Source organism: Streptomyces sp. RLB3-17, from assembly GCF_007113425.2.
Lineage (GTDB): Bacteria > Actinomycetota > Actinomycetes > Streptomycetales > Streptomycetaceae > Streptomyces > Streptomyces mirabilis_D.
Genome location: NZ_CP041610.2, coordinates 11,713,531 through 11,769,540, shown reverse-complemented (window position 1 = coordinate 11,769,540; position 56,010 = coordinate 11,713,531). Strand labels below are relative to the sequence as shown.

General features: G+C 69.3%; 54 protein-coding genes and 10 pseudogenes (1 of these 64 only partly in view). 22 read left to right on the top strand and 42 right to left on the bottom strand.

The genetic code is table 11. The features are described from left to right. The first annotated feature begins 266 nt into the window (after positions 1-266). Together FNV62_RS53250 and FNV62_RS53245 are read left to right on the top strand one after the other, a co-directional pair. Positions 267-680 (top strand): CBS domain-containing protein, encoded by a 414-nt coding sequence (locus FNV62_RS53250; RefSeq protein WP_225900754.1) that lies wholly within the window; start codon positions 267-269, stop codon positions 678-680. Positions 681-767: 87 nt separating this feature from the next. Then, positions 768-1,676, top strand: coding sequence for an NAD-dependent protein deacetylase (locus FNV62_RS53245; protein WP_143604983.1), 909 nt, complete (start codon positions 768-770; stop codon positions 1,674-1,676). Positions 1,677-2,010: 334 nt separating this feature from the next. On the opposite strand, the pseudogene FNV62_RS53240 reads toward FNV62_RS53245, so the two are convergent. After that, a pseudogene (locus FNV62_RS53240) lies at positions 2,011-2,984 on the bottom strand (IS5 family transposase). Positions 2,985-3,099: 115 nt separating this feature from the next. Here FNV62_RS53240 and FNV62_RS53235 point away from each other — a divergent pair. Next, positions 3,100-3,420: pseudogene (locus tag FNV62_RS53235) on the top strand (IS701 family transposase); the annotation flags it as partial. On the opposite strand, the gene FNV62_RS53230 reads toward FNV62_RS53235, so the two are convergent. The 3 genes and pseudogenes from FNV62_RS53230 to FNV62_RS57780 all read right to left on the bottom strand — a co-directional run. After that, a complete protein-coding gene (locus FNV62_RS53230) occupies positions 3,416-4,639 on the bottom strand; it encodes a PP2C family protein-serine/threonine phosphatase (RefSeq protein WP_143605873.1) in 1,224 nt (407 codons plus the stop codon). The pseudogene FNV62_RS53235 and the gene FNV62_RS53230 overlap by 5 nt on opposite strands. A 208-nt stretch (positions 4,640-4,847) precedes the next feature. Beyond that, positions 4,848-5,042, bottom strand: coding sequence for a hypothetical protein (locus FNV62_RS53225; RefSeq protein ID WP_143604982.1), 195 nt, complete (start codon positions 5,040-5,042; stop codon positions 4,848-4,850). 278 nt (positions 5,043-5,320) lie between these two features. Further along, positions 5,321-5,494, bottom strand: a pseudogene (locus FNV62_RS57780) (hypothetical protein); the annotation flags it as partial. A 141-nt stretch (positions 5,495-5,635) separates the two neighbouring features. On the opposite strand from FNV62_RS57780, the gene FNV62_RS53215 reads away from it, so the two are divergent. Next, positions 5,636-5,800 carry a hypothetical protein gene (locus FNV62_RS53215; protein ID WP_164331923.1) on the top strand — a complete coding sequence of 55 codons (165 nt, stop codon included), beginning with the start codon at positions 5,636-5,638 and terminating at the stop codon, positions 5,798-5,800. A 408-nt stretch (positions 5,801-6,208) separates the two neighbouring features. On the opposite strand, the gene FNV62_RS53210 is transcribed toward FNV62_RS53215, so the two are convergent. The 3 genes and pseudogenes from FNV62_RS53210 to FNV62_RS57775 all read right to left on the bottom strand — a co-directional run. Next, a complete protein-coding gene (locus FNV62_RS53210; RefSeq protein WP_164331922.1) occupies positions 6,209-6,604 on the bottom strand; it encodes a hypothetical protein in 396 nt (131 codons plus the stop codon). Then, entirely contained in the window at positions 6,499-6,825 is a 327-nt protein-coding gene (locus FNV62_RS56760) for a hypothetical protein (RefSeq protein WP_225900962.1), read from the bottom strand. Before FNV62_RS56760 ends, FNV62_RS53210 begins: the two co-directional genes overlap by 106 nt. 26 nt (positions 6,826-6,851) lie before the next feature. Further along, a pseudogene (locus tag FNV62_RS57775) lies at positions 6,852-7,034 on the bottom strand (LysR family transcriptional regulator); the annotation flags it as partial. A gap of 519 nt (positions 7,035-7,553) precedes the next feature. Here FNV62_RS57775 and FNV62_RS53200 point away from each other — a divergent pair. The 9 genes from FNV62_RS53200 (at position 7,554) to FNV62_RS53165 (ending at position 14,485) form a co-directional block, all read left to right on the top strand. Beyond that, a complete protein-coding gene (locus FNV62_RS53200) occupies positions 7,554-8,795 on the top strand; it encodes a PP2C family protein-serine/threonine phosphatase (RefSeq protein ID WP_143600346.1) in 1,242 nt (413 codons plus the stop codon). A 339-nt stretch (positions 8,796-9,134) separates the two neighbouring features. After that, on the top strand, positions 9,135-9,710 hold the full coding sequence (locus FNV62_RS53195; protein WP_143600345.1) for a DUF5994 family protein: 576 nt from the start codon (positions 9,135-9,137) through the stop codon (positions 9,708-9,710). 5 nt (positions 9,711-9,715) lie between these two features. After that, on the top strand, positions 9,716-9,904 hold the full coding sequence (locus FNV62_RS53190) for a hypothetical protein (RefSeq protein ID WP_143600344.1): 189 nt from the start codon (positions 9,716-9,718) through the stop codon (positions 9,902-9,904). Between the two features lie 94 nt (positions 9,905-9,998). Continuing rightward, positions 9,999-10,265, top strand: a complete 267-nt coding sequence (locus FNV62_RS53185; protein ID WP_205523201.1) for a hypothetical protein — start codon at positions 9,999-10,001, stop codon at positions 10,263-10,265. 46 nt (positions 10,266-10,311) lie between these two features. Next, the gene (locus tag FNV62_RS53180; protein WP_143604980.1) at positions 10,312-10,587 is read left to right on the top strand and encodes a hypothetical protein; all 276 of its coding nucleotides are present in this window, start codon (positions 10,312-10,314) and stop codon (positions 10,585-10,587) included. Positions 10,588-11,405: 818 nt separating this feature from the next. After that, on the top strand, positions 11,406-12,173 hold the full coding sequence (locus FNV62_RS53175) for an SDR family NAD(P)-dependent oxidoreductase (RefSeq protein WP_143604979.1): 768 nt from the start codon (positions 11,406-11,408) through the stop codon (positions 12,171-12,173). 208 nt (positions 12,174-12,381) lie between these two features. After that, a complete protein-coding gene (locus FNV62_RS54955; RefSeq protein ID WP_309171888.1) occupies positions 12,382-12,507 on the top strand; it encodes a hypothetical protein in 126 nt (41 codons plus the stop codon). A gap of 569 nt (positions 12,508-13,076) precedes the next feature. Then, the gene (locus tag FNV62_RS53170) at positions 13,077-13,484 is read left to right on the top strand and encodes a hypothetical protein (protein WP_205522501.1); all 408 of its coding nucleotides are present in this window, start codon (positions 13,077-13,079) and stop codon (positions 13,482-13,484) included. Between the two features lie 11 nt (positions 13,485-13,495). Continuing rightward, the gene (locus FNV62_RS53165; RefSeq protein ID WP_143604978.1) at positions 13,496-14,485 is read left to right on the top strand and encodes a hypothetical protein; all 990 of its coding nucleotides are present in this window, start codon (positions 13,496-13,498) and stop codon (positions 14,483-14,485) included. A 677-nt stretch (positions 14,486-15,162) separates the two neighbouring features. Here FNV62_RS53165 and FNV62_RS53160 read toward each other — a convergent pair. The 8 genes and pseudogenes from FNV62_RS53160 to FNV62_RS56740 form a co-directional block, all read right to left on the bottom strand. Continuing rightward, positions 15,163-15,957 carry a hypothetical protein gene (locus tag FNV62_RS53160; protein ID WP_143604977.1) on the bottom strand — a complete coding sequence of 265 codons (795 nt, stop codon included), beginning with the start codon at positions 15,955-15,957 and terminating at the stop codon, positions 15,163-15,165. A gap of 67 nt (positions 15,958-16,024) precedes the next feature. After that, positions 16,025-16,345: an integrase core domain-containing protein gene (locus FNV62_RS53155; protein WP_143651830.1), complete on the bottom strand. Its 321-nt coding sequence runs from the start codon at positions 16,343-16,345 to the stop codon at positions 16,025-16,027. Beyond that, positions 16,329-17,528, bottom strand: coding sequence for an IS30 family transposase (locus tag FNV62_RS53150; protein ID WP_186003052.1), 1,200 nt, complete (start codon positions 17,526-17,528; stop codon positions 16,329-16,331). The genes FNV62_RS53155 and FNV62_RS53150 overlap by 17 nt, the downstream gene beginning before the upstream one ends. Positions 17,529-17,697: 169 nt before the next feature. Further along, a complete protein-coding gene (locus FNV62_RS53145; RefSeq protein ID WP_164331921.1) occupies positions 17,698-18,429 on the bottom strand; it encodes an IS3 family transposase in 732 nt (243 codons plus the stop codon). A 2-nt stretch (positions 18,430-18,431) separates the two neighbouring features. Beyond that, entirely contained in the window at positions 18,432-18,719 is a 288-nt protein-coding gene (locus FNV62_RS53140) for a transposase (RefSeq protein WP_143604976.1), read from the bottom strand. A gap of 56 nt (positions 18,720-18,775) precedes the next feature. Further along, positions 18,776-18,889, bottom strand: a pseudogene (locus tag FNV62_RS56745) (LysR family transcriptional regulator); the annotation flags it as partial. A gap of 24 nt (positions 18,890-18,913) precedes the next feature. Then, the gene (locus FNV62_RS53130; protein ID WP_225900949.1) at positions 18,914-19,912 is read right to left on the bottom strand and encodes a saccharopine dehydrogenase NADP-binding domain-containing protein; all 999 of its coding nucleotides are present in this window, start codon (positions 19,910-19,912) and stop codon (positions 18,914-18,916) included. Continuing rightward, complete coding sequence (locus tag FNV62_RS56740; protein ID WP_225900752.1) at positions 19,849-19,995, bottom strand: hypothetical protein; 147 nt, start codon at positions 19,993-19,995, stop codon at positions 19,849-19,851. Before FNV62_RS56740 ends, FNV62_RS53130 begins: the two co-directional genes overlap by 64 nt. Before the next feature lie 124 nt (positions 19,996-20,119). Here FNV62_RS56740 and FNV62_RS53125 point away from each other — a divergent pair, with 124 nt between their 5' ends. Both FNV62_RS53125 and FNV62_RS53120 read left to right on the top strand, forming a co-directional pair. Then, complete coding sequence (locus tag FNV62_RS53125; RefSeq protein ID WP_143604975.1) at positions 20,120-21,112, top strand: AraC family transcriptional regulator; 993 nt, start codon at positions 20,120-20,122, stop codon at positions 21,110-21,112. 72 nt (positions 21,113-21,184) lie between these two features. After that, positions 21,185-22,158: pseudogene (locus FNV62_RS53120) on the top strand (IS5 family transposase). A 26-nt stretch (positions 22,159-22,184) separates the two neighbouring features. On the opposite strand, the gene FNV62_RS53115 reads toward FNV62_RS53120, so the two are convergent. Next, positions 22,185-22,712: a DUF6082 family protein gene (locus FNV62_RS53115; RefSeq protein WP_143604974.1), complete on the bottom strand. Its 528-nt coding sequence runs from the start codon at positions 22,710-22,712 to the stop codon at positions 22,185-22,187. A 931-nt stretch (positions 22,713-23,643) separates the two neighbouring features. On the opposite strand from FNV62_RS53115, the gene FNV62_RS53110 reads away from it, so the two are divergent. Further along, entirely contained in the window at positions 23,644-24,168 is a 525-nt protein-coding gene (locus FNV62_RS53110; protein ID WP_143604973.1) for a hypothetical protein, read from the top strand. A gap of 170 nt (positions 24,169-24,338) precedes the next feature. On the opposite strand, the gene FNV62_RS53105 is transcribed toward FNV62_RS53110, so the two are convergent. The 5 genes from FNV62_RS53105 to FNV62_RS53085 form a co-directional block, all read right to left on the bottom strand. Continuing rightward, complete coding sequence (locus tag FNV62_RS53105) at positions 24,339-25,628, bottom strand: hypothetical protein (protein ID WP_143604972.1); 1,290 nt, start codon at positions 25,626-25,628, stop codon at positions 24,339-24,341. Between the two features lie 42 nt (positions 25,629-25,670). Continuing rightward, positions 25,671-26,522, bottom strand: coding sequence for a hypothetical protein (locus tag FNV62_RS53100; protein WP_143604971.1), 852 nt, complete (start codon positions 26,520-26,522; stop codon positions 25,671-25,673). Next, complete coding sequence (locus FNV62_RS53095; RefSeq protein ID WP_143604970.1) at positions 26,519-26,986, bottom strand: hypothetical protein; 468 nt, start codon at positions 26,984-26,986, stop codon at positions 26,519-26,521. The genes FNV62_RS53100 and FNV62_RS53095 overlap by 4 nt, the downstream gene beginning before the upstream one ends. A gap of 53 nt (positions 26,987-27,039) precedes the next feature. After that, the gene (locus FNV62_RS53090; protein WP_143604969.1) at positions 27,040-28,236 is read right to left on the bottom strand and encodes an RCC1 domain-containing protein; all 1,197 of its coding nucleotides are present in this window, start codon (positions 28,234-28,236) and stop codon (positions 27,040-27,042) included. A gap of 132 nt (positions 28,237-28,368) precedes the next feature. Further along, a complete protein-coding gene (locus FNV62_RS53085) occupies positions 28,369-29,565 on the bottom strand; it encodes an RCC1 domain-containing protein (protein ID WP_143604968.1) in 1,197 nt (398 codons plus the stop codon). A gap of 592 nt (positions 29,566-30,157) precedes the next feature. Here FNV62_RS53085 and FNV62_RS53080 point away from each other — a divergent pair. Then, positions 30,158-30,847: an HNH endonuclease family protein gene (locus tag FNV62_RS53080; RefSeq protein WP_143604967.1), complete on the top strand. Its 690-nt coding sequence runs from the start codon at positions 30,158-30,160 to the stop codon at positions 30,845-30,847. On the opposite strand, the gene FNV62_RS53075 is transcribed toward FNV62_RS53080, so the two are convergent. The 4 genes from FNV62_RS53075 to FNV62_RS53060 all read right to left on the bottom strand — a co-directional run bounded on the left by FNV62_RS53075 (position 30,831) and on the right by FNV62_RS53060 (position 33,693). Next, positions 30,831-31,496 carry a DUF6417 family protein gene (locus tag FNV62_RS53075; RefSeq protein WP_219934045.1) on the bottom strand — a complete coding sequence of 222 codons (666 nt, stop codon included), beginning with the start codon at positions 31,494-31,496 and terminating at the stop codon, positions 30,831-30,833. The two genes, FNV62_RS53080 and FNV62_RS53075, sit on opposite strands and share 17 nt — an antisense overlap. A gap of 197 nt (positions 31,497-31,693) precedes the next feature. After that, complete coding sequence (locus tag FNV62_RS53070) at positions 31,694-32,062, bottom strand: hypothetical protein (protein WP_143605870.1); 369 nt, start codon at positions 32,060-32,062, stop codon at positions 31,694-31,696. Between the two features lie 8 nt (positions 32,063-32,070). After that, entirely contained in the window at positions 32,071-32,328 is a 258-nt protein-coding gene (locus FNV62_RS53065; protein WP_143604966.1) for a hypothetical protein, read from the bottom strand. A 336-nt stretch (positions 32,329-32,664) separates the two neighbouring features. After that, the gene (locus tag FNV62_RS53060; RefSeq protein ID WP_225900751.1) at positions 32,665-33,693 is read right to left on the bottom strand and encodes a GlxA family transcriptional regulator; all 1,029 of its coding nucleotides are present in this window, start codon (positions 33,691-33,693) and stop codon (positions 32,665-32,667) included. 198 nt (positions 33,694-33,891) lie between these two features. Between FNV62_RS53060 and FNV62_RS56735 the strand changes: the two are divergent. Then, positions 33,892-34,113, top strand: a pseudogene (locus FNV62_RS56735) (MFS transporter); the annotation flags it as partial. Positions 34,114-35,057: 944 nt separating this feature from the next. Here the strand turns inward: FNV62_RS56735 and FNV62_RS53055 are convergent. The 6 genes and pseudogenes from FNV62_RS53055 to tnpA all read right to left on the bottom strand — a co-directional run. Continuing rightward, positions 35,058-36,200 carry a Fic family protein gene (locus tag FNV62_RS53055; RefSeq protein WP_143604964.1) on the bottom strand — a complete coding sequence of 381 codons (1,143 nt, stop codon included), beginning with the start codon at positions 36,198-36,200 and terminating at the stop codon, positions 35,058-35,060. A gap of 205 nt (positions 36,201-36,405) precedes the next feature. Then, positions 36,406-37,698, bottom strand: a complete 1,293-nt coding sequence (locus tag FNV62_RS53050; RefSeq protein WP_143604963.1) for a TIGR02679 family protein — start codon at positions 37,696-37,698, stop codon at positions 36,406-36,408. Next, positions 37,688-41,860: a TIGR02680 family protein gene (locus FNV62_RS53045; protein ID WP_205522500.1), complete on the bottom strand. Its 4,173-nt coding sequence runs from the start codon at positions 41,858-41,860 to the stop codon at positions 37,688-37,690. Before FNV62_RS53045 ends, FNV62_RS53050 begins: the two co-directional genes overlap by 11 nt. After that, positions 41,857-43,311, bottom strand: coding sequence for a TIGR02678 family protein (locus FNV62_RS53040; protein WP_143604962.1), 1,455 nt, complete (start codon positions 43,309-43,311; stop codon positions 41,857-41,859). The genes FNV62_RS53045 and FNV62_RS53040 overlap by 4 nt, the downstream gene beginning before the upstream one ends. A gap of 85 nt (positions 43,312-43,396) precedes the next feature. After that, the gene (locus FNV62_RS53035; RefSeq protein WP_143604961.1) at positions 43,397-44,923 is read right to left on the bottom strand and encodes a TIGR02677 family protein; all 1,527 of its coding nucleotides are present in this window, start codon (positions 44,921-44,923) and stop codon (positions 43,397-43,399) included. A gap of 575 nt (positions 44,924-45,498) precedes the next feature. Then, positions 45,499-45,759, bottom strand: a pseudogene (gene tnpA, locus FNV62_RS53030) (IS200/IS605 family transposase); the annotation flags it as partial. A gap of 233 nt (positions 45,760-45,992) precedes the next feature. Here tnpA and FNV62_RS58330 point away from each other — a divergent pair. The 3 genes and pseudogenes from FNV62_RS58330 (at position 45,993) to FNV62_RS56720 (ending at position 47,105) form a co-directional block, all read left to right on the top strand. Next, entirely contained in the window at positions 45,993-46,319 is a 327-nt protein-coding gene (locus FNV62_RS58330; RefSeq protein ID WP_164331920.1) for a helicase associated domain-containing protein, read from the top strand. Between the two features lie 35 nt (positions 46,320-46,354). Then, positions 46,355-46,534: pseudogene (locus FNV62_RS58325) on the top strand (helicase associated domain-containing protein); the annotation flags it as partial. A gap of 88 nt (positions 46,535-46,622) precedes the next feature. Further along, entirely contained in the window at positions 46,623-47,105 is a 483-nt protein-coding gene (locus FNV62_RS56720; protein ID WP_225900750.1) for a helicase associated domain-containing protein, read from the top strand. Between the two features lie 205 nt (positions 47,106-47,310). Here FNV62_RS56720 and FNV62_RS53015 read toward each other — a convergent pair whose 3' ends face one another. The 10 genes from FNV62_RS53015 to FNV62_RS52970 all read right to left on the bottom strand — a co-directional run bounded on the left by FNV62_RS53015 (position 47,311) and on the right by FNV62_RS52970 (position 55,015). Continuing rightward, on the bottom strand, positions 47,311-47,649 hold the full coding sequence (locus tag FNV62_RS53015) for a MerR family transcriptional regulator (RefSeq protein ID WP_143604960.1): 339 nt from the start codon (positions 47,647-47,649) through the stop codon (positions 47,311-47,313). Positions 47,650-48,750: 1,101 nt separating this feature from the next. Then, on the bottom strand, positions 48,751-48,891 hold the full coding sequence (locus FNV62_RS53010; protein WP_225900749.1) for a hypothetical protein: 141 nt from the start codon (positions 48,889-48,891) through the stop codon (positions 48,751-48,753). A gap of 15 nt (positions 48,892-48,906) precedes the next feature. Then, on the bottom strand, positions 48,907-49,374 hold the full coding sequence (locus FNV62_RS53005; RefSeq protein ID WP_143604959.1) for a cupin domain-containing protein: 468 nt from the start codon (positions 49,372-49,374) through the stop codon (positions 48,907-48,909). 285 nt (positions 49,375-49,659) lie between these two features. Beyond that, a complete protein-coding gene (locus FNV62_RS53000; protein WP_143604958.1) occupies positions 49,660-50,190 on the bottom strand; it encodes an SRPBCC family protein in 531 nt (176 codons plus the stop codon). Between the two features lie 277 nt (positions 50,191-50,467). Then, entirely contained in the window at positions 50,468-51,418 is a 951-nt protein-coding gene (locus tag FNV62_RS52995) for an alpha/beta hydrolase (RefSeq protein WP_143651827.1), read from the bottom strand. 194 nt (positions 51,419-51,612) lie between these two features. Continuing rightward, positions 51,613-52,554: an NADP-dependent oxidoreductase gene (locus FNV62_RS52990; protein ID WP_143604957.1), complete on the bottom strand. Its 942-nt coding sequence runs from the start codon at positions 52,552-52,554 to the stop codon at positions 51,613-51,615. Positions 52,555-52,667: 113 nt separating this feature from the next. Next, positions 52,668-53,489, bottom strand: a complete 822-nt coding sequence (locus tag FNV62_RS52985) for a helix-turn-helix transcriptional regulator (RefSeq protein WP_143604956.1) — start codon at positions 53,487-53,489, stop codon at positions 52,668-52,670. A gap of 105 nt (positions 53,490-53,594) precedes the next feature. After that, positions 53,595-54,149, bottom strand: coding sequence for a transposase (locus FNV62_RS52980; RefSeq protein WP_143604955.1), 555 nt, complete (start codon positions 54,147-54,149; stop codon positions 53,595-53,597). Beyond that, positions 54,119-54,676 (bottom strand): helix-turn-helix domain-containing protein, encoded by a 558-nt coding sequence (locus FNV62_RS52975; protein ID WP_225900747.1) that lies wholly within the window; start codon positions 54,674-54,676, stop codon positions 54,119-54,121. Before FNV62_RS52975 ends, FNV62_RS52980 begins: the two co-directional genes overlap by 31 nt. 93 nt (positions 54,677-54,769) lie before the next feature. Then, positions 54,770-55,015, bottom strand: a complete 246-nt coding sequence (locus tag FNV62_RS52970; protein ID WP_143604953.1) for a transposase — start codon at positions 55,013-55,015, stop codon at positions 54,770-54,772. 39 nt (positions 55,016-55,054) lie between these two features. On the opposite strand from FNV62_RS52970, the gene FNV62_RS52965 reads away from it, so the two are divergent. Then, positions 55,055-55,681: a tetratricopeptide repeat protein gene (locus tag FNV62_RS52965; protein ID WP_144316294.1), complete on the top strand. Its 627-nt coding sequence runs from the start codon at positions 55,055-55,057 to the stop codon at positions 55,679-55,681. A 13-nt stretch (positions 55,682-55,694) separates the two neighbouring features. Here the strand turns inward: FNV62_RS52965 and FNV62_RS52960 are convergent. After that, positions 55,695-56,010 (bottom strand): annotated as a pseudogene (locus FNV62_RS52960) (integrase core domain-containing protein) (it continues 772 nt past the right edge of the window).

Here is a 56,010-nt window from a genome sequence, read left to right as displayed (position 1 = left end):
CGGACACCCACGGACAACAGTGCAGCGGGAGCGTTTCACGAGCAGTCCGCTGCGTGTCGTCAATGCCTCACGGCCCTCCCTGCGGGACCGCCGGCCCTCCCCGCCAGGCCGAACGTCAGTGGTCGCCGGAGCGGCGCGGTGCTGTCATGGGTAGGAAAGACGGCGTGGACGAGCCAGCAGGGCCGCAGGGGCCAGCGCGCCGCGCGTCGTCCGCCCGGGCGGTCCGACCGCGGCCGCCCCGTCGCAAAGCGGAGGAGGCCGATGCCATGCTGCACCGCCGCACGGTCGGTGATGTGATGACCGAGGAGGTCCTCACCCTCCGCCCCAACACGCCGTTCCAGGAGGTCGCCGCCCTGCTGGACGCGAACGACATCGTCGCGGCGCCGGTTGTCGACGACGACGGCGCCCCCGTCGGCGTCGTGTCCGCCGCCGACGTGCTGCGGCACGAGACCGGCATGCCTGATCCGCAGGGTCAGGACGGGGACGACGAGCGCGCCTGGGGCAAGGCCCGGGCCCGGACCGCGGGCGCGCTCATGAGCAGCCCCGTCTTCACCGCCCGCGCCGACTGGACGATCCCCCGGCCACCCGGACGGACTAGGTGTTCTGCCCCGGGAGCCCGGCCGCTCGCGGTGCCAGGCGGTAAGGACGCGGGCGGCGATGACGCGCGGGCGGGGCGCTAAGGACGCGGGCGGGATGTCCCACTCCGAGCCAACGGCGCCATCGCCGGCGGAAGCGGATGGTTGCAGCCTGTTCCGTACCCTGGCGGCATGCGCATGCGCCCCACTCTGAGTTGGACCCCTACCGAGGACCTGCCGCCGGGCACCACGGATCTGGAGCCGGTCACCGATGCGCTGAGCACCGGCGGTGTGCTGGTGCTCAGCGGGGCGGGCATCTCCACGGAGTCGGGCATACCCGACTACCGGGGCGAGGGCGGGAGCCTTACTCGGCACACTCCGATGACCTACCAGGACTTCACCGCCAGCGCCCGGGCCCGACGCCGGTACTGGGCGCGCAGCCACCTCGGCTGGCGCACCTTCGGCCGCGCCCGCCCCAACGCCGGGCACCGGGCCGTGGCCGCGTTCGGGCGGCACGGTTTGCTCTCGGGTGTGGTCACCCAGAACGTCGACGGCCTGCACCAGGCCGCTGGCAGCGAGGGCGTCGTGGAACTCCACGGAAGCCTGGACCAGGTCGTCTGTCTTTCCTGCGGCGCGTTCAGCCCGCGCCGCGAACTCACCCGGCGGCTGGAGGAGGCCAATGTGGGCTTCGAGCCGGTGGCCGCCGGAATCAACCCGGACGGTGACGCCGACCTCACCGACGACCAGGTCGGGGACTTCCGCGTGGTGCCCTGCACGGTCTGCGGCGGCATCCTCAAACCGGACGTGGTGTTCTTCGGCGAGGCCGTTCCTCCGCGGCGGGTCGAGCACTGCCGCAAGCTGGTCCGTGAGGCGGCCTCGCTGCTGGTCCTGGGGTCCTCACTGACGGTGATGTCCGGGCTCCGGTTCGTCCGCCAGGCGGCCCAGGCCGGGAAGCCGGTGCTGATCGTCAACCGGGACCCGACTCGGGGCGACCCGCACGCCGTCACCCGGGTCGCGCTCCCGCTGGGAACGGCCCTCACCACCATGGCCGACCGGCTGGGCATCCCCGCCGACGACGAGGCGGCGGCCCGGGCGGGGTAGTGACAGCGGGGAGGAGCAAGCGCAGGGAGGAGCCGGGCAAAGGAGGTTGGAGGCAGGCGCCGAGGTAGCCGACGACGAGTCCGCCCAGGCCGCAGGCGAAGCCGAGGAACCAAATCGATGCCGACCGCCGGCAACGGTCCGTCGTCGAAGACCGTTGCGCCGCCCGGGCCGGGACGGGAGATGCCACGTCAGCTCCCGGTCTCCCAAGTCCCTTCGTGCAGTCGTCCTTGCGCTCCTGTCCTCCAGGGTCACAGGGGCAGCGTTATGCCCAGCTCCCGCATAAGCCGGTCGCCGACCGGCTGGGCGGCTTCCTAGGGCCTGTGTGGAGTTGTGATCAATGCTGTGATCCGAGGTGCCGGATCCAGAGGAGGCCGGCGCATAATTCGAGTCCGGCCTGGTAGCTTTCAGGTTTTTTGTCGTAGCGGACAGCGAGGCCGCGCCAGTCCTTGATCTTGTTGATGGTGCGTTCGACGCTGTTGCGGAGCTTGTACAACTGCTTGTCCCAGGCGACAGGCCGTCCGCCGCGTGAGCCGCGGTTCTTGCGGTGGGCGGCCTGATCCTTCTTTTCGGGGATGACTGCTTTGATCCCACGTTTGCGCAGGTGTGAACGGTTCTGGCGGGACGAGTACGCCTTATCGCCCGCGACTGCGTCGGGCCGGGTGCGGGGCCGGCCGACCGGGCCGGGGACGCGGATCATGTTCAGGACGGGGATGAACTGCGGACTGTCTCCCGCCTGCCCTGCGGTGATCTTGAGCGAGAGGGGCAGACATTGCGGCACACAGGACAGGTGCGTCTTCGTGGTCAGTCCGCCGCGGGAACGCCCCAGGCCAGCGGCGGCGAGCCGGGCCCTGCGGCGACGCCTCACGCGTCGTCGTTCTTCCCGCTCCGGGTCCGATTGCCCGTCTTGTTCCTCGCCGGCGCCCCTTTTTCCGCGGCGGCCTTCTCCAACGCCTCCAGGGTCTCGGGCTCCACGATCATCCCCGCGGCATCATGATGGGCCCGGGCTGTGGTCGAGTCCACGCTGACCAGCGACAAGTCCACCAGGCCCCGCTTCGCCGCCTCGACGATCGCACCCTGGAACACCGCGGTGAACACCCCAGCATCCCGCCACTGCCGAAACCGGCCGTAAACGGTGGACCAGTGCCCGAATCGTTCGGGCAACTCCCGCCATTTCGCCCCGTTCCTGAACCGCCACACGACGCCCTCGAAGTGCGCCCGCAGGTTCTCCGGGTACGGCCCGTACTCACCGACCGGCAGGAACGGGGAGATGAACTCCCACTCAGCATCAGAAAGTTGAGGTCGAGACACCCCACCGTTCTACCCCAAGGACCCCGACCCTCCCAGGCCGGAGCCCCATGAGATCACAACTCCACACAGGCCCTAGGCCGGTGGTAGGAGTCAACTGCCTTGCTGGGGGCTGAAGATGACCGCTCGCCGTCCGTGTCCGCCTGCGCCGGGGCCGTTGGAGGAGTACGCGGCCCGGTTCGACGACCTCTTCTTCAGCCTGGCGCAGCGGCGGGGGTTTCGTGAGTATCTGACCGGGCTGCTGGCGCCGCGGGAGCGGAACAAGACGATCACCTGCCTGGCAGGGGCGGAGCCGGTGGCGGGTGCGGGGATGCCGGGGGTGCAGCGGCTGCAGTTTTTCCTGTCCGAGTCGCCCTGGGAGGCTGAGCTGGTCAACGACCGGCGGCTTGAGCTGCTGCGTGAGGAGCCGGCGACGGCTCCGCACGATGGCGGGGTCATCGGACCGCGAGGTGGTCGGCGGCGCCGCCGTGCCACTCGATCATGAAGAGGGTGGCGTCGTCGCTGGTGTGCCCGCCCCGTTCCCTCTTCAGGGTGTGGGAGAGCCGGCGCAGATCCGCCCGCACCCCCTGTGACGGCTCTTCTCCCAGGCGGTTGACGCAGTGGATGAGGCGTTCTTCGCCGAACGGCTCGCCGCCGGTGACGTGTTCCTCGATGATGCCGTCGGTGTAGCACAGCACCCGGTCGCCCGGCTGGAGTAGGTGCTCTCGGATCCGGGGCTCCTCGCCGCCGAAGCCGACGGGCAGCGTCGTCGCGCTCTCCAGCTGCCGCTCGACCCGGCCTTCGCGGATCAGCAGCGGCGCGGGGTGGCCCGCGTTGACCATTTCCAGCTCACCGGTGGCGATGTTGATGTGCATCAGCTGGGCGGTGACGAAGTGGTCGGGACCGAACTGCCGGGAGATGGCGTCGTCCATGAACGCGTACTTCTCGGCCAGGCTGACGAACACGCGCCGGGCATGCCGGTAGGCACCGATGGCGATGGTCGCCATCGCGGCGGCGTCCAGGCCGTGGCCCATCGCATCGATCACGGCCATGTGCAGGATGTTGCCGTTGAGGGCGTAGTCGAAGCTGTCGCCGGCGACCCGGTAGGCGGGCTCCAGTATGCCGGCCACCGCGACCTGCGGCAGGGTCATCGTCAGCGGCGGCAGCAGGCTCCACTGGATCTCCGCGGACACGCTCATCGGCTCCCGGCGCCGGGCCAGGAAGAACAGGTCGGTGTAGGCGTTCTTGGTGACCAGCATGTCGGCGACCAGGCCGGCGAGCCTGCGCAGCAGACGCCGGTCGGCGTCGCCGACGGCGTCCAGGGTCAGAGCCATCACCCCCACCTGGTCGCTGCCGTCCAGCAGCGGCAGATACATCCGCACGCCGCCGTGGGCCTGCGGCACCTCGACGACGTCCGCGCTCAGGAAGGCCCGGCCGGCGGGGGAATCGGCCATCGGCTCGGGCTGGCCGACGTGCAACTTACTGCCCGCAAGCGGCACCAGCACCTCCTGCGCGTAGTCCTGCAGCAGGATGGAGACGTCACGACCACCGATCCCGGCCACCTCCTCCGCGATCAACGGGGCGATCAGCTGCGGCGGCATCAGCCGCGCCCGATCCAGCAGCAGACCGAGCAGCCGCTCACCGAAACCCTCCGACCGGTCCACGCTCTCCTCGCCCATGACCCGCCTCGCCACCCCCTCCCTGCCACCCATACCGGCTCGCCGCCTCCGCACAACCTGAACCTGGGAAGGCCGCCGGAGCGGCTCATTACGCCATGCGCAGCATGTCGGCCCGCGCTGTCTGCGCAGAGTGATCAGGCGGCCCGGGCCAGCGAGGCCGCCGTCCCGGCTGGCGGTGAGGGTCGGCCACGGGCCAGTCGCCTGGTCGCTAAAGATCCAGAAGGAGGGCTGAGAAACGGGCACTCAGCCGGATGCGCATCCGCTCCCCCGGCAGCCGCTCGACGCGGACGGTGCCCGGCGGGACACCGCGGTCGACCAGCGCCTGGTCCACCGCGGTGGCGTACGGCCAATGCGGCAAAGTGTGGCGCAACAGGCCGGGAAGTCCTGGCGGTTGGAGCAGCACGGCTCTCGCCTCCACGGCGGGCTCGGACGGGTCAGGAGACGCGCAGGAGCGTGGTGGCGGGACGGATCGCGCCGGGCCCGAACTTGGCGCGGATGCGGTCGCTGACCTCTTCGGCGACCAGCCGGGCTTCGCGGGCCCGATCGAAACTGATCTGCTCGGCAACCTGGCCGGCGGCGACCAGGTCCTCCCCTTTCAGCGTGATCCCGGTGAGGCGGCCTCGCTGAAGTCAGCCGGTAGGCCGGCGTGCGCAGATCGTCATCGTGTGCGGAGGCCTCCGGAAGCCGGCGGGTCTTCTCCCACGTGGTACCTCCGGCAAAGCGCAGGGTCAGGGTCAGGCCGCGGGCCGCCTGGCCCCGACCACGGAGCTGGAGAGCGAGGGGGACGACCAGGTCGAGCAGGGCCGCGCGGACGGCGCCGCCGTCCAGGGCGTGCCGGGCGAAGGTGCGGCTCACGCTCGCGGAGGCCGGCAGGGCGCACGGAGTGACGGGGCGGGGGTCGATGCCGCGGGCCCGGTCGGCCGCCTGGCGTTCGGCCCGGCCGCCCAGGAGGCGCTGCACGGTGCCGGACGGGATCGCAGCGAGCAGGCCGACGCAGTGGACGCCGTAGTCGCGCAGGGCCTGGGCCTGGCGGGGTTCGGCCAGGCCGCGCTAGACCGCCTGTTGGAGCGTCTGGCGGACGTCCCCACCCCGTCCGGCCTGACACCACGTCAGCTGCTGCCGATCGTCGAAGTCCGGCGGAGCGATACACCACAGCCCTGAGACCGGCCCCGTTCTCGACAGACCCACTGAGCTCTTTCAGCGTGGCCGCTGATTCCCAATCAGGTTGTCAAGTGGCCGTGGTGACATGCGGTGAGACGGGCCGAGGCGGCGGCCGGCGAGGTGAGTGGCCACCCTCCACTCATGTGCCCCCTGGCGGCCCGTCCTCCCATGAGTCGTTGGCAACCGCCGAGTACCGGTGGTTACGAAGAGGTTCGTGATCGTGGGTGAAGCAGAGGCTGTCGGCCAGCAGAACTGCCCTGTCCGGAAGACGGTTTCGGCCGGACCCTGGCCGGCCGGGCCGCTCACGCGGCGGGCTGGCCAACAGGGCTCGCCTCACCGCCGACCGGCGCTTCCGCCCGCTGTACTTCTTGCCGGCTGCCCTCCGCGTACGGCCGAGTTTTGCTGAGGTCAGTGCTCGCCAACGCCGACGGTCGCGGCTTGCACCGCCATCACGGCGTGGGCGGTCGCGGTGAGGCGGGACACGGCCGGGCGCGCGTCCGGGAGCCAGGCCAGCACGAGCTGGGTGGCTGGGTATCCGTGGACGGGCACTGTCCGTACGGATGCGCCGAGGCGGTCGCGGACGCTTTCGCCGACGACGACCACGAGCCGTCCCAGCGCGACGCGGTCGACCATGGTGTCCAGCGCCTCGTTCGGCAGTTGCGCTTCGTAGCCCGGCAGCGCCTCGACCTCGGTGAGTGTCAGGAACGGACGGTCGGCCAGGGGGTGGCCCGCCGGGAGCAGGACGACCGGCCACTCCGGGCCGACTCCATCAATTCGAGACCGGGGGTGGCAGCCGTCTGGCACATGAGGGCGACGTCCGCGGTGCCGTCTCGAAGGGCGCCAATCTCGTCGTAGGTGAAAACGACGTCGGTGAGCACACCGTCCGGGCCCTGTGCACCGGCGAGCAGGGCGGGCAGGATGCCGGGGCCGGCGGCGGGCCGTACCGCGATGGTGACCCGCTGCTGCTCGGTGGCTTTGCGCGTCTTGCGTACGGCGGTGTCCATGGCCGCCAGGATCGTGCGCACTCGGCCAGGAAGACCTCGCCCGCGGCGGTCAGCCTCACCTGCCGAGTGGTGCGTTCCAGCAGCGGGACGCCCACGCGCCGCTCCAGCTGGGCGATGGCCCGGGACAGCGGCGGCTGGGTGATGCCCAGGCTCTCCGCGGCCTGGCCGAAGTGCAGCGTCTCGGCCACGGCCACGAAGTAGGCGAGTTCCCGGGTATCCAGCTGATTCATGCTTCCAAGGTGTTACCTGTTGCCCAGACAGTCATTGCTCCGCCGAAGAAGCCCTGGTCACCTGGCCCGTGCGGCCCCTCGAACCCAGAGCGCGGCGCGGCGAAGGGCGTAGTGCGCATCAAAATCAGGCTGACTACTCAGAGCAACCGGACGTGACCTGACCGCCGCAATACGCGACACCTGAACATGCGACCTCACCAGAACCCCCCGTCCCGACCTGGTACGACATGCCGCTTTTGGCGTAATGGGCTCTTCAGGCTGGTCGGCCACGTCACTCTGTGCGGGTTGATCACGGTCGCGTCAGGAGCCCGTGTGTACCGATGAGTGGGTCTTCGAGCGGATCTGCCGTGAGGGCCGGGTGGACCCGAGCGTGTCGGGGCGGGCGTCGGCTCTGCGGTGCAAGGTGAGCGGGGCCAGCTCCAAGCCCCCGAGGCCGAACACCGTGCCGCCCCGTAAACGGCCCCCCGGAACACCCATCCAGCAGGCGAAATCGGCTCTGGTGGAGTGAAGGAGGCGGCCATGGCGGACAGCGAGCGGTGGCCTGACAAGGCCATGGTGGACCGGTCTGAAGGGTTCGGTGAGCGGCTGCTGGGGGTGCTGCTGGACCGGGCGCACGAGATGCCGCCGCAGCTGATCGCCCCGCTGGTCGCGGAAGAGGTGGCGAGGGTCGGCGGCCGCGACGTCTCGATCCTCCTGCAGGACTACGGCCAGCGGGTGCTGGTGCCGCTGCCGGGTAGGCGGCTGACCGTCGGCGAGCCCGAGCCGATCGGTGACTCCCACGCCGGCACGGCCTTCCTGTCCGCGACGCCTGTGGAGGTGCCACAGGCCGACGGTGTCCGGATGTACCTGCCGTTGCTGGACGGCAGCGACCAGGTGGGCGTGATGGCCCTCACCCTGGACACCGCCGATGATGACGACCGGCGACTGCTGCGCAGGCTCGCCGGCCTGGTCGCCGACACGCTGGTCACCAAGCACAGCTACACCGACCGGTTCTTCCAGGCCCGGCGCCGCGAGCCGATGAGCCTGGCCGCGGAGATCCAGTGGTCCCTGCTGCCCCCGCTGGCCATGTCCGTCCCGCAGGTCGAGGTGGCCGGAATCCTCGAGCCCGCCTACAAGGTCGCCGGCGACAGCTTCGACTACGCCCTCAATGACGACATCCTGCATCTGGCAGTGATCGACGCGATGGGCCACGGCCTGGACGCCGCCACCATGGCGACCGTCGCCATCGGCGCCTACCGGCACGCCAGACGCGCCGACATCGGACTGGCTGAGATCTACGCGTTCATGGACCAGGCCATCGCCGGGCAGTTCGGGCCCGAGCACTTCGTCACCGCGCAGATGATGCGCCTGGATATCGCAACGGGCCATCTGCAATGGGTCAACGCGGGCCATCCCGCACCGCTGCTGATCCGTCACCACGAGGTCGTCCAGCAACTGGAGAGCCCGACCACCCTGCCGGTCGGCTTCGGCGGTGAACAGCCCCGGATCAGCGAGCAGACCCTCCACCGCGGCGACCGGGTGCTGTGCTTCACCGACGGCCTCATCGAGGAGCACGAAGCCGGCGAAGAGCAGTTCGGCGAGGAACAACTCGTCCACTGGATCAACCGCATCGAGCACACAGAGAAACGAGTGCGTGCGGTGGTGCGCGCCCTCTCCCACGCCCTGATGGAGGAACGGGGCGGCACGACCACCGACGACGCGACCCTCTTCCTGATGGAGTGGCGCGGGGGCGCCGCCGATCACCTCGCCGCCCTGGACTGAGTCGAAAGCCGCACCACGATTGCGGAGCCCACGACACGGAGCCCCCGCTACCCGCCTGGCCAGAAGACCCGCTCACCGCCGAGGAGATCGATCTCCGCGAACGTCTCCGACGACGTACGCGAGCCCGCCGTCGTTTCACGGTGCTCCCGCCGCCCGCACCGCCGCTCGCCACAGCGCCTCCGCAGGAAAATACCTGGTCACACCGGTCATTGCCCATCGAACAGGCGTACAGTGAAAGCACCGGAAGTACTTCGCGCACCCGCTTTCATGCGGGTGTCATTTCCGGCGATCGCCTAAAAACCGGACTGCCGACGGGCAGTCCGGGGGCAGGTCCGCCTCATGACCACGACCCTCGACCGGACCGCGCCCCGCGACCTCGCCGCAGAGCTCCCGGCACGCTTGTCCCTCACCCCGAAGACCACCCTCGCCGGCCAGCTGGACGGGGCCTGGTGGCCCTACTCCCGCGACCTTGCAGCCGAGCTCCCACCGCTCGCCGCCGCCCTGGAGGAACCCTGGGGGCGCATCACCCGCGTCACCGTGAACCCCACCCGCTGGCCGGTCATCCCCCACACGGTGCCCGTGGACGGGCGCACGCTGCACGTGGCCTGGTTCACCGAACAGGACCCCGACAAGCTGATCCTGCTCTCCTACACCGTGGGGCGCTGGGACCTCCTCGTCATCCCGCCCGAGACCGAGCCCGCCGCCGCGGCCCGCCTGATGGCCGCCGCCGCGATCCCCGGCAGCGTCCTCACCGCCGGCGTCCTGATGGCCAACGAAGCCGACATCGGGCGCGGCATCCGCGACGCCGCGCGCCGGGAAGCCACCTGGGAGGGCGAAGGCGGGGCCTGCATGTCCCCCTTCGGGTACCCGATGAGACGATGCGCCCTCCCTCTGCCCGCAAGCACCTGGAGGTGAGCGACATGGAGACCATCGTCCTCGTCGCGCTGATCATCGTGGCAACCGGCATCGGAATGTACTGGATCCACCTGCTGAACGCCCAGCACGACGCGCGGATCGCGGCCTACCACTTCAGCGACCCCCTGCCGAGACCTCCCGGCCTGCCGGACGACACCAGTCGTCGAGCCCACCGCACGGATGCCGACCGGTGAGGAACAGACCTTCCTCCGACCGGGGGCAGCGGGCGGGGCGCCACGGCGCCCCGCCCGTCGGCTTCTCGCCCACTCCGAAAGGGAACACGCCCACGTGAAGTGCATCGAGACCCAGATACTGCCGTCGCTCGGGCAGGCCGAGGTCCGGATTATCGCGCACACGCCCGAAGCCGCCCGCGCGGTCGCGGAAGCGCTTCGTCACTGCTTCGCCGGAGCGGAACAGCGCAGCTATCCCGGCCTCGACGGCGACACTCGCCTCCACCTCACCGTGGACACGGCAGCAGCCGCCGGCCCCGCCCGCTCCTGGCTGGCCGCCAGCCGGACCCCTGCCGGCGCGGGCGCCCACTGCGACGAGATCTGAGAGCCCCGGGCCCGGAGCCCACCCCCGCACACGAGAGGACGCGGTCATGGCCACACTGCGGGAACGCAAGACCTACCGCGAACAGGTGCTCCGGGTCCTGTACGAAGCCGTCGAAGGCAACCGCCTCCTCGGCATCACCGGGGCACAGCTGCGGCGCGACCTCCACGTACCGGAACAGGACCTGGCCGCCGCCTGCGCCTACCTGGCGGGCCAAGGCCTGATCACCGCCGACTGGGAACCGGGCAACACCCCCGCGATGGTCACCCTCACCCACGAGGGAATCCGGCACATGGAATCCGAGGAGGAGGAAGAGCACGGCTGAATCCCCTCGCACACGTGAAGGACCCGGCACGCGGGTACCCAGTGCGTCAATTCCGCATCCCCGACGCGGCCAACAAGGCTCCACAACCTCAAACCGACGGGCCCGTGCCCCATCCATGCCCTTGGGGACGGTGAACAGCGGTCAGCACGGATACGGCAAAGTCCCCGCGACGAGTCGACTGGCACCCGATAATCCCAGGTCAGACGCCACAACGAAGCCTGGGTGGCATAGATCCGACCGACGGTCAGCGGCTCCGACGTCGTGTGCTCATAACGGTAGACCATGGTCAACAGGCTCACAGATCGAACGCGTCTACGCGGTCACCAGCCTGACAGTTCACCAGGCGACAGCCGCTGACCTGGCCGCACGCGTACGCGGGCACTGGGCGATTGAGAACCGTGAGCACCCGTCAGGGATGTGACGTTCGGGGAAGATGCCTCGCGGGTGCGCACCGGCAGTGTGGCTTTGTACGTGACCGCGGAAGTCGTTTCGATGTGACCGTGGGAGTCACTGGCTGAGCAAGTTTGCGATGTCAGCTTGTTTTGATGTCACCAGGGGGCTTGCGGCGTCCGCCTCCCGCCTGCGTGACCGCTTTCGGGTCGTCTGTCCCGGCTGCCGTCCCTGGGCCATAGGGACCATCAAGTGCCGCCGTTCGATGGATACGGCGGCCGGGTCCGATGCGGCTGTCGTCCGGCTGGGACACGTTCCTTGCGGGCGTACCGGCGGATACGCCCCAGCCCGAAGAGGAACCCAGTGTCGTGGGGTTCCGACCCGCTTGCCCATCGTTCACCTGGGTGGTTGCAGGAAGGACCCTCGACGTGTCTAACCCCGTCGTCCTCATCACGGGCGCGCTCACCGGTATCGGCCGCGCCACCGCCTTCGCTTACGCCCGTCAAGGCGCGAACCTTGTGGTCTCCGGCCGCCACGAGGACCTGGGCGAGCAGTTCGCCAGGGAACTCTCCGACCTCGGCGCCCCGGCCGAGTTCGTGCGTGCCGACGTCCGCTTCGACGCCGATGTGAAGGACCTCGTCGACCGCGCGGTCGCGCGATTCGGGCGGATCGATGTCGCCTTCAACAACGCCGGCACCGAGGGAACACCCGGCCCTGTCACCGAGGTGACCGACGAGAGTTACCAGGCCACCTTCGACACCAACGTCAAGGGAACGCTGCTGTGCCTGAAGCACGAGTTCCGGGTCATGAGGGAACAGGGCGGCGGCAGCATCGTCAACGTCAGCTCCGGCTACGGCCTGATGGGTTACCCCGGGGCGACCTTGTACGTCGGGAGCAAGCACGCCGTCGTCGGCATCACCAAGGCGGCCGCACTGGAAGGCGCCGCTCACGGTATCCGGGTCAACGCGGTCGCGCCCGGCTACACCCGGACCGCCATGTACGACCGGTTCACCGGCGACGACACGGCGCGTGACGCGGTCGATTCGGTGCTGCCCATGCACCGGGCAGGCACCCCGGAGGAGATCGCCGAGGCCGTCCAGTTCCTGGGTTCGGACAGGGCGAGCTACGTCACCGGGCACATTCTCGTGGTCGACGGCGGCCTCATGGCGGGCGGGCCCCTGTTCCCGAGCACGTGAATCGCAGGCCGTGTCGGCCTCGGCGGCGCGCTGCCCGCCCAACGGGATGTTCCGGTTCTCATCGTGACCAAGCGGGCGGCCCCACAGCACACGAGCGACACCAAAAAGTCACTGACATTGATCACGCCGCACCCCGAGAAACGACTCCCGAAGTCACAACGAAACGACTCCCTCAGAAACTGACACAGCCAGCAGTGCGCCGCGGGCGATGGCCTCCCTGAGAAACCTGGCCATCAGCGCGCTCCGCCTGGCAGGGCGAGACAACATCGCCGAGGGCCTGCGCCACCACGGGCGGGACATGACCCGACCGCTGGCGACCCTCGGACTCACGTAAACATCCTGGCCGATCGCGAGAACGACGGAGCCCTGCCTCCGCACCGCTCAACTTTGAAGACGCCCGAATCCGGGTATCGGGACTGATCGCCGGACGCTCACGCAACTCCAGCGGGTACTTTCTCGGGGCAGGCATCCTCTGGGCTCCTCTCACGAGACCCATCTGACCTGCAGTCACCATTCCCCGCATCTCAGGGGGAACCTCACCCATCCACAGGTCTTGACTATTGCTCCGGGGACTTACGCATGCCTGCCGAACAGGTTCCACAACGGCATATCGGCTTGTTGGACGCTGGTCCATTGCGGTGAAGTCTCGGAGCTGAACGGGTGATGGCAGCAGTCAGTGACCACGCCACATCACCACAAACCTGAGACCACCTTGAGACAGTAGCTGGACGTCAAGATCATCTATGTTCGGAGACAAACGTGAACGAAGGCCCAGGCAAGCTTGTCTCCCCATCTCCGCGGAGCCCCCTGACGAGATCTCTCCTGGCAGTCCTCAGTCTTGGGGCTTCTACGTTCAGCCCTGCTGCTCCTGCCTATGCGGACACGTCCAGTGATACGACCACCGTGAACGTATCGGTGCTCGGCTCGATCACACTGTCAAACCTGACAGGATCATTCACCTTGACTGGCGACCCGAGCACAACCGTATCGTCGACGGGCGCCGTCAATATGACAGTGACCACCAACAACCCCGCTGGCTACCAAGTCACCGTGCAGTCGACCACACCCACGTTGACCGGCCCTGCCGGCAATACCGACTCGATTCCCATCGGCAATCTCTATGTGCGCGAGACCGGCAGCGGTCCACTGTTGTACCCACTCTCAGACACGAGCCCGGTGACCGTTCACATCCAGCACACGCCGTCGGCACCGACCGGAGACAACCTCAGCAACGACTACTCGATCAACATCCCGGCCGTACAGCCAGACACCTACCGCACCACCCTCAACTACATCGCTGCGACGTTGTAGCCGACTGAATCTTGCGCCAGAAGAAGGCCGTGAACAGGTATTTCCTCCGCTCAGCAGGAATCCTTCTGAGCACCACCTCGTTGATCATCGCGTCACGCTCCAGTGCATTCTCGCTGCCTGAATCCCCACCCTCGCCCGCTGCGCCGGCATTCGCGCTCAAGGTCAGCCCCACCCGGCTCGTCATGTCACCTGACCAGGCTACGACCGTGCAGCATTTCAAGGTCTCCAATACCGGAAAGGTCAAGGGGGACGTCAACGTATCCGCGACATCCATGGAACAGCACGCCGACGGATCGTTGACCTACCCGCCCACCGCGCCGTACTCGGCTGCAAACTGGGTGGCCATGACTCCGCAGCACTTCCAACTCGACCCGGGCGCCACTCAGAAGGTGACCGTACACCTCACGGTGCCTGCTGCCCCGGAACCTGGGGAGCACTACGTCGCACTACTATCCCTCGTTCCTTCCCAGGCACAGAACCGCATTCGGATCAACCGGGGCGTGGCTGTTCCTCTGCTCGTTACGGTGCGCGGATCGACGATCGACGCCGTGAAGGCAACAAATCTGGAGACGTCCGGACTCTCCATCGGCGGCCCCATCAGTCTCACCACGACCGTCAAAGAGACCGGCACCATCCACCACGACTTTTACGGACCACATCACAACCTCGTCGCCGAGGCGGACGGGACGAAAATCGCCTTCTCTGATTTCACCGTTCTCCGTGGGTCCTCCCGCACAGTAAAAACGCAGTGGACTGACCCGCCGCTGGCGTGTGTCTGTCACATCAAGGTGGCGATCCCCCAGAAAGGTAGTCGCCCCGAGGTAGTTGAAGCCACTGTCGTCCGTCTTCCCCTCCAGCTCGTCGGCGGGATCGTCATGGCCATCATCAGCCTGTTCCTCCTGTGGCGTTTCGGGCTCTCCCGATACACGTTGCAACGTCGGGACGAATCCGTAACAAAGGATGGTAAGGGCTCTGGTGCCACGTCAGAGGATGAACTGTAACCGCCACCCCGGTACTGTCGGCGGCAGGCTCCCCGCGCATGACAGCGAGACGCAGACCGGACATTTCGCGAGAACGCCGGGGCCCTGGGGTGAGCCCGAGAACGACTGGCACCCTGAGTGGACCGTCAGGGACCCGGGGACCTCGATTACCCCCGGGCTTTCGTGCTGTCGCTTCCCGCAGCGCAAAACGCTGACTGCGGCCCGACTCAGATTGGTCGCGCCAGCGGTCAGCGGTCCCGTTGTCCGCTCGGGTACCGGTCCAAGAAGGTGGTCAGCTCGCGCCGTTGCCGCCGTTCCTCGGCAAGGACGCCGTCGAGGACTTCGCGGTCTACGTATGGGTCGATCGCGTCGAGGACCAGGCGCTGAAGTTACTGGCGCACCCCCGGACCCAGCTCGGAGCCGCCGTGGGCGGGCGGGACCGCCCACACGGCCGCGCCCAAAGCGTCTCCCATTCCCGACGCCCCTCAGGACCAGGCCACGGGCACGCCGCAGTACGGGCCTTCACCTCCACGGTCGTTGCGACCTCCCGGCCCAATGGCACGGAAGGTCGCCGACGCCTTGGAGGTGCCGCAGCCAGCCACACACTGAGCCGGAACAGTGGGGCCGCATGACGCTGCCGCGAGACGCTACCCGCGTGTCCGCGCGGGCCCGCCTCACCAGCCGCCCCGTTGAGCGGATCAGCGGCGGCGCAGTTCCTCGGACCAGTCCCGCAGCGGGTCGGCGAGGGTGAGGTTGTCCCCGCGGGCCACAGTCTGGAGCAGTTGGGCACACACGGTCGCTTCGGCGGCGAGGCCGGCCGGGCTGCCCAGCACGGGGAAGACGGCGCGGACGCGGGCGGCAACGTCCGGCTGCAGCAGCGAGTAGGCGTAGAGAGTGGCGGCGTCGAACCCCTCCGGAGCCTGCCCCCACCCCTCCCAGTCCAGCAGGCGCAGCGGCGAAGTGAGGTTCGACCAGTGCACATCCGCATGAGCTGTTGTCCAGCAGGAGACGGCCGGGGCCGGGATGCCGACGAAATCGGGGATGGCCCGCTCCATGTACTGCTGCCGTACGGCGACGCGGTCGGTGCCGACGGCCGCCACCTTCTCCAGCGACCCGGCGAGTTCCTTCCACCAAGAGTCCGGCAGCTGGAGGTCGTGCTGGAGGATCGGGTCGTCGGACAGGACCGGCGCATCGACGCGCACCGACAGCTCCGCCCGGTAGGCGGTGCCGCCATCGACGGCGTCGTGGACGGCCAGGAGGACGGGCCGGTGGCCGTCGAGGTCGCCGAAAGCGTGCTGGGCATCGAGGGCGCCGTCCCACAACTTCCCCGACGCCTTGTCCTCCGGCGCGGACACCAGCCGCAGCCAAACGGGCACACCTGTAGCGGTGCAGGCCGGGACACCCAGGGTGCGCCCGGCCCACCCCCAGAACTCCCCGCCCGGCTCCACCTGGACGTCCAGGGCCTTCGCAGTGTGCGCGTGGCGGGCGCGCATGCGCTGTTCGGTGTCCGGATCAGGGGGAGGCGAGTACTGTCAATCCCCTCGAATCGTGGAGACCTTCCTATGCAGCCAGCCCCTCGCTGAGGCGGGCCCAGTAGTCGTGTTCGTAGTCGATCGGGCTCTTGAACCCACACACGCTGTGTAGCCGTCGGGCGTTGTAGAAGTCGGTGATCCAGGTGGCGATCCGGATCCGGGCCTCGGTGCGGGTGGCGAAGGCGTGCCGGTGGACGTACTCGACCTTGAGGACGCTGTTGAACGCCTCGCTGACGGCGTTGTCGAAACAAGATCCGACCCTGCCCATGGACTGGAAAACGCCCAGCTTGCGGCAGGCCCGGCGGAATTTCCGCGAGGCGTACTCGGCGAGTTCAACCAGTCGTTGCAACACCGGGCTGTTGCAGCGAGCGTAGCTGTTCTTCGAAGACCTCGGCCGGCGTCCGCCAACCCAGGACTTTGCGCGGCCGGTTGTTGATCGCCATGGCGACGGCTTCGAGGTCCGTGGACGACCACCGGGACAGATCGGTGCCCTTCGGGAAGTACTGACGCAACAGCCCGTTCGTGTTCTCGTTCGTCGGTCGTTGCCAGGGCGAGTGGGGATCGGCGAAGAACACCTTCGTCCCGGTATCGAGGGCGAACTGGGCGTGGCCGGAGAGTTCCTTTCCGCGGTCCCAGGTGAGGGTTTTGCGTAGCTGCTCGGGCAGCTGCGTCATCGACGTCCTGAGCGCCGCGTTCATCGCGATCGCGCCATAGCCCCCGAGCGAGGTGCCGTTCTTCACGGGCGGATTCTCGCCCCAGCCCTCGAGCCGGGGCAGGTGCACCAGGAGCGTGGAGCGGCTGCTGCGCTCGACCAGCGTGCCGATCGCGGAGCGACCCGTCCCGATGATCAAATCTCCTTCCCAGTGTCCGGGGACCGCGCGGTCTGCGGCCTCGGCGGGGCGTTCACTGAGGATGACGTCCGCGGTGACATGCCCCTGCGGTTTGTTCTGCGACCGTGCACGGGGAGTCCGCAGCGCCCGGCCGGTGCGCAGGCACGTGACCAGTTCCCGCTTGAGCGCGCCACGGCCCTCGATGAACAGCGCCTGGTAGATCGCTTCGTGGCTGATGCGCATGGACTCATCATCGGGGAAGTCGACAGGGAGACGGTGCGAGATCTGCTCCGGGCTCCATGCCGTCGCCCATCGTCTGTCCTGCCGGTGCGGCTTGTTCAGCCCTTTCCATGCGAGCGTCCTGGGTCCGGGGACGATCGTGTTGTCGGGGCGGCGGACGCCGCCGGCGAGCCGGTCCTGCACGTACTCACGCAACCTGTCGTTGCCTGTGAGTTTCGCGGTCTTCGGGCGCTTGGCGGCCTGCTGTGCTTTCCACTGGGCGACCGTCGCGCGGTACTCCTGCTTGCCGCTGCGCGTGGCGGCGTTGCGGCGCAGTTCGCGAGAGATCGTTCCGGGGTCACGCCCCAGGGCGCGGGCGATCTCGCGCACGCCCTTGTTCATCGCCCTGAGGATCGCGATCTCCTCGCGCTCCTCGAACGCGAGGTACCGGCCCGTGGGCTCGGCCAACGAGATCGGAGGCATGCCGCCAGCGTGACGAAACCACCTCGCACCCACCGGCCACGACACGCCGACCGCCAACGACGCCTCCACCGTCGTGACCCCCGTGGCGATCAGTCGCCAGAACTGGCGCTGCACGACTCGAGACGGATCAGGCCGCCCCGGCGAACGCATCGCCGGCCGCAACGCACGATCAGCGCGCCACTGCCGACGCCGACCCTCCGGAACATCGCTGGTCTTCAAACTCCAGTCCGCCGTGGCCACGTCGCACACCTCCGAGATCAAAGTGTTGCGACGACCAGTTGAATCCACCCTCGCTGCCGCGGTCCGTGTGAAAAATGACGCCCTGCACGTCCCCGCCGCGGGTGGCCGCGGCCATGTGCAGGGCGGCCACGACCAGGCTGGCGTCGTGCCGCTCTCCCATCGCGTAGCCGAGCAGGCGGCGGGAGAACAGGTCGATGACCGTGGCCAGATACAACTTGCCCTCACCGCTCTCGATCTCCGTCATGTCCCCGCACCACACCAGGTCGGGCGCTTCGGCCGTGAAGTCCCGGCCGACGAAGTCCGGGGCGGCCGGCCGCTTCCCCGGCCGGGTCAGCCCGCGCCGGTGGCGGACCTTGCGGGCGACCAGACCGAGCTCGGCCATCAGCTTTGCGACGGTGTTCACCGAGACCCGCCAGCCTTGCCGCACCAGCCGGATCCAGATCTTCGGCGAGCCATAGGTGCCGCCGGAGTCGGTGAACTCCTCCTGCACTGCCTCCGCCAGCTGCTGGCGGCGTACTTCCCGCCGGGTCGGCCGGCGGGTGCGGTGTTTGTAGAACCACGACTCGCTCACGCCCAGGGCGCGGCACGAGACGCGGTGCGGGATACGGTGCGCGGTCCTGAAGTCGCTGATCACCCCGGCCACTTGTGCCGGGTCCGCCACGGCTACTTCACCCACAGGACCATGCAGCGTTTGAGCACATCACGCTCCATGACCAGTTCCTTGTTGTCCCGCTTGAGCTGGGCGTTCTCCCGCCGCAGCCGCTCCAGCTCGTCACTTTCACCGTCCGACGCGGTCCCGGCCCGGCGAGCACGCGAGACCCAGCTGGCGAGCGTGGTCTCGTTGATGCCCAGGTCCGTGGCGACCTCGGCGATCGGCTTGCCGGTCTCCGCCACGATCCGTACCGCACCCTCACGGAACTCCGGATCGAACTTCCGTCGCTTCTCCGCCATGACTCCCAACTTCCCCTGCAGTCACGGTCTTCACGCTACGAGGGGAGGGACAGGGGTCATAGTTGTGCGGCCGTGCGGATCAGCCCGGCGAGGGCGAGGGAGCGGCTGTGGGCGGGCCAGGCGATGTGGGTGACGACGGGGGGTGCGTCGGTCAGGGGGACGGCGGTGTGACGCAGCTCGGCGAGCCTATGCGGTCACAGCATCTGGCGGGCATCGACAGCGCCGCCTGCGGCATCGACGCTCCACTGCACGCCGTGCTGGACGAGGAACTCCAAGAAGTCGGTGGGTGAGTATGCCTGGGCCGGGGCAAGGACACCAGGCCTGGCGCCGTCGGCAACGAGCCTGCGCGCGCTTTCGACTGCGATGACCGCTGTGCTCCCCTGCATGTCGATGCCCTGGACGACGCCGCGAGCGTGCTGACCGTCCGCGCTGGTCGCCTCAACGACGATGATCCAGCGCGCAGTGCGGCGGCTGTCCGCGGGCGGTCCGTCGGGAACGCTTTCGATGAGCGCGGGGGTGATGTCGGCGAATGCGGCCGCCAGTTCCGCACGGACCACACCCTCGACCCGGCGTACCGCGACGTGGTGGGGAACCGTGACCACCGCAGGAAGAGGGAACTTCACCACCGGCACCGGGCCGGAGCTGTCCAGAAAGGTGAGTGCCGTACGCCGTGCGGCAATATCGGGATTCCAGCGGCCGTCTTCGTAGCCGAGGCCACCGCTGGTGAACGTGTCGATGTTCTCCAGCGCCGACCGGAGAGTGCCGCGGGACGGCATCGCGCCACTGCGGACCAGCTCCAGGCCGATGACGAGTTCCTGTACAGGACGGACATGCTCGGCGACGAGGTGAGCGAGCAGGTCGCTGGGCAGGCCATCGTCGTTGGCACCCGGGACGACAGTCACCCCGGCCGCCTCGGCCGGCGCGGCGAAGGCGCTGAAGATCCGATCGAGGTGGCGCTGTTCACCAGCGATGTCGACGTAATGACACCCCGCGGCGATGGCGGCCCGCACGACCGCTTCGCCGGACAGAACGAACGGGCCCGCGCAGTTGATGACCGCGGCGCAGTCCTGGAAGGCACGGACGAGTGCGGCGTGGTCCCCGGACGCGGCGCACCGTATTGCGGCGCCGTCTACTGCGGCGAGTCCAGCTCGGGCGGCTGCCTCGCCGAGGCGTTCGACGTTCCGGCCGACCAGCGCGGTCTCGATGTCCGCCGGACCAATTCGGCGACGACGAGCTTGCCGGTGTAACCACCGGCGCCATATACCGCGATCCGCATGTCCGATGTCCTTTCGACGACCACCAAGGCAGCCTAGGTCTCCTGGGCAAGACGGTTAATTCGGCAGCGTCTCTTCTGCATACGCGATCGTCTCGGACATCGAGGATCTCTATACCCTGGCCGAATGGACCTGCTCAGTGACGTGATCGCCGCCATGCGCATGGGGCAGCCGCACTATGCGCGCAGCGAACGGCACGCGCCGTGGGCGGTACGCCACCAGCCCTTCACCGGTGCCGGCTTCCACCTCGTACTGGAGGGCAGGAGCTGGCTGATCCCTCCAGACGGCGAACCGATCGAACTCCAGGCCGGAGACGTTGCCTTCATTCCCCACGGCAGTGCCCACTCCGTGGCCGGCGATCCCGCCACGCTGGTGGCCGACCTCCCCTCCTCGCCGCTCGCCGATCCCCACCAGGACGACCACCCCGACGGCGCCGGGGCAGGGCCCCGGACCGTGATGCTCTGCGGCGCCTACCTCATGGACCGGGCCCGTCCCCACCCACTGCTACGGGAGATCCCGGAGTTCGTTCATCTGCCGGCCCGCCTCGGACAACACTCGTCACTGCGCGGAGCCACCGAACTCCTCGCGACCGAACTGGCAGAGCCCCGTCTCGGCAGTGACGCCCTGCTGCCCGCACTGCTCGACACCCTGTTGCTGTACGTCATGCGGGCCTGGCTCGACGAGCGGCCCGGGCACAATGCAACCACCGGTTGGAGCGCGGCCCTCCACGACCCGGCCATCCACGCCGCACTCCAGGGCATTCACGGCGCCCCACACCGGCCGTGGACAGTGGAAGAGCTGGGAGCACTGGCCGGGCTGTCCCGAGCGGCATTCGCACGACGGTTCACCACCTTGGTGGGTCAGCCACCGCTGACGTACCTGACCTGGTGGCGCATGACCACCGCAGCCCGCCTCCTCCGCGACTCCGATGCTCCACTGAAGAGCGTGGCCAACCGGATCGGATACACATCCGAGTTCGCGTTCAGCACGGCCTTCAAGCGGGAACACGGCCTGACCCCCAGCGCCTACCGACGCCAGACGACCTCCGCAGATCTTGACACCACGGACGCCGACCGCCGCGTCACCAGATCCGGCGAACGCATGCGGTCACAGCACTAGGGCCTGTGTGGAGTTGTGATCTCATGGGGCTCCGGCCTGGGAGGGTCGGGGTCCTTGGGGTAGAACGGTGGGGTGTCTCGACCTCAACTTTCTGATGCTGAGTGGGAGTTCATCTCCCCGTTCCTGCCGGTCGGTGAGTACGGGCCGTACCCGGAGAACCTGCGGGCGCACTTCGAGGGCGTCGTGTGGCGGTTCAGGAACGGGGCGAAATGGCGGGAGTTGCCCGAACGATTCGGGCACTGGTCCACCGTTTACGGCCGGTTTCGGCAGTGGCGGGATGCTGGGGTGTTCACCGCGGTGTTCCAGGGTGCGATCGCCGAGGCGGCGAAGCGGGGCCTGGTGGACTTGTCGCTGGTCAGCGTGGACTCGACCACAGCCCGGGCCCATCATGATGCCGCGGGGATGATCGTGGAGCCCGAGACCCTGGAGGCGTTGGAGAAGGCCGCCGCGGAAAAAGGGGCGCCGGCGAGGAACAAGACGGGCAATCGGACCCGGAGCGGGAAGAACGACGACGCGTGAGGCGTCGCCGCAGGGCCCGGCTCGCCGCCGCTGGCCTGGGGCGTTCCCGCGGCGGACTGACCACGAAGACGCACCTGTCCTGTGTGCCGCAATGTCTGCCCCTCTCGCTCAAGATCACCGCAGGGCAGGCGGGAGACAGTCCGCAGTTCATCCCCGTCCTGAACATGATCCGCGTCCCCGGCCCGGTCGGCCGGCCCCGCACCCGGCCCGACGCAGTCGCGGGCGATAAGGCGTACTCGTCCCGCCAGAACCGTTCACACCTGCGCAAACGTGGGATCAAAGCAGTCATCCCCGAAAAGAAGGATCAGGCCGCCCACCGCAAGAACCGCGGCTCACGCGGCGGACGGCCTGTCGCCTGGGACAAGCAGTTGTACAAGCTCCGCAACAGCGTCGAACGCACCATCAACAAGATCAAGGACTGGCGCGGCCTCGCTGTCCGCTACGACAAAAAACCTGAAAGCTACCAGGCCGGACTCGAATTATGCGCCGGCCTCCTCTGGATCCGGCACCTCGGATCACAGCATTGATCACAACTCCACACAGGCCCTAGAAGTCACAGGTTGGGCGGCGAGAAATACGCAGATGCTGCGACAGGAGGACCTGACGCCAGCGCTTCTTCATACACCTCGTCCGTGAGCGACATGAAACGCACGACCCGGCGATCACCGTCAGCTACTGCGAATCTGCGCCAGTGCTCCCGGTTCTCGCGCCAGTGCCGACGCGCCACCTCACCGCGAAAGTGCACCTCAAGCGTGACCCGCGATGCCTCGTACGTCATCCGACCCAGTCGAAAGTCCGTGAGCCACTTAGTAAAGATCAGGTTGCAGAACACCGCCTGCCTCGTGTCTTCGAAAGTGGCCGTGCCGTTCGGCGGATCCCAGCACTGCATCAGGGCTTGATCGTCAATGGCGCGAAGGATGAGCTCGCGGTGCGCGGACCGCATTGCTTCTTCGTGCATGATCCGGGTCTGCTTTGCCTGGTGCGCGATCGACACCACGGCGCCGAGGAGGGCCGCGGCGGAGAACGGCACAGCCAATCCTCCGTAGGTCTGGCTGATGTTGCTCAGCTTCTGCCAGTTCATCCCAGAGGGTGCCGCCTCCCTCAATATGAATGGTGTAGCAAGGAACAGGGCCACGATCGACGCTCCGAACAGCGCCCACCCCAGTTCTCGCCTGAATAAAACACGTCGTAGCCAGGCCACCATGCCCCCACTCGCTCGGACCGCAAGGTCACACATCCTCGCGAGCGGTGATCTAGGTAGCAAGAGCGCGGGTTGCAACTGCGGTGCACCGAGGCGGAATGGCCCCTATCCGGGCCCTGTCGGACCTGCCCCATACGCCAGGCCGACTCAATGACTGCCTCAGCTGCGTCGGATCCGACGCAGACCTCGGTGAAGGCGTGCACCCCATCAGGGCCCAGACGAGACCGACTCCGCGCTGACCGGGACAAGGACGGCGCAGCGGTGCGAGTCAGACGTTGGTGGCCAGCGCCTTCTCGCGTGTCGCGAAAATCGTCGGGCGTGCCCCACTTCACGCGATGCATGATGCCAACGACGGAACAACCAGAGGTGGTTGACCGTTCATCATTATGTGGCTGTGGAGGGAGCAGTGTCCCCGGGCCTCACCTATAGCCCATGGGGACGATCGTCCGGCTGAAGCCCCATGGAGCCTTTCGCCGCGAGGCGACACCCCTCCGCACGCCACCACCCACGGCCCCGGCTGGTCTCCCCCGTCCAGCCGGGGCTTTCACGCGCTGGTCACCGGCGCGGGCCGTCGGGGCGCTGCCGGCGAGGAGCCCAAGGGCTTTTGAGTCCTTCGCCACGGTCACGTTCTTCGGCTCAAGTCCCAAGCGAAACTGCGGCTTTGGGCAAGGCTCACCCATGCCCTGGTATGGAGAAGGTGCAGGTCACCAGATGTTCACCGCCTGCGTCTACCCGCATAGATCCGGCGGGTGCTGTCATTCCGTCAGCCGCCCGGAACCTCGCCTCCGGGCCAAATTCGGGAGACCCCCACATGCGACCTCTGCGCCGCGTCACCGCCACCACCACCGCCCTCGGCATGGCCGCCGCCGGCCTCATCATCGCGGTGAGCGGCACCGCGCACGCCTCCACCTGTTCCCAGTCCTACCTGCCGCTGCCCGACTCGTCCTGCACGCCCGGCTCGTACAACCCCAACGTCACCCAGTCGAACATCCACAGCACCATCTGCGTGTCCGGCTGGACCGACACCGTCCGGCCCCCCACGTCCTACACCAACCCCCTCAAGGCACAGGGCATCATCGACTACGGGTACTCCGACACCAACATGTCGGACTACGAAGAGGACCACCTCGTGCCGCTGGAACTCGGCGGTGCGCCCCGCGACCCCGGCAACCTGTGGCCCGAGCCGCACTACGGCACGAAGACCGCCTACACCAAAGACGGCACCGAGACGAAACTGAAGAACGCCGTCTGCAACGGCACCATCACCCTGTCCGCCGCCCGCAGCGCCATCAAGAACAACTGGACCACCGCGCTCCAGGTCACCGGCATCGGCTGACCTCCAGTGAGGCCGTAGACCGCGCCGCGTGACGGGATCCGGGGAGACCGGCTGCGCCCCTGCGCGCGGGAGCCCAGCAGCTCTGTCCCAGGAGCGCGGCGCGAGCGGCCAGGGTCTGCGGGAGGTCGCCGCCGAAGCGCTTCAGGAGGTGTGCTTCCAGGGCGGGGACGTCATGTGCCGCGGTTGTTGGATCCTGCGGGAGTGTCTGCCCCGTTGGGTGTCGTGTCGCTTGGGCGGTCGGCCCGGCAGCGCTGCTTCTCCGCTGTGGTCATCGGACCCGTGCGCTGGTAAATGCGGTCCGGGAGGGACAGGGAGGGGCCGTCGAGGGTGACGTGCAGGCGGTACTGCCTGTCGGGGTCGTCTGTGGTGCTGACGAACCAGCCTTCGGTGCGCTGGCGCGCGGCCTGGGCCTCGATCCAGGACGCCTCGCCGGGTTCGACGGTTTCGGTGATCTTGCGTTCCGAGGTGGACGACCAGCGCCAGGCGGTGCCGCGGGTGAGCTGCTGGCGCAGGTTGTCCTGGGGGTTGGTGAGCCGGTCGATGCTCGCGCGCTGGCTGAGGCTGTCCAAGGTCTGGTCGCCGTAGGCGACTGGCCGGTCTTGCTGGACGGTGTTGCGGGTGCAGTTGATGTAGGTCTCGCCGACGGTGCGGGCGAGATCGTAGTAGCGGTAGGAGTACTCCGTATCGGGCCGGAACACGCACGCCTGCGCTCCGGTCGCGCACTGGTCGGCGACCGTCTTCGGGGATGCCGCATCGTTGCCGATGTAGGCGACGGGCTCGGGTAGCCGTTCTTTGAGGACGGACTTGTCCACCGGCGGCGGTAGGTCCGTGGCTCGGACGCGTGCGATCAGCGGGCCACAGTTCCAGCTGCCTGTGGAGCGGGTCGAGGCGAAGGTGAGCAGGGGCTCGTGGACTGAGGCCCGGAAGGTGTACGTACGGCCGAGATGCCAGCCCCGGTCTTTGGGGTCGGTGCGGAACTCCTGGCGCGTGCCGCCTTCCCCCTGCACGGTGAAGGGCTGGCCCTGGGTGAGCTGTTCAGTGGGGCAGTTGCTGGATGCTCCTCCGAAGCTGTCGTCGAAGGTGACGGTGACATCGGCGCCCGCTCGTACGCCGCGCAGCCGCTGGCTGACGGTGTGGTCGTCGGTGGTGCGGTTGCGCAGGAGAATGGCCGGGGCCCTGTCGGGGTGGCCCGAGAGGGTGCCGCTGAAGCGGTAGGGATAGCGGATGGTCCAGCCCCTGACCTGGCTGGTGTCGGTGTCGGCGGTGAATGCGGGCTCGCTGAAGTTGCCGTTGATGACGGCCACCGGAGCGGGTGCTGGGGCGGAGGTTCCTGCGGCGTCCCGTGTTCCGGAAGCCGTGGCGGCCCGAGAGGGGAGGGCGGTGGAGTCGTGGACTGCGGCGGACAGTGTGCCCAGTACGGTGAGCGCCGTCAGGAGAATGCCCGGGGTGCGGTGCTTCATGGTGGTATCCCGTGTCTTTCCCGTGTCTGTCCAGCAGAGTCGTCAGGGGGTCGCGGCCGTGTTGCCGGAGGGGCGCAGCCGGTCGCAGGTGTCGCCCGGCGCGGTGAAGGTGTTCGCGATGAACGACGAGCTGTTCACGGTGGAGGGGCTCTCCACGATGACGTTGCGCACGGCCTGGCCCTGGTTGGTGGTCAGGGTGCCTGCCATTCGTTGCATGGCCGCGCTTGCCCCGAACACCAGGGCGTCGCCGGGCTTGACCGTCATGTGGTAGGTCGTGGACTCGGTCTGCGTGGTGGTCCAGGAGTGCTGGTACTGGGCCTTGAACGCCATCTGGAAGGCGGCCTTGGCGGAGAGTGACGCGCCGACCTTGCCGCTGCCCTGGGCGCCGCCCTTGGCGGTCGTTTCGGACATGGGGCCTTCCTTCATGTTGGGTGTCTTGAAGGTGATGCCGCCCTCGCCGCTGACTCCGGCGGAGATTTCGCCGCTGACGTTGATCTGTCCTTCGAGGGCGATACTGCCGGTGATCTCACCGCCGATGTTGTCCTGGCTTCCGGTCTGGAGGTCGACCCGCCGGTCCACGGTGATGTCGGACTTGGTGCAGTTGATGACGGCGTTTCCGACGGACTTCACCGTGCTGAAGAACTGCAGGGGAAGGTGTTTCTTGTCGAGGGTGAACTGGCAGGCGCCGCGCTTGGTGCGGCAGTACTTCAGGACCGGCCGCATGGACTTCATCGGGCGGCCGTCTTTCGCGTAGGCGCGTGCGGTCGGGATAGCCGGCCGGGCAGGGCCGGGGGCGGAGCCGCCACTGGCCGCGGACGCGGTGGTGGCGGGCAGCAGAACGGCGAGGCAGGCGGAGCCTGCGGCCAGGAACGTGCGCACGGGGGATGTGCTCACCGGGCCATCACCTCGCACAGGGCGGTGAAGTCCTGGGCGTCGGTGCCCGAGACGGGCAGGTCGGCGGCGTAGGTGTCGCAGGCACCGGCGACGGCGGTGGAGGCGTTGTCGGTCGGCGCGCCCCGGAAGCCGGCCAGTTCCTGGCTGGTGTGCTCGATGCCCTCCTTCTCCTGTGCGCCGTCACCGGCCAGCTTCTTCATGCAGTCGGCCGATTCCGGCTTGCATGCGTCGACCTGGTTTTGAGCTTTGGCGATGTCCTTCCTGGCGTCCTTGATGTTGTCGTTCACGTCCTGGCGCTCCTTGGCGGTCTCCTTCTGGTCCTTCTCGTTCTCGTCGCACTGGGTGTCGTTCTGGGGGCAGTCAGCCGCCGCGTGCGCGGTCGTGGCGACGACGAGGGGGACGGGCCCGGCAGCCAGGGCGGCGATCAGCAACAGGGTGGTGCTGTGGTGGCGGTTGGTTCGCACGAGGTATCGGGTGTCCTCTCGGTGGGCTCAGAGGTATCGGGGACCCGGCCGGTTCAGTAGGCGAAGCTGACGGAAGTGAACTGGCCGCCCGCGACGTGAACGACACCGCTGCCGGCCGGCAGGACCGTGACGGGCACAGGACTGTCCGTGATGGTGCCGTTGCCGAGCTGCCCCTGGTCGTTGCCGCCCCAAGCGATCACCGACTGGTCCTCCAGGACCGCCAGGGTGTGCTGGTGGCCGGGGCTGATCTCCCGCACCCCGGTGAGGGCGGGCACGGGGTGCGGCGTGGTGCGGTTGGTGGTCGTGGTGTCGCCGAGCTGGCCCTTGTTGTTGTAGCCCCATGCCTTGACCGTGCCGTCGGCCAGGAGCGCGAAGGTGTTGTAGGGGCCGGCGAAGATCCGGGCGACAGACGCGAGGTGCTTCACCTCGACCGGCTTGTTGCTGTTGGTGGTGTTGTCGACGCCGAGCTCTCCTTCCGCGTTGTTGCCCCAGCTCATCACCTTGTGATCCTTGGTCACGGCCAGCGCGTGCCAGCCGCCCGCGTCGATGGCCTCGACATCGCTCAGCCCCTGCACCTGTTGGGGGGTGTTCGCTCTGGTGTTGGTGCCGTTGCCGAGCTGGCCGTGGGCGTTGGTGCCCCAGGTCCACACGGTGCCGTCCTCGCGCAGAGCCATCGTGAACGTGCAACCCGCCGCGACCGCCTTGACGTCGTCGAGGCTCTGGACTTCCACCGGAGTGGTCGCGGAGCTCAGCTCCCCCGCGGCCGGGAACGGGACACCGTTGCCGAGTTGCCCGTCGTTGTTCCTGCCCCATGTCCACACGCGCCCGTTGCGCAGCGCAACGCCGTGATAGCAGCCGGCGTCCATGGCCCGTACACCGGTCAGGCCGACGACTGCCCCGGGCACCCTCTGCGCGGTGGTGCTGCCGTTGCCGAGCTGGCCGTACGTGTTGTTGCCCCAGGACTTCAGGGTCCCGTTCTTGAGCAGGGCCACGGTGTAGGAGGTGTCGTTGGTCGTCCAGCCGCCGGTCCTGACCGATTTGACGTCCTGCCGGGCCACTCCGATGACTTGGCCCGGGGTATTCGCGTTGCTGGTGGAGCCGTTGCCCAGCTGACCGCTGACGTTGTTTCCCCAGCCGTAGACCCAGGGGTCGGAAGTGCCGGGGCCGACCGAGGCGGCCGGGGCCACGCCGAGGGCGGTGACGCCGACGGCAACGAGCGCGGCGAAGGAGGTGCGGGGTGTTTTGAGCATGGAGAACTGCCAATCTGCTGGTGCAGGCGGGATCTGCTGACACAGACGGAGGTCTGCTGGCGCTGCCGGGTGATCCGCAGATGCGGGCACAGGCACGCCAGTACGGGTGGGTGGCCCGGAGCCGAAAACCCGTCAGTAGGCGTAGCTGCTGTCACCGTCGAGCGAAACGGCGACGTGCTCGAAGCTGCCGCGCACAGAGGTCACCGGACGGTACCGGGGGACATTGGTGCCGTTGCCGAGCTGGCCGTGACCGTTGTCGCCCCAGGCGTCCACCCGGTGATCGAAGAGGGCCAGGTCGTGGTCACCGCCGGCGGCCAGCTCCTGGACCCCGGTGAGGGCGTCGATAGGAACCGGTGAATTGTGGTTGGTCCGGGTGGCGTTGGGGACACTGGTGGCGTCGTCCTCCAGCAGCTGCCCGGAACCGTTGGCACCCCAGCCGAACACGGTGTTGTCGTTGAGGATCGCGAAGTTGTGGTCCGCGCCCGCGACGACCGTGCGCACACCGGTCAGCTGCCGCACCTGTACAGGGGTGCCGCTGTTGACGGTGGCGCCGTTGCCGAGCTGGCCGTAAATGTTGTCGCCCCAGGCGTAGACCTTTCCGGACACCGTGCGGGCCAGGGCGTGGTGGCAGCCTGCGGCGATCTGAGCGACGTCCTCCGTCAGCCCGGTGAGCGGCTGCGGCACGGAATTGGTGGCGAGATCGCCGTCGCCCTGGCCGCGCTGGCCCTGGCTGCCCCGGCCCCACGCCCACACCGAGCCGTCCTGGAGCAGGGCGAGGCTGAAGTCGCAGCCGGCGGCGACCTGTTTCGCACTGACGATTCCCTGTACGCGGACGGGGATCGTGGCGTCGTCGCCGGCGCGGCCGTTGCCGAGCTGCCCGAAGTTGTTGTCGCCCCAGGCCAGGACCTGACCCTGCCGGACAGCCAGTGCGTGCCCGCCGCCGGCCGCTACATCGGTGACGCCGTCCAGCCCGACGACCGTGTTCGGGACGGCCTGATCGGCGCGGGAGCCCTCGCCCAGCTGACCCAGGGAGTTGTGCCCCCAAGCTCGTACGGTGCCGTCCTCCAGCCGGGCGATGGCGAACGCGTCATCGTCCCCGGTCCCTCCGGCGGCGATCTGAGCGGTGTCCCCCCGGGCGAGCGAGGTGACAGGGCCCGGAGCCCACCGGTCGGCGGTGGTGCCGTTGCCCAGCTGGCCGTTGTTGTTGGCGCCCCAGCTGAAGACCTCCGGGCCGGGAGCCGCATGGGTGACACCACTACTGGCGAGCAGCCCTGTCAGCATGCTCGCGGCGATCAAGGCGGCACGTCTTGTCCAGCACGGGGAAGGCATGGAACACGTCCTCCATCAGAGGCAGGGATGTCATGGCAAGCAAGATCATGGATCTTGTTCCATGGCTTCGCAGAACACCCGCACAAGATCACACCCACAGCCCCATTAGTCGTTTCTAGTGACTTTCTGCGCGCCTGGTGACAGGCCGGGCTTCTTTCAACGGGCAAGGGCGACGGTGATCGGAACATCGCGGCAGTGGGTGAGGTTCCCGGCGAGCGCGGCCGCCTCCGTGGGGTCGACGGACTCGGTAGCGGATCTTGCCGGCGACCCAGTCGACACGTACGGGGCACTGACTAATTCACTGACCTGCTGGAATGCGGTCACCACTGTCTCGGGATCCCGCACCGGAGAGTGAAGGTTCTCTACCCGATAGTCCGCAGGAGCCCAAAGCGCCCTGACAGCACAGCCGTTGCCGCCGTTGCCGGACTGCGCGTGCACCGCCTGCACCGCCGGGACGTCTGCGCCCACGGCAGGGCGGACTGTGTGACTTACCGCCCGCGCGGGTGAGCCGACGGCCGAACACCGGACGAGCGGGACGCCAGCCCACTACGAAGATCACAAACCGCCCGTGATCTTCGAGAGGAAATCCGTCGTGCGCTTCACTCCCGCCGCCCGTACGGCTGCCGCCGCGCTGTCCGCGCTCGCCGCTCTGCTCGCCCCCACCACCGCTCACGCCGCCGCACCCGCCCGGGCCGCGGCCCCCGGCGACACCGTGGCCCTGCCTGTCCTTGACGCCCTCCGGGCGCTCTCCGTCCAGGACGAGAACCGGGCCGGCTACGAACGCAGCAAGTTCCGCCACTGGATCGACGCCGACAAGGACTCGTGCAATACCCGGCAGGAGGTCCTCAAGGCCGAGGCCGTCGTCGCCCCGCAGCAGGGCCCGAACTGCGCGCTGACCGGCGGAGAGTGGTGGAGCCCCTACGACGACAAGTACTTCACCGACGCGCGCGCCCTCGACATCGACCACCTCGTCCCCCTCGCCGAGGCCTGGGACAGCGGCGCCTCCGCCTGGACCGCCAAGGAACGTGAGGCGTACGCCAACGACCTGGGCGACGACCGCGCCCTCATCGCGGTCTCGGCCGCCAGCAACCGCAGCAAGAGCGACCAGGACCCCAGCACCTGGCAGCCGCCCGCCCAGGGCTACCGCTGCCAGTACGCCACCGACTGGATCGCCGACAAGACCAGGTGGGGCCTGACCATCGACTCCACTGAACATGCCGCACTCACCGAGGCCCTCAGCAGCTGCCCCGACCAGCCCATCACCGTCACCCTCGCCCGCTGACCCCCGCACCACCCCGCGCAGCTGCTCCGGTCGCCGACGGCCTGCCGTCGGCGGCTGGAGGTCCCTCGTCCGAGGCCCGGCCCGGACTGTGCACGACGCCGTACTCGCGGCCGAAGCGGTTGGCCTCCGCGGCGGAGCCCGTCATCCGGTGCAGCCACAACCCGTACGCCACCGACTCCATCTGCTCCTCCGTCAGATACAGCCGCCACCGCTTGATCCCGTGATCGCACGAGGCCGCCCTGACCTGCTCCGCCAGCCCATCAGCAGGGGCCACCCGGAGCTGGCCGGTGAGGCCCACAAACACGCGCAGCGCCGCCATCTGCGACGGGATCAGCTCCACCAGCTGCCGGTTCAGGCCCGCATTGCCGGGAGAGGGCTCAGCCCGGGGGCGGGACTGGCCGTAGGCAAGAGTGTCGTGGCCGTACGGGGTCAGCCGGGCCGCCCACCGCACGGGCCGCCCCTCCAGAGCCGAAAGCTCCGCGCGGTCCTCCCGGCAGGCCAGCTCCACCAGGCCCTGATTCTCGAGGACGTTCACCTGCTGCTGGTGCAACGGGAGGAGCTCCGTGTCCAGCGTCCAGCCGTGCCCGGCCGCCTGCCCTCGCTCATACAGCGCCTCCAGCACCGACAGCGCCCTCTCCCAACTCCTCATCCCACTCCCCTACGTGTGCCCAAGTCCGTACGCGTTCGCCGACCGTAGACGCCGACGCCGGTCTGGAAGATGCGAAGGAGGGAAGGCAAGCCCAGCGGGTGACACCGGCCGCCACAGACGCGCCGGGCGGGACGCCACCGGTCAGAACACTGCGGTACCGCAGGGGCCAGCGGTACCGCAGGCGTCTGCTGCTGTGATCAGGGGGTGAGGTCCAGTACCCGGACCGGTTCGCCGGCCCACCGGTGCGGGGCGGTGGTGGCGATGACCGCGCCGTCGGGGCGGTCCGGGGTGGGCTGCGCCGCGTACTGGCTGTGCGCCGCGGCCCACGTCTCCTGCCGCGCGAGAGCCAGGGCGGCGGCCAGGTCCAGGTCCAGGACGGTGATGCCGGGAAGGGAGGCCAGATGCTCGGCCGTGCCGGGCCGGGCACGGTCGGCTTCCACTAACGCACAGGCCGGGGCGTACAGGAACCAGCCCGGTTCGGCGTGGGCGCGGTGGATCAAGCGGGAGGCGAGGACGTTGCCCTGGCCGGCCGCGGCCATCGCGGTGTCGTCCAGGACGATGTGCATGGCGTCGCTCACTGGCCGCTCACCCTGCCGAGGCGTCGGTCCAGCTCACTGTCCAGGTCCCGCTCCTCAGCGGCGGTCGGGGCGTAGCCGTTCCACTCCGTCAACGCGGCCAGGGCCTTCGCGGCCCGGTCGGCCCGCTCTACCGGGGTCAGCAGCGTCTCAGCGAGACGGGCAAGATACGCGCGCAGCGACAGCCCCTCCGCGGCCGCTATGGCGGCCAGCCGGTCCTTGGCTTCCTCGGGGATACGGACGTTGGCATCGGGCATTGGCGTGCTCCTTCCCACCCTCCGAGGATACGGGTACGTACCCGTACCCGTCATGCGGCGGATTCCGGTCACAACCCTGTCGCCTGGCCGAATCCAGTGCCATGCTGTGACCGCGGTGATCCTCTCGCCCCCAGGCGGAGCCCCTGCTGGCCCCGTCCGTGTGCTGCCACCTGGGCGGGCCGCGCCGTCCCTCCCGGCCTCTCCACGGGAGGGCCGACGGCTGCACAGACCTGCCCTCACAGGCAGACGGCGGCTGAGCAGATACTCCCCCATCCCGGTGCCTTGCTACCGCGCGGGGTCCAGCTGTCCTGTCTCACTGATTCCTAATGCTGTTTGTCAAGCCGTTCCGGTCAGGTTCAAGAGGTCAGGTGGGCGACGGGGTGAGGTCGCGTCCGCTCGCGCCTCCTGCCGGAACAGAGCGCGGTACTCCTGGGGCGAGGTCCCGACACGTCTATGGAAGGCTGCGCGCACAGACGCCGGATTCCCGAGTCCGGTCAGTCGCCCGATCCGCTCGATGGGCTCTGTGGTGGCTTCCAGTAGTTCGCGCGCGCGGTCGATGCGTGCGTCGGTCAGCCAGGCCATGGGTGAGGTCCCGGTCTCGTCGCGAAAGCGGCGGACCAAGGTGCGCCGAGCCATGTGGGCACGTGCGGCGAGATCGTCGACGGTAATCGTCGCTGCCATGTTGTCGAGCATCCAGTCCCGGACGGTGGCGAGTTCCTGGCTGCTCGGCCGGCTGCGGAGCTGGTCAATGTATTGCGCCTGGCCGCCGGGTCGTTGGGGCGGCGCCACCAGGAATCGCGCCCTTGAGTTCGAGGCGGCGGCTCCGTGGTCAATCCGGATGAGGTGGAGACACAGGTCGATTCCGGCGGTCACGCCTGCCGAGGTGAGGATGTCGCCGTCGTCGACGAACATGCGGTTCGGTTGGACCTCGATGCTTGGGTAGCGCCTTTGAAGCTGGTCAGACACCTGCCAATGGGTCGTGGCTGGCCTTCCGTCGAGAAGACCTGCCGCCGCCAAGGCGAACGCTCCGGAGCAGATGGACACGATTCGTGCGCCGCGGCCGTGCGCTGCACGGAGAGCGGTCAGGGCCGCGCTCGGGACGTCGGCGTCAACGTCGTCGTATCCCGGGACGATGACAGTGTCTGCTTTTTCGAGCGCATCAAGGCCGGCTGCACCGGTGACGGAGAACCCTGAGCGGGCCACGGGCACGACCTGCTCATACGTCGCAACCGTCAGCTCGTAGTTCGGGTCCATCGAGAAGATCTGCGCCGCGATGCCTAGCTCGAGCGGCAGCACGCCGGGCAGGCTCAGTACGACAACGTGGTGACGCAGAGGCACGTCCACACCATTGGAGAAGGTAATCAATGTCGTTGAGGGTGACGTCCGACCGCCAGACGATCCACGACGCCGCGGGCCTTGTCGGTGAGCGTCACCTTCCTGGTGCGCGCGTCGTCGCCCACGACGAGGAAGGCCAAACCGGCCCATGGGTTGGGCGAGAAGCCGAAAGCCGCAGCCAGCCCATGAGCCCTGCTCCGAGGCGCGCAGTCACCGGCTCCAACTCTCGTGCCCATCAGCCTGTTCCCTTTGATCAACGCCGAACGGTTCGGCGGCAACCCCCGCACTCTCGGACTGTTCCTCACAGCCATCGCCGTCGGCGGCGTTGCAGCGTCGCTCTTCTCCGGAACCTTCACACGGTTCCCCCGCCCCGGCCTGGCCATGCTTGGCGGATCCGCCACCTGGGGCGCAGCGTTGACATTGTGGACAGCACGGTGGTGGCCAGGTCTGTGAGCAGGGCCCCGCGAATGACGGGGGTGCGTGCCAGGAAGGCCGCCGGAAGTTCTACCTGCTCACGATCAGCGGACAGGCCGCGTGTTAGCTCGCACCGAGGGCCGGCCGGACGACGGGTAAGCGCGCGGCCAGTCGAACAGGCGCTGCGCGTACGCCGGGGGGGAGGTGCAGTCCCTCCCGAGTCCTTGTCGGCCTACTGCCTACCCGACTCGGTACTACGACCTCTGCTGACTTCTGTCCGGTAAGCCCAGTCTCTTTCGAGACCGGCCCGTCACAATCTCCGCCATCACACGGTTACATGTGACACCCGGACAGATCTCCCCAGATAAGAACGGCAACTTTCCCCGGACGCCTGCCGTATCTACGTTGCGGCCTTCTTGGTGAGAACGGGCTTCGTCGCAGTCAGCCGACTTACCCAGTCCGCCCCGCCTAAATACGGTTCGTGTACCTCAGTGCCCGGTTTTGCCTCCGGCTTCCTCCGGACCCCGCCTCGCGGCGACGCCCTTGCCCTCGGCTATCGAGTTAGTCTCACCTCTCCTCTTCGGGACTTTCACTCTTAAGCTGCCGCCCGTGCTGGGCGTACTGACTCCTCCCCCGGCTGAAGCCGGGGGCTTCTCGCTATGCCGGGTTGGCGTCGCGACAGACCAGCCCGGCCCGTCGAACGTTGGTGACTGCCACTGTGTCGGCGTGCGCGTTGTGGCTACAGGCGACGCAGTTGACCAGTTGAACTTCGTCGATCTGCACCCGGTGGCGGGCACTGCTTCTTCGCAGCGCTTCCACCGGCGGTCGTGGCGCTTGTCGTGCGGGGAGGCCGGCAGGCGGGCTGCACCCTCCGAAGGCGTCCGGCCGCCCCTTGGCCACCTCTGGACCACGCTCGTTGAACTCGGCAGGTGGAGAGCGTCATCCGTCACCAACGCGTCGCGTCTGATCGCGTCCGCCCCTCACGGCTGACGGTAAGGCTCGCGGTAAAGATCAGCGTGGACCTCCGCATGCACCTCGGTGCGGATCTTCCGGAGAACAGGACCGCCGGTGTACCGCTGAGTGCGGGCGTGACCGACGGACTCGACCAGGTCCAGGCGGCGCAGGGTACGGAGATCGACGAGGGCCTGGTCCCGGGTGAGGGCTTCCTCGGCCTGGTAGGTGGTGCGCCGCAGGTGCCCCTGGGTGGCGGCGTACAGGGCGGAGACGGTGCGTTCGTCGAGCCGGTGCTGCTCGGCAAGGCGCTCCAGGCGGAACCAGAGCCGGGCCGCCGCTTCGAAACGGCGCTGCACTTCCTGGGCCTGGAGGTGGTGGGCGGTGAGGCAGAACCTGATCCAGGAGCCGGCATCACGTTCCGGCTGCCAGGAAGTACGGACATCGCGCAGGGCGCCGTAGTACTCGCGGGTGTTGTATTCGTCCGCGCCGAGCCATTCCTCGATGCTGGAGAACTCGGGGGCGAGGATGCCCTCGCGCGCCAGGACGAGGGTGTGGACGGCGCGGGACATACGGCCGTTGCCGTCGCTCCAGGGATGGATGGAGACGAGGTTGAGATGGGCCATGGAGGCCCGCACGAGGGCCGGGACGTCCAGGTCCCCTTCGGCAAGCCAGTGAATGAGCTCGTCCATCAACTCCGGCACCTGCTCGGGGTCCGGGGCGGAGTAGACCGGCGGACGGTTCGGGCCGCCGGAGACCCAGACCCCGTTGGTGCGGTACTCGCCCGGGCGCACCTTCTTGTCAGCGGCCCTGGTCATCATGAAGTGCAGGGCCGAGAGCAGTGTGTGGTCCCAGGAGAAGATCTGAAAGCCCGAGGCGTGCTGGATGTAGGTGAGGGCGTCGCGGTAGCCGGTGACAGCGTTACGGGTGGCCTCGTCGGTGTCCGGGGAGATGTCCCCGCCGGCGATCAGCGTCTCGGCATCCTCGGCGCTGATCGTGTAGCCCTCGATATGGGTTGATCCCCGAACGGCGGCCGCGGTGAGCGACCGACGGAGCTGTCCCTCCCAGCGGCGAGGGTGGGCAAGCTGGTGGCGGAACTCGGTACGGAGCGCCTCGATCTCATCGATGACGCGGTGGTCGTCCGAGGTAAGAGACGGCGTGGCGAACAACATTCTTCGATACTACGACACACGTAGGGTCGAAGTGTCGCCCTTTTTTAGCAGTTGTCACCCCTGCGCCGGCGCGTACAGCCATTGGCCGGGAACGTCCGCTTCCTCGTCCTCGACATCGTCCTCGGCGCCAGGTCCCCACTCGTCGGTGAACACCGGCCGACCCTCCCCGGTGGACAGATCGAGCCGACCCACCGGACTCGCCGGGTCAGGTGCGGGTGAGGTCGGACAGGAGTGCGGGCAGGAGGCGTTCCTCCATGACCGTGCTGCCCGACTCCGCCATGGCACGGGCCAGTTCGGGGTCCCAGGGGCTGGCCGCGGGCGGTCCCGCGAGCGGTGTGGACTCGCCCTTGCTGAGTGCCGCCGTGTAGTCGGCGGCGGTCATCCGCCAGGGGCGGGCGCCGTGGCGGGCCACGGCGTCCGCGGTGATGCGCAGGCCGGCCCAGTCGAAGTCGGCGCGCCAGTGCAGCCGGGCTCCCGCGCGTACGGCGTCGCCGAGCAGTTTGTGGCAGGCGGCGGACGGGACGCCCTCGGTGCAGACGAGGGCCGCGCTCGTGTCCTGGAGTTCTCCGGCCGCGGCACGCAGTACGGCCGGGTTCTCGCAGACGAAGATGGTGCGGGCGGCGGGAACGACGGGGTCGGTGGCGAGCTGGTGGAGCGTGAGCCGGAAGGGGATGCCGAAGTCGGCGGCATCGCGCAGCCAGTCGCAGACCACGGTGTCGCCCTCGGCCCCGATGTTGAGGACGAGTACCTGGCTGGCGAGGTCGTCGGCGATGGCTCCGGCGCTCTCCCACAGGGCGCGCCGCCCGGCCCGCACGCGCGGGATGTCGCCACCGGTGCGCTGGGCGAGGGCGCGCAGGACGAGCTGTTCGAGTGGGCTGCCGGGAACGAGGGCCTTGGTGTCGCCGGTGGCCCACTCGGCGAGGACCGGAAGCGGCAGGACGTCGGCCGGGTGCGCGGGGGGCCGGTCCTGGTCACCGGGGAAGCGGTCCCGGTCACCGGGGAGCCTTTCCAGGACGCGTACCGCCGCGTCGAGGAGGGGTGCGTCCCCGCGGCGTACGAGACGGGTGAGGGTGCCGTCGGCGGCGATCCGCTCCAGCCAGGCCGCGAACCATTCCTGCGCGGCGAGTCGGCTGGAGTGGGCGGACTTCAGGGCCTGTTCGCGGCGCGCTTCCTCGTCGGCCCGTTCGGCCGGCCGGTCACGCAGCGGGCCGTGGAGCCGGCCGAGGGTCGTCAGCAGACCGGTGCCGTAGCGGTCGTGCAGATACCCGTCCAGCTCGCGCAGGGGTACGGCGAGGCGCTTGACGGTCTCGGGCCGGTAGCGGCCGGTGATGCCGATGACGGTGCGGCGTTCGGCCTCGCTGGGCCCCGCGAGGCCGATGTCACCGTCGAGCGCGCCGCTGGTGCGCTCGAGCCTGCGGCGGGCGGCGGCAAGCAACCGGCTCCATCCCTCGCCCTGCAACTCGTCGTGCTCACGGTACTCACGCCGCTCAGCTGACAACCGCGGCCTCCTCGGGCGTCGGGACGCGCCGGGTGCCGGGCGAGCCGAGGGCGGCCGTGAGATCGCCGGTGTCGTCGGCGAGGAGCCGGGCGCCGTCCCAGACGAGCAGCAGTGCGGAGACGGTGTGGTCGACGGCGGTGTGCGCGAGGTCGTAGTGGGCGGCGGCGGACACGGAGGCGTGGGCGGCCCACAGGTCGTAGCCGGTCATGAACAGGTCGAGATCGAACTGGGCGGCCAGCGACATGAGTTCGCCGCGCCCGGTGTCGTCCACGCCCGCGAAGGCCTCGTCGAGGGCCAGCAGGCGCGGGGCGTGCGGGTCGGCGGAGTTGAGCATGGCGTGCGCGGCGGCGAACAGCGGCAGGTGCAGCGACACGGACTGCTCACCGCCCGACAGCCGGCTGTGCCGGGCGCGGGTGAGCCGCTCCTCCGTCTTGCCGGACTCGCCGGGCCGTACCAGTTGGAACGCGAACTGCCGCCAGCGCCGGTAGTCGAGGACCTCGGCGAGCAGTTCGCGGTAGGGCTGGTCGCGGTGGCGGGCGCGGGCGGTCTTGATCTGCGCGGCGAAGTGGGTGCGCACCCGGGCGAGACCGTCGGGGCCGAGGCGGGCGGCGTCGGCGTCGAGGAGGGCGCAGACGGCGCGCTGCTCGTCGTCGAGATGGTCGGCGAGCAGCCAGCTCACGCCGACCGTCGTCCCCGATGACATCGTGCGCCTGCGCATGTCGGTGTTCATCCGCCTGATCAGGTCACGGGCGTCGACGGTGCGGTCGTGGATCTGCTGGGCGAGCCGGGTGAGCAGGGCGTCCTCCAGGATGCGCTGCTCGGACTCGGAGAGCAGTTCGGCCTGGTCCCGGCGGTGTGAAGCGATCTTCTGGGCGAAGGCGGCGACGGGCAGCGGGCCCTCCTCGTCGGCCACGCGGACGAGGATGACCCCGTCGGAGCCGTCCCATTCGGGCCGGTAGTCCTGTCCGGCGGCGGCGAGTTGCGCCTGCAGGTCGTCCAGGGCCTTGGTGAGACGGGTGACGGACTGCTTGAGGCTGGTCTCGGTGGGGGTGAGGTCGCGGGTCGCGGAGAGGATCGCCTCGTGTACGGCGATCACGGCCGGCGGGAGTGCTTCGCCGGCCCAGTCGGCCTCCTGTGCGGGCCATGCGAGACCGGGCGGACAGCGCAGGATGTCGAGGAGTTCACGGGCGGCGTACGGGCGCAGGCCGCGGGCGGTGTCCTTCTCCTCCGCCGCGGCGACCGACCCGGCCTCGGCCGCGGCCGTACGGCGGGCCTCGGCCGCGGCGGTGCCCGCGATCGCGGTGTGCTGGGCCGTGCGAGCCGCCTCGGCCTCCCGGGCCAGGGCGTCGATCCCGTCCTCGGCCTCCTGCACCTGGCGCATCACCTCCTGTGCCTCGGCCCCGACGGCCTCCTGGAGGGCCTGAAGTCCCGCGGCCTCCTCGGTGTGCCGGCGGCGCGCCGCGCGCTCGGTGTCCAGCGCCGCCTCCTCGTCCTCGGCGGCGGCGGTGAGCCGGTCAGCGGCTGCCTGGGCGGCCTCTGTCTGGCGGGCGTGTTCGCGGCGGCGGGCGGTGAGTTCGCGTACCGCCGTCTCAAAAGAGCGGGTGGCGGTCTCGACGGCGTCGAGGCGTTCGATCTCGATGGCGTGCTCGGCCGCGGTGCGGCGCAGGGCGCGCTCGGCGACCGAGCAGGCGGCCACCGACTCGTCGTACGAGGCCTGGGAGGCGTCGGCGGCGTCGCGGGTGGCGCGCAGCCTCGCCGCGGCCTTGTCGAGTTCGCGCAGGGCCTGCGTGATGCCGGTGGTGCGGGGCAGGGCGGCGCGGGCGGCGGCGTACGCCTCCAGGGCGGCGTCCGTACGGGCCTGTGCGCGCGCCAACTCATCGAGCTGGGCGGCCAGTTCGGCCAGCAGCGTCTCGCAGGCGGCGATCCGGGCGGCGCGCCGGCGCGCGCGGGCGGTGGCGCCGACGTACTCGGCGTGCTCCTTGGTGTGGGCACCGACCAGGACACCGGCCGCGTACCGGCCGTCTGGACTGATCTGGGGGGTCCCGGTGTCGAGGTCGCCGGTGACGGCGACGGAGCGCAGTACGGCGGTGATCCGCTCGGCCGAGATCGCGGCTTCGCGCTCAGGGGCCCCGGGGTTCTCGGGATCCACGAGGTTATCGGGGTTTTCGGGCCTCAGGAGATCGGCGAGGCTCGGTCCGCTTACCGGCACACCCGCACGGAGGTAGCCCTCGCTGTGCCCGGCCGCCACAGGGGTGTCCTCTGGGGCGACGAGGGCGTCGAGGAGGCCCGACGCCTCCAGGGCCGCTTCCAGGCCAGCGCGCTGATGGTCCGTCAGTTCGTCGTCGAAGTCGACGAGTCGCCACAGCGGCACGCCGTCACTGGGCGCCCTCCCCCAGCCTTCGGCCGGGGGGACCCCCATCTCGCTCCGCTCGGCAGTGCGGCCGCGGGCCGGGGGCGGGGCGTCGTCGTGTTCGGCGGCGATCCGGTCGCGTTCGGCCTTGGTCTCGGCGTGCCGACGCTCGACATCGGTGCGCTGAGCGCGCAAGGAGGCGAGCGTGTCGCGCAGCTCCTGCACGGCGGGAGTGGTGGCCTCGGTGAAGACGTCGGCAAGCGCGACCGCCTCGGTCTCGCCGATGAGTCCGAGGGCTTCGGCGAGTCGGTCGGCACCCGCTTCGGCCAGGAGCGCGCCGTGTACCCCCGTCCACTGACCGAGCGCCGCACGGGCCTGTTCGCGGGCGGATTCGAGGGCCGACTCGGCAGCCGTTTCGGCGGTTTCGGCCGCGGCGACGGCCTCCTGCGCGCGGTCGAGCGAGACCCGGGCGAGGTCACGGGTCTGCTCGGCACCGCGTGCCGCCTGCTGGGCACCGCGCACGGCCCGGACGCCCTCGTGGCGGGCGGCGGCCAGCGCAGCGGAACGGTCGGCGAGGCGGGCGGGCTCGGCGTCCGCCGGTGTCCAGGGGATGCCGGCGCTGTGGGCGTGGTCGGCGACGGTGGCGGCGTCCCGGGAGACGGCGGCGTCGAGTTCGGCGGCGAGCCGGGCGGCGCGTTCGGCCTCGGCGCGGGCGCGGCCGGTGGCGGCGGTGCGGCGTTCGCGTTCGGCGCTCGCCTGCCGGGCGGTCTGCTCGCAGGTGCGCACCAGGCGTTCCAGGTCGGCCAGTTGCTCGATGGCCTGGTAGGCGGCGGAGGAGCGCAGCTGGTCGAGACGGGCGCGCTGGGCGGCGAGCGAGGCGTCAGCCGACTCGGCGCGCGTCTCGGCGGCGGCCTGCTGTTCGCGGGCCGCCGCCAGGTCCGCGGCGGCGGTGCGCACTGCGGCGGCACGCTCGGCGGTTTCGGCGCGGCGGGCGGTGAGCCTGTCCGCGGCGGTGCGGGCGTGGACCCGCAGGTAGGTGGAGTAGCTCGCGAGGAAGGCGCGGGTGGCGTCGTCTGCGGCGGCCAGCCCCTCCAGGGTCCGCTGCACGGACTCCATGTCGTCGAAGGAGCGGGCTGCCTCGGCGATCAGGTCGTCGTCGAGCGGGCGCAGGCCCGCGGTGAGGGTGTCGGAGAGCTTGGCCGGGTCGAGGTTCTTGGCGAGCTGCGGGCGGCGCAATGTGAGGATCAGGGTGAGCAGTTGCTCGTACCGCTCCCGGCCGAGGCCGAACAGGCGCTGGTCGACGGCGGCGCGGTAGTCGGCCGTGGAGGCGATCAGCTCGCGTCCGAGCTCGGCGGCGAGTTGCTTCCTCGTCATCGGCCGGTCGTCGGCGGTGAGGAGTGAGAAGTCCTCGCCGACGCGGCCTTCAACGACGAAGTGCCACCGAGCCGGTGTGTCGCGGTGCCGCTGGGCGTGCAGCCCGATGCCGCAGGTGACAGCCTCGCCGGTCTCCCGGTGGGTGAACTCGATCCAGACGTAGCCAAGCGCACTGTCCTGCCCGCGGAAGAGCAGGTTGGACTTCATCGTGCGGTCCTCGGCGGCGAACGGGTTGAGCCGCTTGGGGTCGATGCGGCCGTCGAGGACGAACGGGAAGAGGACTTCCAGGGCCTTGGTCTTGCCGGATCCGTTGGGGCCGCGCAGCACCAGCCAGCCGCCGGCGAAGGAGAACTCCTCGTCCCGGTAGTCCCACAGGTTGATGATCCCGGCGCGGGTGGGGACATAGCGGGCAGCCGGGATGGGAGCGGGGGGCCTCACGGAGTCGGGTCCTTGGCGGTGTCGTCGGCGAACAGGGAAGTCTGGGCCGGTGTTTGGGCCAGAAGTCGGGCTGGTGTACGGGTCTTCACCCTGGCGGTGACCCCGCGGTAGCGGGCGAGCAGGGGCAACGCCAGGGCTCCACCGTCGACACGGGCGATCAACGACATGGCGGCCAGGAGGTCGAGAGCCTGGTCGAGCAGCCGGTCCGGGTCGCCGCGCAGATCGGCGGCGAAGCCCGCACCGTACTCGCCGATGACCTCCTTGAGCCTGCCCCGGAGCCAGGAGTCCGTGACGAAGGGATGCCGGGTCTCCTCCCGCTCCTGACCCGCCTCGTCGTGAGTCTCGTACGTCGCATGCGTCTGATACGTCTGGTACGCGCCCACCTCGTCGGTCGCGGCGAACTCGGCGATCACCGAGCGCGTCGGGAGAGCGCCGTCGATACGCCGGGCGCGGGCCGCGAGGCGTTCGGCGGCAGTGGGCGCGGGCAGCAGTTCGAGGGCGTGCCGTCCAGAACGCTGCACGGCGGCGCTGAGCCGGGCGGCAAGCAGCAGCGCGGCTTGCGCAACGGTGCCGCCGCCGGGGAAGCGGATGTCGGACAGCCTGCCGGAGGTGTCGATGAGCGCCACGCCCTCGGCCCGCCGCTCCACCGTCAGCCCGGTCAGACGCTCCAGGTCCTCGGCGAGGGCGGGGGCGCGAAGCTGGCCCAGGAGTTCGGTGTCGGCGTCGGCGTAGTACGCGACCGGGTTCTCCAGCACCAGGCGGCGGGCGCGGCGGGCCTGGTCGCGGCGCTGGGCGGCACGGCCGGCGGACATGCCCAGCGCGCCGGCGGAGTCGAGCAGCGCGGTCACGGAGGTCAGGTGCTGCAGGACGCGGGTCGGATGGTGGACGGCGAGGAGGATCTCGCGGTCGATGTCGTACAGGGCCTCGGCGCGCTCGGGATCGCCGGCCCAGGCGGTGGCGGAGCCGTCGGCGAGGGTGAGCGCGCCGCGTTCGGTGAGCCAGGTGACGGCGTCGACGAAGGCGTCCCGGTCAGGTTTGCGTGCGGTGTCGAGCCCGAGTCCGTCGATGCGTACGGCGTCGGCGGCGACCGCGTCGGCCAGCTCGCCCAGCGCCACCTGCGCGCCGTGACGGCCCAGGGCCGCGAGGGTCAGGACGAGATAGGCGTAGCGGCGGCGGTCGAAGGGGCGTCCCGCGCGGGTGAGGGCCGGGCGGGTGGCGTCCAGGCCGTCCTGGGCGCGCTGCAGCCGGGCGGTGTCGGCGGTGGTGACGAGCCGGTAGCCGAGCACCTCCATCAGATCGGTGCGCAGCTGCCCGGCCCAGCGGCGCACGGTCGCCAGCGCCGTCCTGTCCGGATACCCGGGCGTGACCAGCGGATGCCGCAGGACGAGCCGTACCGCCTTCTGGTAGTCGGCGAGCTCGAGCGGGGAGACGCCCTCGGAGACGCGGCTCATGCGGTCCTGCCTGGTTCGTGGGTCGGACTGCCCATCGGACTGCCCCTCGTGAACTCCGCAGGCCGCAGGACACCGGGTAGGGCTTTCATGCGGTGACCTCCAGGCGCAGCCCGTCGAGATGGAGACGGCCGCGCACGGTGTCGACGGTGGTGGAGCCCTCGGCGGGGGTGAGGGTGAGCCGTACCCCGTGGGCGGAGCCGGAGGCGGCGGTGACCAGGCGGCTGGCGGGCACACGGGCGGCCAGCGCCACGTCCAGCAGGGCGAGCAGGGCCCGCGTCTCGGGCTCGTCGAGCGTCCGGCCGTACACACCGTCCGATGCGAGGGCGTTCGCAGCGCTGCGGCGCTCGGCCTGCTCCTTCAGTTGCCCGGCGCGGAGCACGGCCCGCCGGTCGTCGTTGCGTTCGATGCGGCCGGGGCCGTGCAGGGCGGGGGTGCGGCCGGACTGGACCAGGGTGCGGGCGAGTTCGACCGGTTCGGCCTCCCACCAGGACGCACGGGAGGGGATCTGCTCCGGATCGGCGTACGGAACGGCGATATGACGGGGCGCGCCGAGCCCGAAGACCGCCTGGAACAGGGCGTGCGCGTCCTCCTCGCTCTCACAGGAGGTGAACCACTGAGCAAGGTGGCGCAGTTGGCTCTCCCGGCTCACCCCGCCCCGGCGCGCCTCGGTGACACGGCGCAGCAGGGCGAGGACAGAACGGATCGCGGTGACGGTGGCGTCCTGCAGCCGCTCGGTCTCGCTGTGCTCGCGCTCCGCAAACCAGTGGACGATGCCGTCCCACCGATGCCGCCAGTCCGCCAGGCGCTCGGCGGGGCTACGGAAGAGACGCTCGTCGGCCTCGGCCGCGCACTCGACCATCCGGTCGACACCGGTTGCGGCGGCCTTCTCGACCGCCTCGGCGAGCAGCGGGGCGTAGCGCCCGAGCTCGGCGGTGAACTCCCGCATGTGGGCAAGGAGCGTGTCCTTGTGGGCGAGGAACACCTCGGGCCGGGTGTCATTGGTGCGCGCCAGGTCGCCCAGCATGAGGTAGAAACGGGCGGCGCGCTGCGCCATCTCGTTCAGCACGGAGTCGAGACGGCCGAGCTTGCGGTACACCTCCTCGGCGTCGCCCGCGGCGTTGGCCTCGGCCAGCGCGTGCAGGTCGCCGAGGATGTCGGGGAAGACGAGGCGGGAGAGCTGGGCGTCCTCCAGGCGCGCGCCGAGTACGTCCTCCACGGACCGGTACGCCCGGTATCCGGCCTGGGTGAACTGGTACACGTAGTGCCGTTTGCGGTACTCGGCCAGGTTCGCGGCGCGCGTCCCGTCGTACGACCGGTCCAGGATCTGCCAGTCCGCGAGCGCGTCGAGCAGCGGCTGGACATCGTCGCCGGCGGCGCCCGCGGCGGGATGGTCGACCGCGAGCCGCTCAAGCAGTCCCACCGCGTCCGAAGCGTGCAGAAGCACCTGGTAGTTGGCGCGTCCGCGGTCGAAGGCGCGCAGCAGCCACAGGTATTCGTGGCGCTTCTCGGCGGCGGCGAAGTGGAACAGCCGCAGCCGGTCGTCGAGGGAGAACGCGTCGATGCCGAACGCGCCCTCGTCAACGGGCTTCGAGGCATCGGGCTCGTCACTCACGGATCTGGCGGCTTCCCTTGCTTCGGCTGCTACACGTCCGGCTGGACACCACCGGATCCGAACCAGTCTGCCGCACCCCGACCGGTGCGGGTAAGCCGCCCTCCAACCCACGCCACCGATGCTACAATGCACCCTTTTCGCACCCCCTGCACCGCGGCGACCGTCTCACGCCCGAACGCGGCCACGTCCTCCGATGGCCATCCTGGTCGCGCCCCATGCCTGGTGACTCGCGGGCGGGGTCTGCCTTGCTCCCTCCCTCGCCGGACAGACCGGGTACGCCGTTCCGGGAGGACCAGGGTGAATCAGGAATTCTGACGCACGTGCTTTGCAGCAACACTCCACGGTTCCCGTGGACGGCCCTCAGCACCATGCTGACCTGCGAGCTCACCGGCATCACAGAGGCATCGGTTTCGGCCGGAACGAACTCCTTCAGCATCCCGGCCCCGCATCAGCCCACGTCAGGGCAGACAGAAGCACCTCCGGCGCACGCCACGGGTTTTACCACGCCCCCGGCGCGCACCGAAGGTGCGCTGGATCGCTGACCCGCAAGTTCCCACGGGTCCGCACGGTTGACCTCAGCCGGGACGCTTCTGGTTCTCGATGTACTCCTTGATGATCGACAGCGGGGCGCCCCCGCACGAGGCGGCAAAGTACGAGGGCGACCAGAAGTAGTCACCCCACAGGTACTTGCGGATGTGTCCGGGAAACTCCTGACGGAGCCTGCGGGCGGAGACGCCCTTGAGGGAGCCGACCAGCCGGGACAGGCAGACCTTCGGCGGGTAGTGCACCAGCAGGTGCACGTGATCGGTCTCGCCGTTGAACTCGCCGACATCGGCATCACCGCCTCCGTGGCCCGCAGGGCTGCGCCCTACGCCCGCCCGCCCCGAAATGCGGCCGCCGCTCTTCCCGTGGGTCAGGAACACACAACCGGTCAGCACGAGCGTGCTGCGGATCCTGGCGTTTCCGACGGTCAGCACGGCACACTGCCCACCAAGAAGCCGCAGCCCCCCGGCGCCACGCGCGGCCGTCTGGGACACGCCCCGATCTGAGACCGGGCTTCGAGACCGCTTTGGCGCACGCTCGGGCCTGGCACAGCGAACACGGCCACCTCGCCGTCCCCCGCCACATCCACCACGACGGCTACCCCCTGGGTGCGCGGCTGTTCAGCCGGCGAAACCGCGCCAAGCAACGCGCCCGCGACGGACTTCCCCCCTCACCCCACCTGGCCAAGCTCGCCGCGATCGACCCCTGGTGGAACCCACCCTGGGACACCGCATGGCAACGCAACGACCACGGCGCCTGCGCCCACGTCGAAGCAGGCAGGCCTTCGACCCCGCCGCCCTCATCCCCTCCCCCGCCACCACCCTCGGCGCCTGGGCCACCCGGGCCTGCCTGACCTACCACCGTCTCCACCCCGACCAGCAGCATCTGTTGGCACTGATCGGCATCACCGCCGAGGTCGCCCACGCGCGCACCCGCCGCGCGCACCCCTGGCGCAGCGCCGTCGAACACGCCCACGCCTACGCCGCCGAACACGGCCACCTCGCCGTACCCCGCGACACCGTCCACGACGGCTACCCGCTCGGCCACTGGCTGAACAAGCAGCGCTACCGCGCGAAAAAGACAGGCCCCAACCGCGACACGACGCGCAGCTGGCGAGGTAGGGGTGCCCGGCGCCGGGGAACTGTCGGAGAGCCGTATGGAGGCATTGGACGCAATCGATCCGGCGTGGTGTCCCGCGTGGGGTATCGACTGGCAGCGGGGCTTCCACCTCACGCATGCGCACGTGCGGGCCGGCGGGGCGCTGCCCGTGCGGGCGGGCGAGGTCATCGTGCAGGGCGAAGACCTCGGCGCCTGGACCACCGCCCAACGGGCCGGGTGGGAGGCGCTGATGCCCGCGCAGCAGTGGCTCCTGGACAGCGTCCTCGGACTGGATTCGGTCAGCGAGGCAGAGCAGCAGCCCGCACGGCGGACACAGGCCGACCGGTGGGCCACCCACCTTGCCGCGGCCCGTCAGTTCCACGCCCGCGAGGGGCACTTGAACGTGCCGCGCAAGCACGTCGAAGACGTCGGCGTAGTCCCGGTCAAACTGGGTGGGTTCCTCGACAACACCCGCCGCAGGGCCGACAAGCTCACCCCGGAACGCCGGGCCGAACTCGATGCTCTCGGCATGCGCCGGTAGGGCGGCAGGCGGCCGCCTGCCGTCCCGGCCGAGGAACGACAAGGCGACCGCTCTGACCTGCCACGGTGACCACAGCAGCAGGAAGCCACCTCCCATAGAGCGTCCACGGGGAGGAAGGTGGATTACCCATTGCGCATGCATGATCCACAGAAAGTGATGGATATCAGCGAAGAAGATGCGGGAAGGCCGACGGGGCCCAGCCTCTTCAGGCCGCGGCCGTTGGGTTCGCCGATTCGGCGGCGCGGCGGTATTCGGCGTTGATGCGCTGGGCTTCTTCGAGCTGGTCTTCGAGGATGACGATGCGGCAGGCGGCCTCGATCGGGGTGCCCTGGTCGACGAGCTCGCGGGCGCGGGCGGCGATGCGCAGCTGGTAGCGGGAGTAGCGGCGGTGGCCGCCCTCGGAGCGGAGCGGGGTGATGAGGCGGGCTTCGCCGAGGGCGCGGAGGAAGCCCTGGGTGGTGCCGAGCATGTCGGCGGCCCGGCCCATGGTGTAGGCGGGGTAGTCGTCGTCATCGAGCCGGTTGAACGAGTCGTCTGCTGTCATCGCACCTCTCTGTGGAACGCCTGGAGGGGCCCTGGTGCCGTACGGCACCAGGGCCCCGAAGGAACTGCTACACCATCTGCCGGCCCTGATACTGCGCCGGCCTTCTGTTTCCGCAACCGCCCACGGGGGGGGTAGGGGCGGGTGCAGGGATCGCGGTTGCTCGACCGGAGACCACCTCACTATCGATGTCCTGCGGTACCCGGGCTCAGCATTTCTGCCCGGGCGATCCTGATGGCGCGGGGCTCCTCCGTTCTTCCCTCTTGATCAACACTTACCGAAGGGGGACTGCGTACTGCTGGTCCTGCACACTGCTCTGTACTACTGGTGATGCGAACTGCTGGTGACCTGAGTGAGCGCCACTCTTCGGCAGCCAGCCCCGTCGCCCGTCCTGCGTCTGCTCTGGCTTGGAACCCCACTGCCGAACTTCCCGGCACGCGCGCCCGCAGCCGACGCCTTTACCGAGGAACCACTGACAACCGCACTGCTGGTACTGCGCACTGCACTTACGGGTACTGCACTTGCGTTAACTGCGGTCCTGCTCACGGCGGCCCCTGATCACTGCGGGCTCCCCGGTCCGGTCGTCAGCCCCGTCGCCGTCCTGCAACAACCCTGGCTCCGGAACTCCACCACCGCACCGTCCTGCGCACTGCAACTGCGTACTGCTGCCCGGCAGTTCGTGTCTGCCGGGCCCTGCTCGATCTCGGCTACGAGAGAAACCATAACCACGCGATCTCCCAATGTCTACTCCGGCCAACATAGATTTCCGCGTGTTCGACGGTGAGGTAATCGACCTCGAACGTGGACGGAGACCAGCACCTGTCACTGCGAGGGTTGACGGGTAGGCAGCCGGGGCCTGTGCGGCGGTCAGAGGAGCGGGCATGGCGATCCAAAGCCCAGGGTGACCACACAATGAGCGTCAACGCCTCACCCACCCGTTCAACTGCTGGTCGATAAGGCCCTTGCTGCGGGCTGTGGGTGACGTGGTGGGGTGCCGCAACGGCGGAGGGCGTACGGACCGCCGGGTCCGGGGCGAGCCCAGGCGTCCGTTCAGGGGCTCTGTGGTGCAATGGCTGCTGGTACGTATCAGAGCGCCGTCCTGCTCTAGGCGGTGGGGAGCGCGTGCGCGATGCCGCCCAGGGACAGGCCGGTCACGCTGCTGACCTGCCGCACGCTGGGTCCTTCGCCGTGCTCGGCGATCCAGGCCCGTACGGCGGCCAGGGTCAGCTGCCGGCACGGGTGCACGGGTCCGTGAGCGGTTCAGCGCGGCGGGCCGAGGATGACGCCGCCGTAGAGCTCGGATGCTTCCGCCAGGAGGGACTTGGGGATCTCGAAGCCGTCGGGGCGCGGGGTGGTGAGGTCGCGTCCGGCGTGGCGGAACATGCCCTCGATGCCGCCAGGCGTGGCGATCATCAGAAGGTCGGCGCGGTCGGAGATGATGCGGTAGCCGTGCGGGACGTTGCGGGGCAGGTAGACGATCCCGCCTTCGCTCAGTTCGTGTTCCTCCTCCCCGGACCACACCAAGGCCGTGCCCTTGATCAGCATGAACACCTCGTCCTCGCGGGTGTGCAGGTGGAACGGCGGGGCTTCGCCCTTGGCGACGTCAAAGCGGCCCACGGTCAGCTTGCCCTCGGTGGCTTCCTTGTCGAGGAGTACGGAGAACGTTCCCCCGTCGAGCCATTCCAGCTTCTGCTGCTGTTCGGGCTGCGCCAGATAGGCCATGGTCATCGGGGACCTCCAAGGAAACTCCAGCCTTCGGGCCGGGGCGGAATCGGACTCCTGCGGAGCGGGACAAGGGGCTGGGTGTGTTCGCCTCGTGCATCCGCCGGGCCAGGCCGCCCGTCGGTGCTGTGGCGCTCTTTCCGGCCCTGCCGCGGGTGCCGTGCAGTGGATCTCGGGGCCGGTCCGAGCTGATCGTCCGTCGGGGCTGGAGTCCGTGGGAGGCCGGCCTCGAGGACGGGTTCCCACGGGTTCAGCTTGATCGGACCGACCGGGTGCCGCTGCTTCGGGCCGTCACCCGGCCCGGAGCAGCGCCTGCGCGCTGTTGTGCTGTGCTTCGATGGCGTGAACGCACCGGTCGAGGGCGGCCACCATGTAGCGGCGCCAGAGCGGGGTGAAGGGGCCAGCGAGGATCCAGCGGCGGCCAGGCAGCGGCTTGAACTCGTAGGTCCAGCGGATGAGTGTGCCGTCGCCGTCGGGGTTGACGTTGAACTCGCCCCGGATGCCGACCGCGAGGCGGGAGAGGACGTTGGTGAAGCCGGTCAGCTGGTAGGCGAAGCTGGAGCCCGGTACGTACTCGGTGAGTTCTTCGTCAGCCTGGGAACCGTCGTCGAACTGCGGGCTTCTTCGTGGGCCCGCGTGGTCCCAGGCCTCGGTCTGGTTCTTCACGCTGCTGATGCCGGGGAACGGGGCCACCGGGCGGAAGACGGTGGGGAGGTCAATGGGCGCCAGGATGTGGAAGGCGTCCCGGGGTGCCGTGCGGGTCCGCTGCTGGACGGTGATGGTGACGGTCTTGTCGCCTGGGCCGATGAGGAGTGTGGTCATGGTTCAGCTCTCCGTGGTGGGGAGGATGCGGTAGTCGGTGTAGCCGCCGTTGAAGGTGGACGGGTCGGGCTCGTTGAGCGGGGCCCGTGCGGGCGCGGTGGGGCAGGTCGGGGGTGGCCAGTGCAGTGGCGCCGGCCGAGACGGCGTCGGCCAGACGGGAGTCGAGGTCGGCGAAGCGGGTGCCGCCGCGGTCGCCGATCAGTGCCGTGGAGGAATCCCTCGTCGGAGCCATGGATGAGGTGCAGGTAGGCGAGGCCGAGCGGGTCGAGGGAAGGGGCTAGAGGGAGGCGAGGACGCGGACGCGGTCGGCGATGGCGCGGCGAGCGACGTCGGTGGTGAAGGCGATGGAGTCGTACTCGTGCGGGACGCCGGGGTGCAGGTGGAACTCCACAGGGACGCCGGCCCGGCTGAGCTTGGTCGCGTAGGCGAGGTCCTCGTCGCGGAAGGCGTCGAGCTGGCCGACCTCGATGTAGGCCGGGGGCAGCCCGGTCGCGTCCTCGAGACGGGCGGGAGCCGCCGTGGCGGGCACGTCCGGCCTGCCCGCCGCGTCGCCGAGCAACGCCGGCCACGCGGTGCGGCTGTCGTCGTAGGACCACAGGAGGTATGGCTCGATGTGCGGGTCGGGCGTGGTGGTGCGGTCGTCGAGCATCGGCATGAGCAGGATCTGCCGGGCGATTGCCGGACCGCCACGCTCCCGGGTGAGGATCGACAGAGCCGCGGCCAGTCCGCCTCCGGCGCTGTCGCCCATCACTGCGATCCGGCCCCGGTCGACGCCTAGTTCGCCGGCGTGTTCGTGCAGCCAGCACAGGGCGGCGTAGGCGTCCTCGAGCGGCGTCGGGAACGGATGCTCGGGGGCCCGGCGGTATTCGACCGACAGCATCGGCACGCCGCTGGCGGAGACGTAGCGCGAGACCGGTCCGTCGAACAGGTCGATGTGGCCGAAGATGTAGCCGCCGCCGTGGAAGAACAGCACCGCCGGCCCTGCTGCGGCGCCGGTCTTGGCGTACCAGCGCATGGTGATCTGTGTGCCGTCGTCGGCGGTTGCGTGGTGCTCGGCGGTCGTGACGTCGGTCGGGATCGGCTGGGCCGCCGAGGCGGCACCGATGATCGGCTCCCACACGGCGCGGCGGGCGGGCACGTCGCCGACCGCCGGGGGTGTGGCGTGGGCCATGGCCTCGGCCATGGGGGCGAAAACCTGGGCGAACTCGGGGTCGAAACCGAGTGACATGGCTGTCCTATCTTTTTGGCTCATGGGTCTGAGCTGGTGATGCGTAGGAGCGGTGTGGCCCCAGCAGGGTTCGGCTGTGACTGGCATGAATTGCTGGGGCTGCGCTCCGCCAGGTCCCGCAGAGCGCAGCTACCTGCGATGACTCGACCGCTTGCAGGGAGACGCGACGCGATCGCCGTGCCGAAGAAGGCCGCCTACGTGAGAGAAGCGGCGGTGGGAAGGACGAGGACCTTGCCGGAGAGCGCGCCTTCCGCGGCTTCCGCGTGCAGCGCCGACAGCTCGGCCAGCGGCATCCGTCGAGCGATGTCGACGTGCAGCGCTCCGGAGTCGACCAGCGTCACCAGCCTCGCAAGCTGCGCGGCGTCGCTGTTGACGAAGAGGTTGACGCCGCGCACGCCGCGCTCCTCGTCGGAAGGCGCGGGCATCCACACCGTGGTGTTCACCACGATGCCGCCGTCGCGGACCACGGAGGTCAGCGCGGCCAATTGCATCGGATCGACCGGTGCGAGGTTGAGCACGACGTCGACCAGCGCGGACAGCTCGGGGACCCCGTGGCCGAACACCTCGTCGGCACCCGCCGTCCTGACGCGTTCGCTGCTGCGCGGCCCGGCCGTGGCGATCACGTGTGCGCCGGCGTGCTTGGCCAGCTGGACGGCGTAGCCGCCGACCGCGCCGCCCGCACCGTTGATCAGGACCCGCTGGCCTGCAGTGAGCTTGGCGTGGTCGAAGAGGGCCTGCCAGGCGGTGAGCCCGACCAGCGGCAGCCCGCCCGCATCGGCCAGCGGGATGCTCGCGGGCGCTGCCGTCAGCAGGCCGACCGGTGCGAGCACGTACTCCGCCGCCGCGCCGGCACCGGTCATCGGCAGGAAGCCGACGACCTGGTCACCCGCCCTGACCCTGTCCGCGCCCTCGCCCAGCGCGTCGACCGTGCCCGCGACGTCGATGCCGGGGGTGTGCGGCAGGGTCACCGGGATGGGGCCCTGCATGAAGCCCGCGCGGATGTTGCCGTCGACCGGGTTGAACGACGTCGCCGCCACCCGGATCCGCACCTCCCCGGCTGCGGGGACCGGCTGTTCCACGTCCTCGTAACGCAAGACGTCCGGAGTGCCGTACTTATAGAAACGCACTGCTTTCATAACAAATGCCACCTTTCATGACAGAGAAGATGCTTCGAATCTGAGGCATCGTGAGTCCCGGGCACGCCTCGGCTTCGAGACAGTGCCTTCAGGTGTGTGAGGGACGGCAGCCGCTAGACGGCGGTCAGGAGCTGAAGCTTGCCGTGGCTCGGGGAACCGGGCACGGCGGTGAACACCAGCAGCGTCTGACACTGCTCCGGATCCAACAGCATCTCGGCGTACAGCTCCAGTTCCCCCAACTCGGGGTGCAGGTAGCGCTTGAGGTCGTGATGATGGGTCACTCCCACCTCGTGCAACCGCCAGATGTTCGCGAACTCGGAACTGGCCTCCAGCAGCGCCGCGACGATCTCGCCGGCCCTCCCGGTGGGATCCGCCGTGTACGCCTCCCGGATCTCCGCGGCAAAGACCCTGCCCCGTATCGGATGGTCCTCGACGGGGTACAGGCCACGAACCCGCGGATCACCGGTGAACCAACGGTAGACCAGGTAACGGGACATGCCCGAGTACTGGGTGTAGTCACCGAGCAGGGCGACCGCCGGGGGCGTCTGCAGCAACGCCTCGCCGAGCCGTGACAGCACGATGGCGGGCACGTCCGAGAGGCCGGCGACGATCCGCGTCATCGTGGGACCGATGTAATCGTCCCGCGGGATCCGCCGCGGCGCCGGGTTCCCGCCCAGGATGAAGAGGTGGTCTTGCTCGCTCTGGTTGAGGCGCAGCGCCCGGGCGAGCGCGACAAGCATCCGCTCCGACGGCGCCGGACCCCGCTGCTGCTCGATTCGGCTGTAGTAGTCGGCCGACATCCCGGCCAGCACCGCCACCTCCTCGCGCCGCAGCCCGCCGGTGCGGCGCCGCTGCCCGCGGGGAAGCCCGACATCCTCCGGCTGCAACGCCTCACGACGCGCTCGGAGAAAATCCGCCAGCAACGCCCGGTCCATCGTCCGACCTCCTCTGTTCGACAGGACAATCTTGACGCGAACCGGAGACCGGATGAAGGGCAGTTCTAACCCCGGACAAGTTGTCCCTGGCTAGTGCTGAATTCCTCAAAGGAAGTACACATAGCGGCGGCGTAAGCGCCTGGTGGGTGGTGCGGGTCTGCCCCAGATCCAGGGTCGGGCGCGGGCGTTGAGCTGGTCGGTGGCGACGCTGGTCGCGTGGGTGATGTGGTCGCGGTCGCCGAAGGAGCGTCCGGCCAGGGCGGTCTTGCGGAAGATTCGCCACCAGCCTTCTTGGAGGTTGAGCCAGCAGGCGCCGACTGGGATGAAGACGTGCTTGATGCGTGGGTGGTCCTCGAGCCAGGTGCGGGTGGACACGCTGTTGTGCGAGGACAGGTTGTCCGTGATCACGTAGATGTCCCCGGCGGGGTTGGCTTCCTCGATCAATTGGAGGAACTGCTGGTAGAAGGCGCTGTTGCGGGACGTGGCGGTCATCGTGATCGATTGACCGTCGCGGACGCGTAAGCCGCCGTAAACCCAGGTTTTCTCCGGTCCGCGGGAGTAGTCGATCTCGTTTTTGATGCGGTGTCCGTCCGGCGACCAGCCCGGTGCCGGCGGGAAGGTGCGTGGGATCACCGGGCCGAGTTCGTCGGCGCAGACCACCGTCGCGCCGTCGGGCGGGCTGGTGTAGAGCTCGACGATCCGCGTCCTTTTCCCTCGAAGTCCGGATCCTTCGAGCGGGTCCACGAGCGCGTGCGCCGCCAGCGCACCCCCTCGGCCAGCAGGATTCGGCGCACCTGGGAGCGGCTGACCTCGATGCCCAGGTCCCGGGCCGCGGCGGCCAGCGCGTCCAAAGTCCACTCCGAGGGCCCTGACTCGTCCGCGGCCCACATCTCGTTCGACGGCTGCACCTCCAGCCGACCCGGCGGCGTCAGCTTGACCAGGCCGACGATCCTCGAGCGCTCGGCCTCGGTGATCCTTCGCTTGCGGCCCTGCCCGCCCAGATCCTCCAGTCCCTCCAGCCCGCAGCGGTTGAAGCGGTGCAGCCAGCGGCGCACCGTCTTCTGACTGCACCGCAGCTCGTCGGCTATCTGCGGGACCAGCCAGCCGCCCCAGCTCAGCTCCACCATGCGGCAGCGCTCCACCACGACCTTCGGCGCCCTTCTGGCCGACGCCAGGCGGTGGACCACCGCTTGCTCGTCCTCGTCACGGCCCGGCCGTGCCCTCAGCACCACTACTCAGCACCCGCCCCCGAGCACCCGCAACTGCCCCGCTACCAGCAGCTATACCCACCGAAAGCGGAATTCAGCAGTAGACACCTGCTTGCGCAAGGCCGCGATCTCCGCGTCCTTCGCCGACTCCGCAACTGCCTCGGGCCACGCGGCCTCGTCCGCCACCTTGATCCACTGCCGCAGCGTCTCGTGATTCACACCCAGCTCGGCGACCACGCGCGAGACAGGCCGGCCCGACGAACGAGCCAACGCCACCGCGTCGGCCCGAAACTCCGCCGAGTACTTGTAGGTCCCCACCCGGGACTCCTCTCCCTGGACTCAAGATCCAGTGTCGAGGTGTCCACAATCAAGGTGGAGGGCCCGGCCTCCCAGCGGCACGCCCAGGAAGCCCTGGCCCTCGCCGCCGGGAACGGCAACCCGCAGACAGCCGCGGTCGCCAATCGCGTAGCAGGCATGACGCATCTGGCCATGGGCCAATTGGTCCCGGCGGAAGAACTGCTGTCCGAAGGCAGGGCCGCCGCCGAGGTGGTCGGCAGCCAGAACAACCTCTACGACGCTCTCTCCGCCCTGGCTCTCCTCTGCGTTCGTGCCGGGCGTGTGGCCGAGGCACTGAACTGGATCGAGCCGCTGCAGGATCTGCTGGACCTGGGTACACCCGGCTTCGCACCGGAGGATCTCGCAGAAACGGCGATCGTCGAGACGTACCTCGCCGCAAACCGAATCCACCACGCAATCGAATTCGGTGCTACCGGGCTGGCCCGCCGCGTGGCCGCGGGCCACGGTCTAACGGTCACGCGTCTGCGCGTGGTCCTGGGACGCGCGCACGCTGCCGCAGGCGACTTCGTGGCCGCCCGGTCACTCTGGGAGGCCGCGCTCCCTCACACCATCGAAGAATCCTTACCCGAACGCGCTGACATCGAGAGCCTGCTGGCAGATCTACAGAACTGTGCAGGTGCCGAATAGTCATCCGACTTGGTCAGGCCGCATGTTGGTACTCGTGCAGGGTTCCGCTGAGTCGGTCTCGTCGGTGGATATCCAGGTGCCGGACCTGTGCCGGCACATGAAACGGTTCGGGTAGCGGGTTGAACGGAGCGGCCTGTTTGAGCGTTCGGTGTGGGCGATGCCCGTTGCAGAGGTCCTCGAACTCGCGGAGCGCGTGGAGGAGGTGGCTCTGGTTCCAGATCAGGGTTCTGTCCAGGAGCTCGCGCCGGCAGGTTTGTATCCAGCGCTCGATGAGGGAGTTCATCCGCGGTATCCGGATGCCGGTGGTGACGACCTTCAGTGCGGCGTCG

Excerpts from the sequence above, each read along its gene's own strand:
- FNV62_RS53180 (WP_143604980.1), top strand. The coding sequence starts at position 10,312 with ATGGCCACACTGCGGGAACGCAAGACCTACCGCGAACAGGTGCTCCGG.
- FNV62_RS53245 (WP_143604983.1), top strand. The coding sequence starts at position 768 with ATGCGCATGCGCCCCACTCTGAGTTGGACCCCTACCGAGGACCTGCCG.
- FNV62_RS53085 (WP_143604968.1), bottom strand. The coding sequence starts at position 29,565 with ATGCCTTCCCCGTGCTGGACAAGACGTGCCGCCTTGATCGCCGCGAGC.
- FNV62_RS53015 (WP_143604960.1), bottom strand. The coding sequence starts at position 47,649 with ATGACAGCAGACGACTCGTTCAACCGGCTCGATGACGACGACTACCCC.
- FNV62_RS53075 (WP_219934045.1), bottom strand. The coding sequence starts at position 31,496 with ATGAGGAGTTGGGAGAGGGCGCTGTCGGTGCTGGAGGCGCTGTATGAG.
- FNV62_RS53040 (WP_143604962.1), bottom strand. The coding sequence starts at position 43,311 with ATGAGCCGCGTCTCCGAGGGCGTCTCCCCGCTCGAGCTCGCCGACTAC.
- FNV62_RS53125 (WP_143604975.1), top strand. The coding sequence starts at position 20,120 with ATGGACCTGCTCAGTGACGTGATCGCCGCCATGCGCATGGGGCAGCCG.
- FNV62_RS53230 (WP_143605873.1), bottom strand. The coding sequence starts at position 4,639 with ATGGGCGAGGAGAGCGTGGACCGGTCGGAGGGTTTCGGTGAGCGGCTG.
- FNV62_RS53090 (WP_143604969.1), bottom strand. The coding sequence starts at position 28,236 with ATGCTCAAAACACCCCGCACCTCCTTCGCCGCGCTCGTTGCCGTCGGC.
- FNV62_RS53070 (WP_143605870.1), bottom strand. The coding sequence starts at position 32,062 with ATGCACATCGTCCTGGACGACACCGCGATGGCCGCGGCCGGCCAGGGC.
- FNV62_RS53005 (WP_143604959.1), bottom strand. The coding sequence starts at position 49,374 with ATGACCATGGCCTATCTGGCGCAGCCCGAACAGCAGCAGAAGCTGGAA.
- FNV62_RS53105 (WP_143604972.1), bottom strand. The coding sequence starts at position 25,628 with ATGAAGCACCGCACCCCGGGCATTCTCCTGACGGCGCTCACCGTACTG.
- FNV62_RS53160 (WP_143604977.1), bottom strand. The coding sequence starts at position 15,957 with ATGCGCGCCCGCCACGCGCACACTGCGAAGGCCCTGGACGTCCAGGTG.
- FNV62_RS53150 (WP_186003052.1), bottom strand. The coding sequence starts at position 17,528 with ATGCCTCCGATCTCGTTGGCCGAGCCCACGGGCCGGTACCTCGCGTTC.
- FNV62_RS53110 (WP_143604973.1), top strand. The coding sequence starts at position 23,644 with ATGCGACCTCTGCGCCGCGTCACCGCCACCACCACCGCCCTCGGCATG.
- FNV62_RS56740 (WP_225900752.1), bottom strand. The coding sequence starts at position 19,995 with ATGCGGATCGCGGTATATGGCGCCGGTGGTTACACCGGCAAGCTCGTC.
- FNV62_RS53200 (WP_143600346.1), top strand. The coding sequence starts at position 7,554 with ATGGCGGACAGCGAGCGGTGGCCTGACAAGGCCATGGTGGACCGGTCT.
- FNV62_RS53000 (WP_143604958.1), bottom strand. The coding sequence starts at position 50,190 with ATGACCACACTCCTCATCGGCCCAGGCGACAAGACCGTCACCATCACC.
- FNV62_RS53055 (WP_143604964.1), bottom strand. The coding sequence starts at position 36,200 with ATGTTGTTCGCCACGCCGTCTCTTACCTCGGACGACCACCGCGTCATC.
- FNV62_RS53195 (WP_143600345.1), top strand. The coding sequence starts at position 9,135 with ATGACCACGACCCTCGACCGGACCGCGCCCCGCGACCTCGCCGCAGAG.
- FNV62_RS53115 (WP_143604974.1), bottom strand. The coding sequence starts at position 22,712 with ATGAACTGGCAGAAGCTGAGCAACATCAGCCAGACCTACGGAGGATTG.
- FNV62_RS52985 (WP_143604956.1), bottom strand. The coding sequence starts at position 53,489 with ATGGACCGGGCGTTGCTGGCGGATTTTCTCCGAGCGCGTCGTGAGGCG.
- FNV62_RS53065 (WP_143604966.1), bottom strand. The coding sequence starts at position 32,328 with ATGCCCGATGCCAACGTCCGTATCCCCGAGGAAGCCAAGGACCGGCTG.
- FNV62_RS56720 (WP_225900750.1), top strand. The coding sequence starts at position 46,623 with ATGGAGGCATTGGACGCAATCGATCCGGCGTGGTGTCCCGCGTGGGGT.
- FNV62_RS52995 (WP_143651827.1), bottom strand. The coding sequence starts at position 51,418 with ATGTCACTCGGTTTCGACCCCGAGTTCGCCCAGGTTTTCGCCCCCATG.
- FNV62_RS53190 (WP_143600344.1), top strand. The coding sequence starts at position 9,716 with ATGGAGACCATCGTCCTCGTCGCGCTGATCATCGTGGCAACCGGCATC.
- FNV62_RS53250 (WP_225900754.1), top strand. The coding sequence starts at position 267 with ATGCTGCACCGCCGCACGGTCGGTGATGTGATGACCGAGGAGGTCCTC.
- FNV62_RS53140 (WP_143604976.1), bottom strand. The coding sequence starts at position 18,719 with ATGGCGGAGAAGCGACGGAAGTTCGATCCGGAGTTCCGTGAGGGTGCG.
- FNV62_RS52990 (WP_143604957.1), bottom strand. The coding sequence starts at position 52,554 with ATGAAAGCAGTGCGTTTCTATAAGTACGGCACTCCGGACGTCTTGCGT.
- FNV62_RS54955 (WP_309171888.1), top strand. The coding sequence starts at position 12,382 with ATGGCCTCCCTGAGAAACCTGGCCATCAGCGCGCTCCGCCTGGCAGGG.